Raw genomic sequence first — 57,671 nt, forward strand, 5'->3', positions numbered from 1 at the left:
GAAGAAAGCACAGTCCAGGGTGCTCTAGAGTTACTGTATGATCTACAAGTGTCTTTAGCTGAGATTACAGGTATGGATGAAGTAACGTTACAGCCAGCAGCAGGTGCTCATGGTGAGTGGACGGGATTAATGTTAATTCGTGCGTTCCATGAGAAAAATGGTGATTTCCACCGTACAAAAGTAATCGTACCAGACTCAGCTCACGGTACAAATCCGGCTTCAGCAACTGTTGCAGGTTTCGAAACCATTACAGTACGTTCAAATGAAAAAGGTCTTGTTGACTTAGAACATTTACGTGAAGTAGTCGGTGAGGATACAGCGGCATTGATGTTAACAAATCCAAATACACTTGGATTATTTGAAGAAAACATTGTAGAGATGGCTGAAATTATTCATAACGCTGGCGGAAAGCTTTATTATGATGGTGCTAATTCAAATGCGATCTTGGGAATTGCTCGTCCAGGAGATATGGGCTTTGACGTAGTTCATTTAAACCTTCACAAAACGTTTACTGGCCCACATGGTGGTGGTGGTCCTGGTTCAGGTCCAGTTGGGGTTAAGAAAGACTTAATCCCATTCTTACCGAAGCCAGTAATTGCCAAAGATGGCGATCGCTATTTCTTAGATTATAACCGTCCAGAAACGATTGGCCGTGTGAAGCCTTATTACGGTAACTTCGGAATTAATGTTCGTGCGTACACTTACATTCGTACAATGGGACCTGATGGATTACGTAAGGTTTCAGAGGACGCAGTATTAAACGCTAACTATATGTTCAGACGACTAGAGCCTTTCTTTGATGCTCCATATACACAGCATTGTAAGCACGAATTTGTTCTTTCGGGAAGACGTCAAAAGAAACTAGGGGTAAGAACATTAGACATGGCTAAACGTCTCTTAGACTTTGGATACCATCCGCCAACGATTTACTTCCCATTAAACGTTGAGGAATGTATTATGATTGAACCAACAGAAACTGAAACAAAAGAAACTCTTGATGAGTTCATTGAAGTGATGATCCAAATTGCAAAAGAAGCAGAAGAAAATCCTGAGATTGTTCAAGAAGCGCCTCACCATACAGTAATCGGCCGTCTTGATGAGACAACTGCTGCAAGAAAGCCTATCTTAAGGTATCAAAAGCAGTAATAAATAGAAAGAAGTGTTCCAATGTCGGAACACTTCTTTTACTATTTCTTAATCTTGCCTGTCCATTTTCGAAAGCCGCCTTTTAAGTGACTTAAGTCTTCACATTTGTGTTTCTTTTTTAGAAATTCAGCAGCACGGATGCTTCTTGCACCTGACTGACAGTATAGGTATACTGGCTTGTCCGGTCGGATTTCTCCCGCTCGTTGACGTAATTGGGACATCGGAATGTTTCTTGATCCCAGAATATGACCTGTTTCATATTCTCTTTGCTCCCTTACGTCAATAAGTTGTGCTTTTCGATAACCCTGAATGAACTCATCTTGATTAAGATCTTTCAGGTACTTTGGTTTAATAAACCTTTTGACAATTAAAAAAACTAGTACAGCTGTCATAATACCTAAAACCCAATTCATGACTTCTCCAACTCCTTTTTCTAACTCTGTTAGCCTTATGTATAAAAAGGCTTTTGAACTAGGCAAACGTATTTCAATATATTATTAAATATAAATTATAACATTTAATTATTCAAGTTGTATTCGTAATTCACGATGATTGACAGGGGCAATTACGGTAAGATAGATTTAGTATAGGAAGTAAAAGTAGAAAGAGGTTTACAATGAAAGAAATTTGGCATTTTATTAATTCAGGTAAATGTTCCCCAGCCTTTAATATGGCATTGGATGAAGCTCTATTAGAATGGCATAGTGAAGGTAAGATAAATCCAACGATCCGTTTTTACGGCTGGAACCCTGCAACATTATCAATTGGCTATTTTCAAAAAGTAGAAAAAGAAATCAATTTAGAAGCTGTTGAAAAATATGACTTAGGATTTGTGCGTAGGCCAACTGGTGGCCGTGGCGTCTTACATGAGCATGAACTTACTTATAGTGTAATTGTCTCTGAAGACCATCCACAAATGCCTAAGGGAGTGACAGAGTCTTATCGAGTCATTTCACAAGGTGTCCTTGAAGGATTTAAAAACCTTGGACTTGATGCCTATTTTGCCGTACCAAAGACGAAAGAAGAGCAAGACCTACTAAAAAGCCCTCGTTCAGCCGTTTGTTTTGATGCACCTTCTTGGTATGAACTTGTTGTCGAAGGAAGAAAAGTTGCTGGAAGTGCGCAGACGAGACAAAAAAACGTCATTCTTCAACACGGCTCGATTATACTTGATCTAGATGAAGTAAAGTTATTTGATCTATTCAAGTTCTCTAACGACCGCGTTCGCGAACGGATGCAAAAAGGTTTTAGTCAAAAAGCAGTCGCTATTAATCAATTACGTGAACACCCAGTAAGTATTGAGGAAGCTGAGGTAGCGTTTAAGAGTGGTTTTGAAAAAGGGTTAGAAATTGAGCTACAATCATATACGTTATCTGAAGAACAAATCAATCATGTGAACGAAATCGTTCAAAAACGATATGGTAATGATGAATGGAATTTCCGTAAATAAAAAACAAAGGGTTTGGTGAGCTGCCAAACCCTTTGTTTTATTTTGTTTTGTTCTTTACATGTTCTGCAAATAGTTGTTGTAATGCTTTTGTAATTGACCCGACAGGTATATCAGTTTCAATATCACCCACAACCTTCGTAACCGGGGTTACCTCTTGGGTGGTGCTAGTAATAAAAGCTTCATCGGCATTGCTCAATTGTTGTAAAGTAAATGCTTCTTCTACTACTTTATATCCGTTTTCTTTTGCTAGCTTTAATACAATTTGTCGGGTAATTCCGTTTAGGATTAAGTTCGTTACAGGGTGAGTATAGATTAACTTATCCTTAACAATAAATAAATTAGAGGAAGAACCTTCTGTCATAGTACCATTTCGGTGCATAATACCTTCTTGACAGGTGTGATCAGTAGCTTTTCGTTTTACCATCGTATTGCCTAATAGGTTAATCGTTTTAATATCGCAACGAAGCCAACGAATATCTTCGGTTACATAGGCACGTATTCCCGTTTGTTTTTGCTCAACTGGAAACGGCATCTCTCTCGAAAAGCCGGTAATTAACCCAACTGCATTTCGCTCGTAGAGATGAGCACGTGGTGAAACACCTCGTGTCATTTGGACATAAATGATCCCGTTGGTTATATTATTTTTTGTTTTTAACTCTTCTAGAAGTTGTTTTAAGGTTTCTTTGTCATAGGGAAGCTGAATTTCTAGTTTCAAAGCACTTTCTTCAAAACGATTTAGGTGTTCTTCCATAGCCATTGTTTTCGTGTTGTAGACAGGTATTACCTCGTATATACCATCTCCAAAATTGTAGCCCCTATCTTCCATATCAATTTTTACATTTTCACGGGTCGTAATATCATGGTTTAGTAGTACATATGTCATTCTCTTCCTCCTAAGGTTAGTAGTGTGTTTTGTAAGAACCACTATATATGGTATATGTATCAAGAAAATAGTGATCTATTCTAAAGCTATTTTAACAAAAATTTTTCGTCAAAAGGAGAACTAAATTTAAAAATGTTGATGTGAAAAGGTTTATTTATATTTTCATTTTTGCAAATGAGGAATACGTTCATAATTCGACTTTTTTCCTGGAAAAAATCTATATATCTATCATTTTCTTACGTATAGTATTTCTTTCTAAGTTGACAAAATAATTTTTTCGCTACCGAATTACAATATATAGTGTTTTGGTACGATATTTACATACTATATATTGATATGAATAAAAATCTATGTTAAGCTAAGACAAGTTAACAATCTAATATATTTACCATCATCTTCTAAAAGTGGTAAATACTAAACTCATACTCAATGATGAAAACAACTAGAGGAGAACTCATTTCAATATTTTTTAATAAAGGGGAGAATGCGTGTGGAGATGACTATGTCAAAAGTGATGAAAATTAACGTGGAGAGGTTGAATGAGGATATTAAACAATTTCCCCAAGTGCATGAAATCACACCAGACATGAAAATCCAGAAAAAAGGTGTATCTCGTCTAGTTATGTTAGACCGCTATACTTTTAAGGATACTGAGAAGAAAACGTTAAAAGAAGGAGATTTCGTTGTTTTAACTGTAAAGCAAGATCCGAAGTTTCCAGCCAGAGGTTATGGTTTTGTCCATGAAATCAACTGGGAGAAAAATGAAGTGAAAATTTATGTGGATGAGGAGTTTCAAGGAGTCCTTGAAGAACCAGAAGAAGTTAAGTCTGGGATCGTCACTAGATCGTTGGACTCAATTGAAAAACCACTAGAGATATTCTATGAACAAATTGCCAAGCGAAATGCTACTGGATTAGCATCTGTAGAAACTTCAGAAGAACGAAAACAAAGGTCTTTCGAGGATTTCTACGAGGAACTTTCGAATTTAAATTTTATTCCTGCTGGACGAGTTTTGTATGGGGCAGGTTCTGATACAGATGTAACGTATTTTAATTGTTATGTAATGCCTTTTGTAAAAGATTCAAGAGGTGGAATTTCTGATCACCGTACACAAGTGATGGAGATTATGAGTCGTGGTGGTGGAGTTGGTACAAACGGTTCAACATTACGCCCGCGAAACACATTAGCAAGAGGAGTAAACGGTAAGTCATCTGGCTCAGTATCTTGGTTAGATGATATTGCAAAGTTGACACACCTAGTAGAACAGGGTGGGTCCCGTTAATTCCATGGCGGGAGAAAAATCTCGTGAATTGCTGGAACACCCTTAGAGCTCTTAGCACCACAACGTGACTGGTAACGGTGAGCGTGACGGTTGAAAAGATGAGAGATTGGGCGATCAGCAGCCAAGTATCTTTGGAAACAAAGATGAAGGTTCAACGACTATTGAAATGTCCTAAAGTTTCCAACTGGAATATTATTTTAAGGAGAGGGTCATGTTGGGATCCAAGGAGAGAGTAAATCATAGCAAACAGAAACGTGGCTATGAGGCACGAGACAAAGATGAAATTATCAATTTGATCATTAAATTCCATGAAGAAGGCTATAGCCAAGTAGATATATCTAAGATGCTAAATATAAACAGAGGAACTATTAAAAGATGGAACGATGAACTTCATTTTATCCAAACCCGATCACCAGGAGAGGCTGGAAAAATGAAAAGTAAAATCTATGACTATGATGAAAACTACTTTGAAAAAATCCTGACACCAAACCAAGCATATATAATGGGATATATAACTGGTGATGGAACTATCTCTGATCGTAAAAAGTCGAAGAGATTAATAATGACATTAGCCGAGAAGGATAAAGCTCTTTTATTTGATATTGGTAAAGAAATGAATATTAGTTCTGCTATTAAGTTCAGAAAAAAAAGTGCAGAAAATGAGCAAAACAAATATTCGTTAGTCATTAATTCTACGAAAATGTGTAATGATTTAATTTCGTTAGGAATAGTTCCAAATAAGACTGGGCATGAAAGGTGGATTAATCTGGGTGAGGAATCTCTCCAGTGGTCCTATCTAAGAGGATTTTTCGATGCAGATGGTCATATAAGAGTTTACAAAAGAAACGGCTACCAAAAAGCAAGAATGGGTTTTACAGGAAATCCTGAAATGCTATGGTCTATTCTATCTTTTTTTAACTCATACGGCTTAGGAGTGAAGGTAAATACTCTTACACCCAAGCAGGGTTGTTCCGATTTATATCTTAGCAGTTTACATGATCTTAGAATTATCTTTCAACAATTGTATAAGCATGGAACAATAAAACTTGATCGAAAGTATAAAATATTTTCTTCTTTGATGATATAGTCTGACCTTACATGAAAGTGTAAGAGTGTGGCAGAAATGACCACACCCCTCTTATTTTGAGGAGTAACAATAAGCGCGGAGCTCAAATGATCATGCTTGCGGATTGGCACCCAGATATTTTAGAGTTTATTATCTCTAAAATGCAAAATCCGAGAATTTTACGTTTTCTATTAGAAAATAGTGATGACAATCAAATAAAACAACTTGTGAAAGACAAGCTTAAATTTACTCCTTTAACCGAAGTTGAAAAAGCAATGTATCAAGGAATACTTAACTATCAGACGATCCCAGGACAAGGCGGATTTGACGAAAAAGTGATCAAGGAAGCAGTAGAGAAGCTGCAACTTGGTGGAACATATAGTGTGAATAATTCAGAGTTCTTAACTGGTGCTAACATATCGATTTGCTTAACGAAAGAATTTATGGCAGCAGTTGAAAACGATGCTGAGTATCAACTTCGCTTCCCAGATGTAGAGAACTATTCGAAAGAAGAGATGGAAGCATATAATCGTGAATGGCATAAATACGGAGATGTTCGTGAATGGGAAGCTTTAGGCTTTAAAATCAGAACTTACCGTACAATTAAAGCCCGTGAACTTTGGAAGCTAGTTAATATTTGTGCAACATACTCTGCAGAACCAGGAATTTTCTTTATTGATAATGCAAATGACATGACAAACGCTGTTGCTTATGGACAAAAGGTAGTAGCGACAAATCCGTGTGGTAAGGTAGCTTAGTTTGCCTCACGTAAAAAACTGCGGAATAAAGCGGGAAGGCTGAGATGCTAATCCGAACCGAAGGCTAAAAGTAACATTTTAGTCAGGGGCAACGCATAGATGGTGAAACTCTTAGAGAATATAACCCATCCACGAGGCCGCAGCATTACTGGCTTGTAATGAAAATATATGCTGAACTTACAGGAAACGAACTGTAAGAACTATTGGATAAAAAGCCGATAGGTTAACAAATTTGGAACAACCTCTCGCACCTTACAGTGTTTGTAACTTAGCAGCGATTAACTTAGGTGCTATGGCAAATAAAGAAACGAAAGAAGTAGACTTTGAAAAGCTTAAACGTACTGTAGAAGTTGGAATTCGTATGCAGGATAACGTTATTGATGCAACACCTTACTTCTTAGAAGATAATACGAAGATGGCAAAAGGTGAGAGACGGATTGGTCTTGGTGTTATGGGGCTTCATGACTTATTAATCTATACTGAAACAGTCTATGGTTCAAAAGAAGGTAATCAATTAGTTGATCAGATTTTTGAGACAATTGCGACTACTGCTTACAGAACTAGTATTGAACTTGCAAAAGAAAAAGGAAGCTTTCCTTTCTTACTTGGCGAGTCAGCGGCTGAAACGCAACTTCTTCGTGAGAAATTCGTCAATAGCGGGTATATGAAAAAAATGCCTGAAGATATTCGTCAAGATATTCTTCAATACGGAATAAGAAATTCACATCTTTTAACTGTTGCTCCTACAGGTTCCACTGGGACAATGGTTGGAGTTTCCACAGGCCTTGAGCCTTACTATTCGTTCTCTTACTACCGTAGCGGACGTTTAGGGAAGTTTATTGAAGTGAAAGCAGAAATTGTACAAGAGTATTTAAATCAAAATCCAGATGCTGATCCAAATAATTTACCAGAATGGTTTATCTCAACGATGGATCTTGCACCTGAAGCACACGCTGACGTACAGTGTATCATTCAACGCTGGGTTGATAGCTCGTTATCAAAAACAGTGAATGCTCCACGTGGGTATACAGTTGATCAAGTACAGGCTGTTTATGAAAGATTATATCGTGGTGGAGCAAAAGGCGGTACAGTCTATGTAGATGGAAGCCGAGATGCTCAAGTACTTTCTTTAACAACAGAAGAAAATAAATTTGAAGAGGAAGTTACTGAAACAAACAAAAAAGAAAAGAAGCAAGTTGTCTTGATTGACACAATTGCCGACTTACGTTCAACTTCGGTAACAATTGGTTCTGAAGTAGGAAATACGTGCCCAGTTTGTCGAACTGGAACTGTAGAAGATATTGGTGGTTGTAACACGTGTACCAATTGTAATGCGCAATTAAAGTGTGGCTTATAATTCAAAGGAGAGAGCGGAGACGCTCTCTCCTTTTACCATTACTGGAACGTTTTTAATAACAATAAACCGAAGTTTTTGTACACCTTAATACATAGGACTGAAACTACTTAAGGTGGGAAAACTTATGAAACCATTTGTACCGCAGTTAGTATATATTGAACCAAAGGCCCTTGATTATCCACTAGGCCGAGAGCTTAAAGAAAAATTTGAGGGCATGGGTATTGAAATTCGAGAAACTACGTCTCATAATCAAGTTCGAGGTATTCCGGGAGAAAATGAAAATCAAGTGTATCGAAATGCAAAGTCAACATTAGTTGTCGGCATCAGGAAGACACTGAAATTTGAAACATCAAAGCCTTCAGCTGAATACGCAATCCCATTAGCCACTGGATGTATGGGGCATTGCCACTATTGCTATTTACAAACAACAATGGGCGATAAACCATATATTAGAACATATGTTAATTTGGAAGATATCTTTGATGCTGCTTCAAAATATATAAAAGAGCGTGAGGGAGAAATAACAAGGTTTGAGGCAGCATGTACCTCAGACATAGTTGGGTTAGATCATTTAACACATTCCCTAAAGAAAACGATTGAGTTTATTGGTCAAACTGATTTAGGTAGGCTTAGATTTGTGACAAAGTATCATCATGTTGATCATTTACTTGATGCTAAACATAATGGCAATTCACGTTTTCGTTTTAGTTTAAATTCAAATTATGTTATTAAAAATTTTGAACCGGGTACATCATCTTTTGACAAAAGGATAGAAGCAGCAGGTAAAGTTGCAAAGGCCAATTATCCGCTTGGATTTATTTTAGCCCCTCTCTATCGGCACGAGAACTGGGAAGAAGGTTATTTAGAGCTTTTTGAAAAATTGGAAGCCACATTACCTAATTACGCTACGAAAGATTTAACATTTGAGCTAATTCAACACCGTTTTACTAAGACAGCAAAAAATACGATCATTAAAAGATATCCTAAGTCAAAATTAGAAATGAACGAAGAAGAGAGAAAGTATAAATGGGGCAAATATGGTAGAGGAAAATATGTTTATAAAAATGAAGAATCTGATGAGCTAAGAAATACAATTGAAGGTTATATTGAAAAATTCTTTCCATCAGCTAAAATTGAGTATTATACGTAAAAAATTGTACTGGTTGTCCAAAAAAAGTGAATATAGTATAATTTTCTTGATGAAAGAGAATTTGTATATTTAGCTACAATTGGGTCGGAGAGGAAATCGGAGGGGACACGATGCCAACACCAAGTATGGAAGATTATTTAGAGCGAATTTATTTACTAATAGAAGATAAGGGATATGCCAGAGTTTCTGATATAGCAGAAGCACTAGAAGTCCATCCTTCCTCTGTTACAAAAATGGTTCAAAAATTAGACCAAACGGAATATGTAATCTATGAAAAATACCGTGGCTTTGTACTGACACCCAAAGGGAAAAAGGTTGGAAAACGGTTAGTATTACGGCATGAACTTCTTGAAGAGTTTCTTCGTATTATTGGAGTCAGTAATGATAAGATTTATCAAGATGTAGAAGGAATTGAACATCATTTAAGTTGGGATGCTATTGATCGTATTGGCGACCTCGTTCAATTCTTCTCAGAAGACAAGTCTAGAGTCGATTTACTTAGAAAAGTCCAAAAGAAGAATGAAACAGAACAAGGAAAATAATTGGAAAATCTATCTATACTTTTATAGATGGATTTTTTTATGCAATAAGTTAATCACTTTGCCTACATCCTATGCATATTGTAAATAGGAAAGATAGGAGGTGTAAACTTTGGATTTTGATGGAGTTTTTGCCGGTGGCGGAATTAAGGCCATAGCTTTTATCGGGGCTTTAGAAGCTATGGAAAAGAAAGGTGCTTCATTTAAACGTTTGGCAGGTACTAGTGCAGGGGGAATATTTTCTTCGTTAATAAAAGCAGGGTACACAAGTCAAGAAATCTTAGAAGAAATAAATAAAGTTAACTTTCCAATGTTACTAGACCCTAAACCGTCAATTTTGCCATTTGCTTTTATGAAATGGCTCAAGTTATATAAAACTCTTGGATTGTATAAGGGAGTAGAGTTGGAACATTGGATAGCTGACCTATTAGCTAAAAAAGGAATATCTACTTTTGGTGACTTAGAGCCTGGGTCATTAAGACTAATAGCTTCAGATATAACGAAAGGACGTCTTGCTGTATTACCAGATGATCTACCGCAGTATGGGATGGTTCCAGAAAAGTTTTCTATTGCCAGAGCTGTAAGAATGAGTAGTAGCCTGCCATATTTTTTCGAACCAATTCGGATCTATGACGGCAAAGGGCAACCGTCTATATTTGTTGACGGCGGTGTACTAAGTAATTTTCCTATATGGTTATTTATGAAGAAGAAAGCAATGAGATTAGATCGTCCAGTAATTGGTTTTAATTTAAAGCCTGATCTTGATAAAATGCCTCCGAATAGGATTACCAACGCGGTAGATATGTTTACTTCTCTCTTCAAGACGATGAGGACAGCACATGATATGCGATATATTTCAGAAGAACATGCAAAGAACATCGTTTTTATACCTGTCGATAACGTAAGTACCATTGATTTTGAACTGAAAGATGAAGAAAAAGCAGAGTTAATTAAGATCGGTAGGGAAAAAACAGAGAGTTTCTTCAAGACATGGTATTAAAAAAAGATCGAGCTTCTTAAAAGAGAGCTCGATTTTTTTTCTTATTCTTTTTTCCTTCTATGACTGTCAATGTAACGTCAGTCCGTTTTTTTACAAGAGGTCGATTAAATTTCTTTACATCTTTTTTCTTTTTATGTGGAATTACGTTGCTACTGGGAGAAGCTTTATAAGTCATTCGTTTTGTTTGAGGCTGTGAGCTATAATAATTCCCAGAGCTAAACTTAGGTGCTAAAAATCTCTTTACTAGAAAGAAAATGATAGCAACAAACACAACCATAAATAATGCTTGCTGAAACAATGCTACGGGCTCTGTATAAAGCCGGTAGAATAGACCGATGATTGATAAGCCTAAAACACATAATATTAGCGGATGAAAAGAATATCTAGTCATGTGCTCACCTCCGAGTTTTGTGAAAGTAAAAGAGATAAAGTCCTATTACGTAGTATTCTGAATATTTAGTCTTTGGATATTTCTTATTTTATGCTAAACACGACTCTCATGGAACACTTTTATGGGCAAAACTAAAATATAAATGGAAAATCTACAAATTATATTCTACGTAAGGAAAGTAATTCCCTCTAAAAAATTTATTTTTCTACTATATAATATTCCCAATTCAATCATTATTTACACTTATTTTTTGTATTTATATGATGCTATAGTTTGAATAGATACAGGTCATACTAAAGTTGAGGTGATGTATCATGGAAAAACTTGAACAGAATAAACACGAAGAGCCGATGAGTTTTCATACAACTGTTGCTACTATTGGTTTTTTTGGAGGGTTAATTTGGAGCTTTATCGGGTATCTTGCATTCTTTTTTAATTTTGTTAGAGTAGGACCAGCTTTAGTCTTAATGCCTTGGGCATTAGGAGATTGGAAAAATGGTTACATTGGTCAACTTGTAGGTATTGTAGTAATTGCAGTCTTATCAATTGCAGTAGCATTTCTGTACCGTTTCTTATTTGCACGTTTTAATAGTATTTGGCCAGGTTTGTTTTTTGGTTCTGGCTTATGGTTTGTTGTGTTTTATTTCTTAAATCCCATTTTTCCAGGCTTAAAACCATTGGTAAATTTAGATTTAAATACAATTATTACAAGCTTATGTCTATACATATTGTATGGGGTTTTTATTGGCTATTCCATTTCATATGAGTTTAGTGAACAACAGAAGTAGCAGTATCTATACCTATTCAAAGGGTATTAGCTTATGATAGAATGTCCATTAGGGCATTCTTTTCGTTTTTACTGAAAATTTTATATCTTTGACTACACGAAAAAACAGGCGTGAATTGTTTTTTGGGGGTGGAAAATGGTGAAGAAGATTTTAATATTAAACGGACCTAATCTGAATAGGCTTGGTAAAAGGGAGCCACATATTTATGGTTCAGAAACTTTGGATGATGTAAAAAATAGTTTAGAGTTGCTAGCTAACCAAATTGGTTGCAAGATTGATTTCAAACAATCCAATCATGAAGGTGATATTGTTGACTCAATCCACAATGCAGAAGATGAAGAGTATGATGGACTCATTATTAACCCAGGTGCCTTCACACACTATAGCTATGCAATTAGAGATGCAATTGCCAGCGTATCGTATCCAACTGTCGAGGTTCATATTTCAAATGTACACGCTAGAGAATTGTTTCGACATCACTCAGTAGTATCCCCAGTTACAGTTGGTCAAATTGTTGGTTTAGGAACTAAAGGCTATAAACTTGCCCTATTGTCATTAGTAAAGGAGGATATATAATGGAAAGATTAAAAAAGCTTCGCGAAAAGTTTAACGAAAATAATATTGATGCTTTATTGGTTACGAGTGAGTATAACCGTCGATACATAACTGGTTTTACAGGTACTGCAGGTGTCGCTCTAGTTACTGAAAAAGAAGCAAGATTTATTACGGATTTCCGTTATGTAGATCAAGCATCTGAACAAGCGGTAGACTTTGAAATTATCCAGCATAAAAATTCATTAAACGAGGAAATTGCTCATCAGTTGAATGAATTAGGTATCCAAAGATTAGGTTTTGAAAAATCTTATGTTTCTTTTGCTCAATATGAAGAATACAAAACTAATTTTACTAATTCAGAACTTGTACCCGTTAGTGGTGTGATTGAAAGTTTACGCTTGATTAAAGATGAACAAGAGATTAAGATACTAAAGGAAGCTGCTAAAATTGCCGATGCCGCTTTTGACCATATTATTACATACATAAAACCAGGTCTAACGGAGTTGGATGTTTCTAATGAACTAGAGTTTTTCATGAGAAAGCAGGGAGCTATTTCTTCATCATTTGACATTATTGTTGCTTCAGGTATCCGTTCTGCGTTGCCACACGGTGTGGCTACAAACAAAGTAATTAAGAAGGGTGAGCTTGTAACCCTTGATTTTGGTGCATACTATAAAGGCTATTGCTCAGATATTACAAGAACTGTTGCAGTAGGTAAACCGTCTAGTGAATTAGAAAAAATCTATGCAACTGTATTAGAAGCTCAGTTAAGAGGCATGAGAGGCATTAAACCTGGAATGACTGGTAAGGAAGCAGATGCTCTTACAAGGGATTACATTACTGAACAAGGCTACGGCGAATATTTTGGCCATTCAACAGGACACGGTTTAGGAATGGAAGTTCATGAGGGACCTGGTCTTTCTATGAAGTCTGATACAATATTAATACCAGGAATGGTTGTAACAGTAGAACCTGGAATTTATATTTCTGGTGTTGGTGGTACACGTATTGAAGATGATACGGTTATCACGGAAAATGGAAACGAATCGCTAACCTATTCAACAAAAGAATTACTAATATTAGGTGAATAAAATTAGGAGGAAAAAGTAATGATTTCAGTAAATGATTTTAAAACAGGTTTAACAATTGAAGTAGATGGAGGTCTTTGGCAGGTCATTGATTTCCAACACGTTAAGCCAGGAAAAGGTGCAGCGTTTGTTCGCTCAAAGCTTCGTAACCTACGTAATGGAGCAATTCAAGAAAAAACATTCCGTGCTGGTGAGAAAGTAGCAAAAGCTCATATTGAAAACCGTCGTATGGCATATTTATATGCTAGCGGTGACACTCATACATTTATGGACAATGAATCTTATGAGCAAATCGAGCTAACATCAGCTGTACTAGAGTATGAACTAAAGTTCTTAAAGGAAAATATGGTTGTTCAAGTAATGACATTCCAAGGAGAAACTCTTGGAGTAGAACTTCCAAACACAGTAGAACTGAAAGTTACTGAGACAGAACCAGGAATTAAAGGTGACACTGCATCTGGTGGTACGAAGCCTGCTATTTTAGAAACAGGATTATCCGTACAGGTACCTTTTTTCATTAACGAAGGTGACGTTCTATTAATAGATACTCGTAACTCAGCATATATGTCAAGAGCTTAAAAAAGAAAGGTCGACATCCTAGTCGACCTTTTTATGATTGGCTGTTTTCGCAATGTTTGTTGCTTTCGTAAAAATCCCAAAAATCGGATTTTTACACAAAATACTTAGAATTCACAACTAATTTAGTAAGTATTGCTCTTTTCTTCCATAATTTATTGGCAGATATCTTCATCTATGATATTTTTCCGATTATTTTAGGGTAAAAAAGCAACAGTTTTTTTATGCGACGAGTAATCGCAGGAGCAATGTTTTCGAAAAGAGCCTTATGATTTAAAAACCACTTCGTTTTACTAACACCTATCTAGATTGCCTAGATAGGTGTTTTTGTGTTCTATGTTTGTAAGGTAGGACATAAGCTTGTACTAATGATGAAACAGAAGTGTGCTTAATAACTTTAGTTGAGGTGGAGTAGATGAAAAATTGGTTAGCCGCTGTGGAAACAGCGGTACTAGGAATGGTTATCTTACGAATGATCTCCGGCTTAATAGAAATAACCGCAGCTACGTTAATGTTGAAATTCAACGCTGTAGATAAAGCAGTAATGATTAATGCTTCATTAGCGATAGTCGGGCCAATTATTTTGATTTTAACAATGAGTATTGGCTTAGTAGGAATGGCGGACAAATTATCATTTAGTAAATTATTTCTCATTGGTTGCGGAGTTTTACTCATTTTAATTGGTGTTAGAAGATAAAAACGAAATGATTAGTCATATTATGGCCAAGCATGCATACATTTTCAATAGTAAGACAAGTACAAGACTTAAAACGGAAGGTGGGTGTGAGATGGATGAGATTTTAGCTGTTTTACCAGAGAAAATAAGGGAAATAGTCGTAAACTTACCTTCTAGCACCAAGGAAAAGGTGGAGGAGATAAGGATACGCGTCCATCGACCACTAGAATTCATTATTGAAGGTAAACCAGTATTTCCGAAAATTATAGAAAGCCCGTATTACATTACAGCAAGTGATGCCATGCACCTTTTAAATCAATTAAGTGATTATTCACTATATGCCTTTGAAGAAGAATTAAAAAGAGGTTATATAACGATCAGAGGTGGTCATCGTGTTGGCTTAGCTGGCAAAGTCATTACTGATAAAGGACAAGTAAAGGCTATCAGGGATATTAGCTCCTTTAATATACGAGTAGCCAGGCAAAAAATTGGTGTGGCAGAACGCTATAGCCAGTATTTATTTAGTAATGAGGAATGGCACAATACATTAATTATTGGACCACCACAAACTGGGAAGACAACGTTACTTAGAGACATTGCTAGAATTATTAGCGAAGGCCAAGGATCAATTCCATCAATGAAAATTGGGATTGTGGATGAACGTTCTGAGATTGCCGGTTCAGTAAAAGGGATACCCCAACATCGCTTAGGACACAGGGTAGATGTATTAGATGCTTGTCCTAAGGCTGAAGGCATGATGATGTTGATAAGGTCAATGAGCCCCCAAGTATTAATCGTTGATGAAATTGGTCGTAAAGAAGATAGTGAAGCGATTATGGAAGCAATTCATTCTGGTGTAAAAATAATCACAACGGTCCATGGGAATAAATTTGAAGATGTTATGGATCGTCCAACAATAAGACAGCTGCTGACGATGAATGTTTTTACCCGATGTATGGAACTAGCTAGGGGCTATAAACCAGGTAAAGTAACAAGGATCCGAGATGAAAAAGGAAAAGATGTGGTGAGGTTAACTTGAAAATATTAGGAGCGATTTTAATACTAATTGCGACAACATGGGTAGGGTTTGAGTTTGCCAGAAGGTTAACTGAACGACCGAGACAGCTAAGACAACTAAAAGTTGCATTGCAATCATTAGAGTCAGAAATCATGTATGGGCTTACGCCGTTAGCAGAAGCGAGTGAGCATATAGCGAAACAGCTACCAAAACCTATATCATACTTTTTCACTTGTTTCTCAGAAAGATTAAAACAAGGTGAAAGTAGTGTACATAAAGCCTGGGAAGAAAGTTTAAAAGAAACCTGGCATTTGACTGCTTTATGTAACGGGGAACTCGAGGTTATGAGTCAGTTTGGTGCGACTTTAGGGCAACATGACCGAGACCATCAACAAAAACAGATACGCTTGACACTAAACCATTTGGAACGTGAAGAAGGGGATGCAATTGAGTCACAAAATCGTTATGAAAAAATGCTAAAGAGCCTAGGGTTCTTGACAGGGTTGTTAATTGTCATCTTAATGATGTAGGGTTTTTAGGCTAAGGAGGAGAGAGTCATGGGCTATGATGTAAACACAATATTTCAGATTGCTGGGATTGGGATTGTAGTAGCGATGATCCATACAGTATTGAAGCAAATGGGTAAAGAAGACTGGGCTCACTGGGTAACCTTGATCGGATTTGTTGTTGTACTTTATATGGTCGCTTCAATTGTAGATAATTTGTTTCAAAAAATTAAAGGTGTCTTTCTCTTTCAATAGGGAGGTGTTTCGCCATTGAGATTATTCAGATAGTCGGCTTAGGGTTAATTACAACATTTTTAGCCCTTGTAGTAAAAGAACAAAAACCAATTTTTGCATTTTTATTGACTGTTTTCGTAGGCGTTCTTATATTTATTTTCTTAATTGATCAGATTTATATGATAATCACGATGCTTCAAAAGATTGCCGTCAATGCAAATATTAATATGGTATATGTCCAAACGATCTTAAAAATCATAGGAATTGCATATATTGCAGAGTTTGGGGCCCAAATTGCCAAAGATGCAGGGCAAGGAGCGATTGCTTCAAAAATTGAATTAGCTGGTAAGGTCTTTATATTAGTCATGGCTATTCCCATCATTACAGCGATTATTGAAACCGTGATTGGGTTACTACCGTACTAATGGAATTCATCTTGGGATTTCTAAGATAGGGGTTTAAATGATGAAAAAACTATTCGTTATAGCAGTCTTTATTTTCTTTCTTGTACCTACTGTAGCAATGGCAGAACCACCACCCCAAGAAAATCTAGTAGAACAACAGCTCTCGCAATTAGGAATAGATGAAATAAGAGAATACTGGGAACAAATCGTTACAGAATATGGCGGTTTTCTCCCAGAAAATCAAAAAGGCTCATTTTTGGAGTTTGTACGTGGTGAAAAGCAATTTTCGCTAAAAGAATGGTTATTAGGTTTTGTTCGTTATTTTTTTCATGAACTGATTGTGAATGGCAAGTTATTAGGAACATTAATTTTACTTACTGTATTTAGTATCATCCTACAGAACCTCCAAACAGCGTTTGAGCGAAATGCAGTAAGTAAAGTAGCTAACGCGATTGTTTATATGGTGCTATTGATTATTGCTATTAATAGTTTTTATGTAGCTGTTAATTATGCACAATCAGCCATATCGTCAATGATAAACTTTATGATTGCCTTATTACCTTTGTTATTAGCGTTACTTGCTTCAATAGGAAGTCTTACGTCTGTAGCTCTATTTCATCCTCTAATAATTTTTTTAGTCAATTCAAGTGGTTTACTTATCAAGCATTTTGTACTACCATTGCTTTTTTTATCAGCACTACTTAGTCTAGTAAGCACGTTAACTGATCATTATAAAGTCACTAAGCTAGCAAATCTTCTGCGAAATATAAGTGTTGGTACCTTAGGGATTTTTCTAACAATCTTCCTTGGAGTCATTTCTGTTCAAGGTGCTGTAACAGCAGTCGCTGATGGAATAACGATCCGCACGGCTAAGTTTGTGACAGGAAATTTTGTCCCGGTAGTTGGACGAGTATTTACAGACGCTGCAGATACCGTCATGGGAGCATCAATTCTATTAAAAAATACTGTTGGAATCGTGGGACTAGCCATTCTTTTACTTATCTGTGCTTTTCCAGCAATTAAAGTTCTGACTCTAGCTTTGATTTTCAACCTTGCAGCGGCAGTATTGCAACCGCTTGGTGGCGGTGCGATTATAAACAGTTTGTCTATTATTGGAAAAGCAGTCATCTTTGTTTTTGCAGCGCTTGCCACAGTTTGTTTAATGTTTTTTCTGGCTATTACAATCATGGTAGCGGCAGGAAACTTATCGTTAATGATGCGATAGCAATTAAGAATTACGAATTAAGAATTATGAATTAAGATCCTAATTAATACTTACATTCTATATTCTACATTTAAGAAAGGGGGAGGAAACGATGCAATTTTTAACAGAGTGGATAAGTAACATTATCTTATTAATTCTTTTAGCAACCATCCTAGAACTCCTCCTACCTAATTCTAGTTTGCAAAGATATGTAAAGATGGTTGTAGGTTTGTTATTACTAGTTATTATCTTAACTCCTCTTTTCTCGATTTTTTCAAAAGATGTTGATAGTTGGGTGTCTTCAATAGGTTTAACAAATCAAATTCAGGAAGAAGCACTACAAAATTCAGTAGAATTTAAGAAAAGAGAAATACAACGCGCACAACTTGCATATATTTCAGAACAGGTGGCTGTCCAACTGAAGAGACAAGTTGAAGAGGAGTTGGTTCATAGGTTTGATAAGGAAGTGGTAGATGTACATGTATACCTAGATGACTTTTTACAAGAAGAAGATTATTTAAATAGTATTTCGAAAGTTTCCATTCACCTAAGAGGTAAAAAGAGTGAAGAAGAAAATGAAAATGGAAGTATTCCCACCGTTGCACTTGTAAGCATAGATACTTCGAGACAAGTTGAACCAGTGATAGAAACCACCGTCGGCAAACAAGAAATTATTAAATACTTAGCAACCACTTGGCCAGTACCACAAAATAAAATTGAAGTTTTCATGGAAGGAGGGAGTGTAGATCAATGACAAAAAACGATTCAGATGGGAAATGGTTCAAGAAACTAATGGTAAGTAACAAAGGTGAAAAGAAAAAAAGAAGTAGTCCTCTTCAATACTTAGCCATCGTCATGTGTGTTGGTCTTGCGCTAATGATTTTTAGTAACTTTTCAAAGTCTAGTAATTTACAGGAGAGTGTTCCGGTTTTTAAGGAAGATACAAAGGATACTAGCGATGCAGTTCCGGTCTTCACAGGAAAAAGCTCAGGTGATGGACCGAAGACCATGCAAGACTATGAATATACTTATGAAAAACAACTTAGAGAAACATTAGAACAAATAGTTGGTGTTTCTGATGTTACTGTCATGATAAATTTAGCAGAAACTGAAACCCAAGTCTTTGAAAGAAACAAAAGTACAAAAGAACAAAAAACTGATGAAACTGATCGCGAAGGTGGCAAGCGAAAGGTGGAGGATCTAACTAGAGAGGATGAAGTTGTCATCATCCGAACTGGTGATAAAGAGGAGCCACTAGTATCAAGAGTAGAGAAACCTGCAATTAGAGGTGTTCTTGTTGTGGCAAATGGAGTTGAAAATATTCAAGTGAAAACATGGGTAGTAGAAGCTGTAAGTAGAGTACTAGATGTACCTTCACATAGAGTTTCAGTATTACCTAAGAAAACAAAGGGGGATTAAAAAATGGTATTAAAAAGACAAACTGTATGGTTATTAACAATGCTAAGCTTAATTATTGTATTATCGGTGTATTACATTACATCTCCAATTCCAACAGACCAATTAGCGTATGTAGGCGAAGAGGCAGAGCAAAATGGTAGTAATTTCGTTGAATTTGAAGAAGTAACTGGGGAAGAGCTAGACGAAATGTTTGACGACAAAATCTTAACTAGCTTTACAAACGATGAAGTTTTCAATTCTATTCGCTTAGAAAGACAAATTGCTAGAGATCGTTTAAGTGAAGATTATGTAGCTGTTATTGCTTCAGTTGATGCTTCTGCAGATGTTCAAAGTAGAGCATTAGATAACATTGAAAGCCTAAGAGTATTAGCTCAAAAAGAAGAAATGCTTGAAACTTTAATTAAAACTAAAGGCTATGAAGACGTGTTGGTAATTGCTGAAGGTGATGAAGTGAAAATTATTGTCAAAGCTAATGAATTATCTAGAGAAGATGCTGTAAAAATTAACTTAATGGCTCGTGAACAACTAGGAATGGAAAAAATCGCAGTTGCTTTTCAACCAACAAATAAATAATTTAGGGGAGGCTGGTCAATTTAGACCAGCCTTTTTACTTATAATAAGAGAGTTTTTTGGAAATTGCTATTATGAGGTGCAATTCCTATATATTAGTGGTATAATACCTCCTTGGTAAAGTAAAGGTAATTTAGTAATTTTTACATGGATTACTAAGTTTAATATTTGTAAGGGAGAGATCATCATGCAATGGACGGACTTAACAGAAGGTGCAAAAGCAGTACTAGAACAAACCAGAAACATGAAAAATGACCAAATTCAAATTGTAGAGTTTGAAGTAGGATTCCAACAACAAATTGAAACAGATGACAATGACGGCTACAATGTTTCCATTCAGGAAGAAGACTATCAGTCACTTAAGAAGTATACACAGGAAAATGAGTATGGTGATAAGTTTCATATGGCGAGAAATAAAAATATTGTAAAAATCATCTTGTTAGAAAATGGAAAAATCCCTGATAACCTTTCAGAATTTCCTGTGTTTAAACAATATAAAAATGATGTTGTTCAGCCAGTGACAGAAGAAGAATAAAAGAGAAAGGTGTCCCTTATGATTAGTAAGGACGCCTTTTTTTGTTGAAACAATTCCTCGTCTTAATAATTGGCTGATATTTTCATCTAGGTACTTTTCGGATATTTTCAGGATATTTTTAGGATAAAAAAGCAACAGTTTTTTTGTGCGACGGTAACCGCAGGAGCAATGTTTTTTTGTGCGACGAGTAACCGCAGGAGCAATGTTTACGAAAAGAGCCTAATAATTAGAAAAAAAACTTTAAAAATGTTTAAATTTAAGGTAGCATTAAAGTTAGTACTTAGTCATAAGACAAAGTAAAACATTGTTATTGTATGTAGGACAGAGTATAAAATAAAGTTGAAAAAGAAAAGATTGAATAATAATGAGGAGTGACAAAACTATGTTAAAAATTCAGGAAATACGTGAGTTAATAAAAGCGATTGATCAATCAAGTATAGAAGAGTTTAAATATGAAGTAGATGGCACAAAAATAACGTTAAGAAAAGAGCGTAAATTTGCAGAAGTAGTGCAGCAACCAGTCGTACATCAAGCTCCTGCGTTGATACCTCAAACACAAGTGCCACCTACAGTCCAAACACAAGTTGAGAAAGCAGTAGAGGAAGTAAAGCAAGAGGTAGCTGTAAAGTCAACAGCTAACTTATATAAAATAACCTCTCCGATGGTTGGAACTTTTTACGCGGCTCCGTCACCAGATTCGCCCTCATATGTGAAGGTAGGAGATAAGGTAAAAGCTGACTCGGTTGTTTGCATTGTTGAAGCAATGAAGTTAATGAATGAAATAGAAGCAGAAGTAAAAGGTGAAATTGTTGAAATTCTTGTTGAAAATGGACAACTAGTGGAGTATGGTCAAGAGCTATTTTTAGTGAAAGCGGAATAGGGGAGAAGCTAGATGATTAAAAAACTATTAATAGCAAATCGAGGAGAAATTGCAGTTCGGATTATTCGTGCCTGCCATGAAATGGGAATTGAGACGGTAAGTGTTTATTCAGAGGCTGATAAAGACTCATTACATGTGAGACTAGCAGATGAAGCATACTGCATTGGACCTACAGCTTCTGCTAAAAGTTATTTAAATTTTACAAACATCATGAGTGTTGCAACACTAACAAATGTAGACGCAATACATCCAGGTTATGGTTTTCTAGCAGAAAATGCTGACTTCGCGGAGATATGTAATGAATGTAATATCACGTTTGTTGGCCCTAGTCCACAAGCGATTAGTAAAATGGGGACTAAGGACGTTGCAAGAGAAACGATGAAGCTAGCAGGTGTCCCGATTGTGCCAGGTTCTAATGGTATCATTAAGGATATTGACGATGCCATTGCGATTGCAGAGCAAATTACATATCCGGTAATCATTAAAGCTACCGCGGGTGGTGGTGGCAAGGGAATACGTGTTGCAAGAAGTCAAGATGAGCTAATAAAAGGAGTATCCATTACACAGCAAGAAGCACAAACAGCATTTGGGAATCCTGGTGTTTATATTGAAAAATACATTGAGGATTTCCGTCATGTTGAAATCCAAGTGTTAGCGGATAATCATGGGAATGTCGTTCATTTAGGAGAAAGAGATTGTAGTATTCAGCGACGTCTTCAAAAACTATTAGAGGAAACACCCTCGCCTGCAATAACAGAGGCGAAACGACAGGAAATGGGTGATGCTGCTGTAGCTGCTGCTAAAGCAGTTGGCTATTCAGGGGCTGGTACAGTAGAATTTATCTTTGATCATAATACGGGTGACTTTTATTTCATGGAAATGAATACTAGAATTCAAGTAGAGCATCCTGTAACTGAGATGGTAACAGGGATAGATTTAATAAAACAGCAGATTAAGGTAGCTGATGGGGAAGAGTTGAGCTTTACTCAAGATGAAATTACTTTCAGTGGTTGGTCTATTGAATGTAGGATTAATGCTGAAAACCCAGATAAAAACTTTATGCCCTCCCCAGGTAGAATTACTATGTACTTGCCTCCTGGAGGTTTAGGTGTTAGGGTAGATTCAGCCGCTTATCCAGGTTACGTTATACCTCCGTTTTATGACTCAATGATTGCAAAAGTAATTACGTATGGGGCTACGAGAGCAGAGGCAATTGCAACAATGAAGAGAGCTTTAAATGAATTCGTTATTGAAGGAATTGATACGACGATCCCGTTCCACTTGAGACTACTAGATAATGAAACATTTGTAAGTGGGAACTTCAATACGAAGTTTTTAGAGCTTCATAATTTAAATAGTAAATAATAAATGGTAAAATTGGTTAAGAGTAATTGGACTATCCTTAGGAGGTTAAGAAATGACTGAAAAAAATCATGTGATTGACATGGAAGAGCAATATGCAAAACTAGGAAAAGTAGAAATCTCTCCAGAGGTAATTGAAGTTATTACAGGTTTAGCTGCAGCTGAAGTTGAGGGTGTAGCTACAATGAGAGGAAACTTTGCAACGGGTGTGGCTGAAAAGCTTGGAAGAAAAAGCCATGGTAAAGGTGTAAAAGTAGATCTAGGTCAAGACGGTATTTCTGTAGATGTATATGTTGTGATAAATTACGGTGTCTCAATTCCTGATGTGGCAAAGAAGGTTCAGGATAATATACATCAAACATTAAGGACGATGACAGCAATCGATCTAAATGCCATCAATGTTCACGTTGTGGGAATTCAACTTGAAACTCAACAAGTAGTTGTTGAAACAGCTCAAGATTAAAAAATGATGAGGATGACTCTAGGAGGATGTAAACCCTTTCTAAAGTCGTCTTTTATTTTTGCCGATTGTAGTTTTGATATGTTCTAAATTGTCCATGATAAATTTAGAACGTTTTTTAAATACTAATAACAACTGAGTTCTGTAATCGTGGACAAGAATATGATATGATCAAGTTTAGAAAAATGGTATTAATGTAGTAAAAAGGAGAATTTTACATATGAAAAGACGTCTTGCTAGGATAAAAGCTGTTCAATCGCTATTTCAAGTGGATATGAGTGGAACAGATAAAGAGGAAGCAATAAGCAATGTTTTAGAAGAGGATGAAACAAAAGATGCATTTCTAGAAAGGTTAGTCTCAGGTACACTAGAAAATTTAACAGATATTGATGAGGTTTTTTTGAACCATCTCCAAAATTATAAGTTAGACCGCGTTGGAAATGTAGATAGAGCAGTTATTCGTATGGCTATCTTTGAAATGAAATATTTGGAGGAGATCCCAGTTAACGTTTCGATGAATGAAGCAGTTGACGTAGCGAAAAGCTTTGGTGGAGAAGAAAGTGGACGCTTTGTAAATGGTGTTTTATCGAAAGTGGCAGAAACACTTAGAGTATAAATTGGTGTTGCTACCAAAAGGAAAATTAATTAAAGGGGGAAGAACGATGTCAGCAGTCATTATTAGTGGGAAAGATTTAGCAAAAGAAAAAAGAGAAGCGATGAAGAAAGAAATTGAGGTTTTAGCACAAGAGGGAGTTCAACCAGGTTTAGCGGTAATTCTAGTTGGCGAAGATCCTGCTAGTCAATCTTATGTTAAAGCTAAGCAAAAAGCTTGCGAAGAAATTGGAATATATTCTGTTCTTCAAAAGTTAGATGCTTCGGTTTCTGAAGCTCAACTATTAGACCAAATTCAATCGTTTAATCTTGATCCACTTATTCATGGGATTTTAGTTCAGTTACCACTACCAGCTCATATTTCTGAAAAAGCAGTTATTGAAGCCATTGATCCCTCAAAGGATGTCGACGGATTTCATCCGATTAGTGTTGGGAAAATGATGATTGGCGAGGACACGTTTTTACCATGTACTCCTTTCGGAATTGTTGAGATGATTAAATCTCAAGAAATTGAAATAGAAGGAAAACATGTAGTTGTCGTAGGAAGAAGTAACATTGTAGGGAAACCAGTAGGACAACTACTTTTAAACGAAAATGCTACTGTAACATATTGTCATTCTCGAACGAAAGATATGAAATCTATCACAAAACAGGCGGATATTCTTGTCGTCGCAGTCGGAAAAGCTAATTTTATTGATGCAAGCTACATGAAAAAAGGCTGTGTTGTTATTGATGTCGGAGTTAATCGTTTGGAAACTGGTAAGCTTGTAGGTGATGTTGTCTTTGAAGATGCGAAAGAAGTAGCTTCTTACATTACGCCTGTTCCTGGTGGAGTTGGACCAATGACGATTACCATGCTGTTGTTTAATACTGTTCAATCTGCAAAAAAAACATTAGTAAGTGTTAAGTAAGGAGATGTTTGAATGTCAAATGATCAAATTTTTACGATATCAGGATTAACCAATTATCTTAAGCGAGCATTTGACAATGATGAAGTCCTGCAAAATATCTGGTTAAAAGGTGAGATTTCTAATTTCAAGAAACATAGCCGAGGCCATATGTATTTTACAATTAAAGATGATCAATCAAGAATTCAAGCGGTTATGTTTGCTGGTAATAACCGCTTTTTAAAGTTTCTTCCTGAAGACGGAATGAACATTATCGTACGAGGTAATATTACAGTCTACGAAGCTACAGGCCAATATCAAATCTATGTTAATGAGATGCAACCAGATGGCGTAGGTAACTTATATCTAGCTTTTGAACAATTAAAGAAAAAGCTTGAACTTGCAGGATATTTTGATGACCAATATAAAAAAGCTTTGCCAAAAATACCAAGAGAAATTGGTGTCATTACCTCACCAACTGGAGCGGCAGTTCGTGATATTATTACAACTCTAAAAAGACGTTTTCCTATAGCGAAAATCGCATTGTTTCCTGTATTGGTTCAAGGATCTGAGGCGCCCGGTTCAATTGTGAAAGCGATTAGACAAGCGAATGAGGTTGAAGGCATTGATGTCTTAATTGTCGGTAGAGGTGGAGGATCGATTGAGGAATTATGGGCATTTAACGAGGAAATTGTGGCAAAAGCAATCTTTCAATCAAAGATTCCAATTATAAGTGCAGTCGGACATGAAACAGATACGACTATTGCTGATTTCATTGCAGATAAACGAGCAGCAACACCAACAGCTGCCGCTGAATTGGCTGTACCTAATTGGGAGGATCTGGCGGAAAAAATTTTGCAACGTAAAATCCGCATTCAAAGAGCAACGTTAAAGAAAATCGAAACAGAGCGAAAAAAACTTACAAATTTGCAAAAATCTTATGCATTCCGTTATCCAGAGCAACTTGTGAAACAAAAGGAACAGCAACTTGATCGAATACTGGATGATTTACAGCGGAATTTAAGGCTTTGCATAGAAAGAAAAAGAACCGAATTACATAATCTTGATAAGGATATTCAAAGAAACCACCCAAGAGCTCTTATTGCAAAAGCTCAAGATCAGCTTAAGAATAACCAAGCGTTGTTAAAGCAACAATTGACATTGATAAAAAAGGAAAAGGAATTTCAGTTTATACAAAAGCTCACGAAACTAGAGGCTTTGAGCCCGTTAAAAATCATGAATAGGGGTTACAGCCTTTCTTATAAGCAAGATGGAAATTTAATAAAAAGTGTTCATGATGTCAATGTGGGCGAAACTTTAAATATTAATTTGCAAGACGGTTCGGTTTTTTGCCAAGTGGATAAAATTGAGGAGAAATGAGGTGTCAAGTATGAGCGATAAAAAAGAGTTAAGCTTTGAAGATGCAATGGAAAAGCTGGAGGAAGTTGTTGCTAAGTTAGAACAAGGAGACGTTCCCCTTGAAGAAGCAATATCAATGTTTCAGGAAGGAATGACTTTATCGAAGCTTTGTCATGATAAGTTAAAGTCTGTTGAGGATAGCATGGATCGGATTCTACATCAAGACGGGAAGGTTGAACATACAACATTTCAGGAGGAGTAAACGTGACTGAATTAACTTTATCGTCTTATATTAATAGTCGAAAACCTATCTTAGAAGATAAGATGTATGAATACGTTGAAGCATTGGTTGCTCCTCAGAATTTAAAGAATGCTATGCTCTATTCGCTACAGGCTGGTGGAAAGAGACTTCGTCCAATGTTATTATTTGCTACCATGGAGGGGTTTGGTCTAACTTTCGAGCATGGAATTCCTGTAGCATCTGCGGTTGAAATGATACATACTTACTCACTCATTCATGATGATTTGCCTGCAATGGATAATGATGATTTCCGGCGTGGAAAGCCAACAAACCACAAAGTTTATGGTGAAGCAACAGCGATACTTGCAGGAGATGCGTTGTTAACATTTGCATTTCAAATGATATCAGATTTGAATGAGGGGGATGTGACCCTTTCGCAAAAGTTACTATTAATTCGAGAGTTAGCTAGAGCTGCTGGTCCTGAAGGAATGGTTGGTGGGCAAGTTGCGGATATGGAAGGCGAAAAGAAAAGCCTATCTTTAAGTGAATTAGAGTACATTCACCATCATAAAACTGGTGACCTATTAAGTTATTCAATTATTGCAGGAGCTATTGTGGCAGAGGCTACTGATAAAGATATTGAAAACCTCCGAGAGTTCTCTAAACATCTAGGTTTAGCCTTTCAAATAAAAGATGATATTTTAGATATAGAAGGCAGCGAAGAAGCCATTGGGAAACCAGTTGGAAGTGATATAAATAACGAAAAGAGTACTTATCCTAAGCTACTAGGTCTAGAGGGCGCAAAGAAAAAATTAGCTGATCATATTCTCAAGGCAAAAGAATACTTATATAAAGTAAGTATTAATAGTGAAAAGTTAGAATTGCTCGTCGATTACATCGTATATCGAGATCGTTAAGCATAACTTATCAAAAGCAAGCCTAATGTAATATATTGATAATAGTAATCTAGTTATTTCTAATTGTTGATACAGACTATATCATGTATAATGTTGAAAAGTGAGTGGTGCAGTATTCTAGTCAGTCCTCCATTTTCGAAGGCGGGCCTAAAAATCCGCTAAAGGGCACATCGATGAAGTTCCTAGTTTTGGCTTGAGGCGCCCAGCCTTGGGTCGTTGCTGGGAGTAAAGGGAGTAGGGCGATCCACAATGGCATGTGGGCGTTGACCCTCCTTCCGCGGAGGCCTTAAACATTGGCAATCTCTTGGGAATGAGAAAGCGATCGTTTACGGTATGAACCTGCATAGCAAGTTTCCCCTTGTTTGCAGCGTAGCCTGCCTTGAGTGGAGTTAGAGGGGATTATGGATGCTAAATTGTATACTTTGTATTATCAATAGTAATCCACATGAAATCTACTCTGCAAAAGAGGATAGACGATGGTTAAGGGCTGCTGAGGAAAACTCCTAGACTGTTCGTATGACATTTAAAGGGGATTATAGTGCGTGCTAAGTGGTAATCTAGTCTAGCGTATGGCGACAGCGCTGAGGCAGATTTAAAGGGAAACCGCCAATGTGGCGACACGTCGGTATTTGCTTGGGAAAACCTACTAGACCTAAGACGCAGTCTTTACTCTTTAAATGACCACTCATAATACATAATGTAGAATGTAGAATTTAGAATGCAGAATTAACTATTTATTAATAATTTTACATTCTACATTCTACATTTAAAAGAGGTCATTATCTTTTATGAATAAACTTAAACAATCATTAAACTGGACGCTAGCGATTGCCGTTATCACTCTTGTGTTAGCGGCTCTTTTTTCAATCATTTCTACATTTATATTAAGCGGAGTTACATGGGGAGTAGGAATGTTAATTGTATTCGCCATTGTACTTATCGGTGTACTCTTTGATACAATTGGTGTAGCTGCTACTGCTGCGGAAGAAGCACCGTTTCATGCAATGGCATCAGAGCGTGTTCCTGGGGCTAAACAGGCGGTATTAATCACTCGAAATGCCGATCGATTTGCTAACTTCTGTAATGATGTAATTGGTGATATCGCCGGAATTATTAGTGGAACCGCTTCCGCCTTTGTCGTTATCCAGTTAGCGCACCAAATTGGACACGGTGAAAGTTCATTGTATCAATTTTGGATATCAGTTGTCTTTACGAGTATCGTTGCGAGCCTTACTGTGGGCGGGAAATCACTAGGAAAAACGATGGCTCTACAGTATTCAACACCAATAATTTACCAAGTGGGTAGAATATTTTACTTATTAGAGGTAAAATTGAAAGTAAATATTTTTAAAAATGGGAAAGACAAAGAAAAGAAGAAAAAGAAAGCCAAAAGAAAGTGAGGGTTTTTCTTGGATTTAACAAAAATACAGGATCCTAATTTTTTGAAAAAGTTTAATAAAGAACAACTAGAAGCGTTAGCTGTTGATATCAGGCATTTTTTAGTTGAAAAATTATCAGTTACAGGTGGCCATCTTGGTCCCAACTTAGGGGTCGTTGAATTAACCCTTGCTTTGCATAAGGAGTTTAACAGTCCAAAGGATAAGTTTATTTGGGATGTTGGACACCAGGCTTACGTTCATAAAATATTAACGGGACGGGCTAACCGTTTTGATGAACTTCGTCAATATAAGGGGCTTTGTGGATTTCCGAAGCGTTCTGAGAGTGAACATGATGTTTGGGAAACTGGACATAGTTCTACGTCTTTGTCAGCAGCAATGGGAATGGCGGTTGCGAGAGATCTTAAAGGAACAGATGAGAAGATCGTGGCCATTATTGGTGATGGTGCCTTAACAGGCGGGATGGCATTAGAAGCATTAAATCATATTGGTCACGAACAAAAGGATTTAATCGTTATCTTAAATGATAATGAAATGTCTATCGCACCTAATGTTGGAGCGCTTCATAATGTGTTAGGAAGACTTCGTACTGCTGGAAAGTACCAAAAAGCTAAGGATGAATTAGAGCAATTATTGAAAAAAATTCCTACTTTTGGTGGGAAAATTGCTTCTACTGCTGAAAGACTTAAGGATAGCCTTAAATATTTGTTTGTCTCAGGAATGTTCTTTGAAGAAATGGGATTCACATATTTAGGCCCTGTTGATGGTCACAATCTTGATGATCTTTTTGAGAATATAAAATATGCCAAAAAGACTAAAGGTCCAGTTATTATTCATGTACTAACAAAAAAAGGGAAAGGTTATGCCCCAGCTGAAAATGATGCATTAGGAACATGGCATGGCTTAGGACCTTATAAAATTGAGTCAGGAGAAGTAGTTAAAAATCCTGGACCACCAAGCTACAGTGCAGTTTTTGCTAATACATTAGTAAAGGTAGCTAAAGAAGATCACAGGGTTGTTGCTATTACTGCAGCTATGCCAGGTGGAACAAGGCTAGATATATTTGCAAAAGAGTTCCCTAATAGAATGATTGATGTTGGTATTGCTGAGCAACATGCAACGACGATGGCAGGTGGTTTAGCTACTCAGGGAATGAAACCTGTGTTTGCGGTATATTCAACTTTCCTTCAACGTGGCTATGATCAGGTTGTTCATGATATTTGTCGTCAAAACTTAAATGTCTTTTTTGCAATTGATCGTTCTGGTCTTGTAGGGGCCGATGGAGAAACGCACCAAGGTGTGTTTGACATTTCCTACTTACGACACATCCCAAACATGACAATACTATCAGCAAAAGATGAAAATGAATTACAGCACATGGTTTATACTGCTACGAAATATGATGGTGGTCCAATTGCTGTTAGATACCCACGTGGAAATGGCTATGGAATTAAAATGGATGAGCAACTACAAGAAATTCCGATTGGAAAATGGGAAGTCTTGCGTGAAGGAAATGATTTGGCGATCTTAACCTTTGGTACAACTGTGCCAATGGCTGAGGAAGCTGCAGAAATCTTAGCTAAAGAAGGAATTTCTGTTAGAGTCATTAATGCAAGGTCAATAAAACCATTAGATGAAGAAATGCTTACAGATCTTGTCAACAAAGACATTCCTATACTGACTATTGAAGAAGCCGCTCTTCAGGGTGGTTTTGGAAGTGCGGTATTAGAATATTTTCACGGGAATTCATATCACGATGTAGTTGTTGAAAGAATGGGTATTCCAGATATGTTTATTGAACATGGCAGTGTCAATAAATTATTAGAAGAGATTGGAATGACAACAAAACAGGTTGTCATAAACGTTCAAAAAATGATCCCTAGAAAACAACAGAGGGCTTAAAATGGCAAAAAAGGAAAGAATAGATGTTCTTTTAGTTGAAAGAGGATTAATTGATACGAGAGAAAAAGCGAAAAGGTCTGTGATGGCAGGCCTTGTTTTCTGCAACAATGAGAGGGTTGATAAACCTGGTGCTAAGGTAGAACTTGATGCAGAACTTTTTGTTAAGGGAGATTTACTACCTTATGTTAGTAGAGGTGGTCTAAAATTAGAGAAGGCAATAGAAGAGTTTAATTTTGACTTAACAGACAAAATTGTTCTCGATATCGGTTCATCGACTGGAGGGTTTACTGATTGTGCCTTGCAAAATGGCGCGAGACTTGTTTACGCTGTTGATGTTGGGTACAATCAACTTGCATGGAAACTTCGGCAGGACGAACGAGTTGTTGTTATGGAACGAACGAATTTCCGGTATGTAACTAAAGACGCTTTTACAAGAGGGTTACCAAACTTCGCTACGATTGATGTGTCGTTTATTTCACTTAGATTAATCCTACCCGCACTAGCAAGTGTTTTAGAAAAGGGAAGCTATGTTTCAGCACTGGTTAAGCCTCAATTCGAGGCAGGGCGTGATGAAGTTGGAAAAAAAGGAATTGTTCGAGATGAACGAGTACATCGATCCGTTTTAGAAGAGATTGTCAACTTTGCGGTTAGTATCGGTTTTGATGCATATGGATTATCTTACTCACCAATTAAAGGTGGAGAAGGGAATATTGAATTTTTGTTACACCTTCATTGGACAGGCTCAAGTGAGAATGGAGAAAATAAAATTTCTTCAATAAATGAGGTTGTCTTAATGGCCCACCAAAAGTTAAAACAGTCAAACTAAGGGTAGTATTTTACTACTCTTTTTTTGTATAGTTTAGCTAAAGGATTCTACAAATTTATTCAATAATTTCATTGTATTATGTATAAAAATAAGTTAATATACAGGTAATATATGTTTGTACATCTTTAACGAAATGGGTTTACATTCAATTGGAGGAAATTTAATGAATAAAGGACAACGTCATATAAAAATCCGTGAGATTATTGCGAACAATGAAATTGAGACTCAAGATGAACTTGTAGATACACTTAAAGATGCGGGGTTTAATGTGACACAAGCGACAGTCTCTCGAGATATTAAAGAGCTACATTTAGTAAAGGTTCCGATGCAAGACGGGAGATATAAATACAGTCTACCAGCAGATCAACGTTTTAACCCTTTACAAAAGTTAAAGCGTTCTCTCATGGATAGCTTTGTAAGTATTGATCGTGCAAACAACTTAATAGTAATGAAGACATTACCTGGAAATGCAAACGCTGTAGGTGCTCTTATTGATAACTTAGACTGGAATGAAATTTTAGGTACGATTTGTGGTGATGATACAATTTTAATTATTTGTCGAACTACAGAAGATAGCCCCATTTTAAGTGAGCGTTTCTTAGAAATGTTATAGGCGAAGATAAAAGGAAGTGAAGAAAGATGTTAGTTGAACTATCCATCAGGAACTTTGCCATTATTGAAAATCTAACAGTCCCCTTTGAAAAAGGGTTAACGGTGTTAACTGGAGAAACAGGTGCGGGGAAATCAATCATTATTGATGCAATTAGTTTATTGATTGGTGGGAGAGGATCTGCAGAGTTTGTCCGTCATGGAGCCAATCGTTCTGAAATCCAAGGCTTATTCCACATCGACAACTTATCCCATGAAATCTATTATAAGGCAGAGCAACTAGGGATCGAAATTAGCGAAGATCAGATGATTGTTTTACAACGTGATATAACATCACAGGGGAAAAGCATTTGTAGAGTAAATGGAAAGCTTGTTACTTTAGGTATTCTTCGAGAACTTGGGGAAAATTTAGTGGACATTCATGGTCAGCATGAACACCAACATTTAATGCAAGCAGAAAGGCATCTATCTCTACTAGACCAATTTGCTGGTGACAAGATCACGAGTTCACTACTTGAATATAAGCAGCTCTTTAAAAGTTTTACTCAGCTTAGCGCTAGGGTAAAACAGTTTTCAGAGAATGAGCAGAAGTTAGCTCAACGTTTAGATTTACTTCAATATCAATTGAATGAAATTGAAAAAGCCAAATTAAAACCTGAAGAGGACATACATTTATCAGAAGAGCGGTTTAAGCTTGCGAATAGTGAGAAATTATATAAAACGATTCATGATAGTTATCATGCTTTATATGGAGATGGGAAAGGTCTAGATTGGATTTTATTTGCCATGAACAACGTGGAGGATGCCGCAAACCTTGATAAAGAACTAAAGGGTTTAAAAGAGACAATAAGTAACTGCTATTATTTATTGGAGGAAGCTACATTTTCATTAAGGGATTATTATGAAGGAATAGAGTTTCATCCCGAACGTCTAAACATGGTTGAAGCTAGGTTAAATGAGATTACTCAGTTGAAACGAAAGTACGGAGCTGATGTCACAAATATTTTAGAATATTCAGCTAAGATCGAAGAAGAAATCGATACCTTATTAAACAGGGAAGAAAAAATTCAAGAACTGGAGACTCAGCGAGATAGTGTATGTGAGGATCTTTTTGTTGAGGCATCAAACCTAACAGAACTGAGACAGGCTGTTGCAAATGAATTAGTGGAGAAAATTCACCAACAGTTAAAAGATTTATTTATGGAAAAAACCAAGTTCCAAGTTGAGATATCTGAAAGATCTTCATCTGTTAGAGATCCACTTATTAATGGTAAGCATGTTCATTTTCACGAAGCGGGTATTGATAAAGTTGAATTTCTACTCTCAACTAACCCCGGTGAACCGATAAAGCCGTTAGCAAAGATTGCCTCAGGAGGAGAAATTTCTAGAATTATGCTTGCTTTAAAATCAATCTTCTCCATACACCGTGGAATAACGTCTCTAATTTTTGACGAAGTTGACACAGGTGTTAGTGGTCGCGTAGCACAAGCAATCGCGGAGAAGATATATAATATATCAAAAAACTCCCAGGTACTTTGTATCACTCATTTGCCTCAAGTAGCAGCAATGGCTTCCTCCCACTTATACATTTCCAAAGAGCAGCTAGAAAACAAAACAGTTACAAAAGTAACCACCTTATCAAAGGAAAATCAAGTGGAAGAAATAGCTAGGATGCTTTCTGGAGCTGAGACAACACCCTTAACAAGAGAAAGTGCTAAAGAATTATTGTCCCAGGCAAATAAAATTAAAGATGTATATGTAAAGCTAACCAATTAAGGTTAGCTTTTTTCTATAATAAGAGTTATAAATAAGCTTCTGTGAGGCAACATTAATATTACAGCCAAACATGGAGGTGTAGGTTAGGAGCGAGGAGAGTGAAGTATATTCATGATAGAAACTAGAAAAGTTATAGGTGTAATTCTCCTTGTTTTCATTATAGGTATCGGTTTTACAAAACCGGTCCAAGAATACGTCAGTATCCCACTGGAGTTGGTTCTTATGGAAGGCCAACAAGAACAGTTGCAAAAAGCTTTACCTGTATTTAAGATGTCCTCAACCAATGAAAATGTTTCAGTTAATGAGGAACAATTTGCAGTTTTAGCAAATAGCCAAGGAGATGCTAACGTGACAGTTACAGTGGGAGGGGCTCCTGTAAAGAATGTCGATGTTCGTGTATTAAAGGATATAAAAGTGATCCCGGGAGGCCAATCAATCGGGGTAAAACTAAATACACTAGGGGTATTAGTCGTAGGTCATCACTTGGTGAATAGTGATGACGGTGAAAAATCTCCTGGGGAAATTGCTGAAATTGAGGTTGGCGACATAATTACGAAAATTAATGGTAAGAAAATTGAAAATATGAGCCAAGTTACTCCACTTGTTCAAGAAGCTGGCGAAAATGAGGAGTCATTAAAGCTAGAAGTAATTAGAGATAATGAAGTATTACAGAAGAAATTAATCCCCTTGAAAGCAAAAGGAGAAAGTTCCTACCGTTTAGGTCTGTATATTCGCGATTCTGCAGCTGGTGTTGGTACATTAACATTTTTTGAACCAAATTCTAAGAAATATGGGGCATTAGGACATGTAATTTCAGATATGGATACACAAAAGCCAATTGTTGTAAACGATGGTCAAATTGTTAGCTCATTGGTTACTTCTATAGAAAAAGGCAGCAATGGTGATCCTGGAGAAAAACTAGCCCGTTTTACAAATGATCGAAAAATATTAGGAACTATTACGAAGAATAGTCCTTTCGGAATTTTTGGAAAGTTACATGAACCAATGAAAAATGATATCTCAGATGAAGCGTTACCGATAACATTATCTCATCAGGTAAAGGAAGGACCTGCTAAAATTTTAACAGTTGTTGATGGAGAAGAAGTTAAAGAATATGATATTGAAATTGTAAGTTCGGTACCACAGAAATTTCCAGCTACTAAAGGAATGGTTATCAAGGTTACGGATCCTGAACTTTTAGAAGCTACTGGAGGAATTATACAAGGAATGAGTGGAAGTCCAATTATTCAAGATGGCAAGGTAATTGGTGCCGTAACTCATGTTTTTGTTAATGACCCCACAAGTGGCTATGCATGTCATATTGAATGGATGTTACAAGAAGCTGGTGTTGATATCTATAGTAAGGAAAAGGCAAAGGCGAGTTAATCGACTTATGCCTTTTCTTTTTTAGATTAGATCTATTTATTATTTTTATACAAAAATACATACTTTTGTAGTTCAGTTCATGATATTATAGTAATAAGTAACAAAGATTTTTCGACAAACACTTGAAAAGTTGTTGTCAAGCATCGAATATAGTCGAAAACGAGAGAGAAACGGCAAAAAGTTATAAAAAATAAAGAAATTTAATATTTTTTTAAAAAATAAAAAGGATTTTTTATCCGATTGTCGAATTTAAAGTGATGGATAAAAAAGTATTTTATATATCTACAGGGAGGAACAATCGGTGCAAAAAATAAAAGTTTGTATTGCTGACGATAATAGGGAATTAGTAAGTTTGCTTGAGGAATATATATCAAGTCAAAATGATATGGAAGTAGCTGGGGTTGCGTACAACGGACAAGAATGTTTATCACTAGTTCAAGAAGAACAACCTGATGTATTAATTTTAGATATAATCATGCCTCATTTGGACGGATTAGCTGTACTGGAAAGACTAAATCAACAAGGTTTAGGAAAGAGACCTAATATTATTATGTTGACTGCATTTGGACAAGAGGATGTAACTAAAAAAGCAGTAGAACTTGGAGCTGCATATTATATTCTAAAGCCATTTGACATGGAGACTTTAATAAACAAGGTGAAGGAAGTTAGTGGTCACTTTCAACCGATTATTCAACATAAATCAGCTTCTATGCAATTTACTTCAAGAAAAGAACCAAAACAATTTAACCTAGATGCAAGTATAACTAGTATCATTCATGAAATTGGTGTACCAGCTCATATTAAGGGTTATATGTATCTTCGCGAAGCGATTACAATGGTTTATAACGACATTGAATTACTAGGATCAATTACGAAGGTTCTATATCCTGATATTGCTAAGAAATTTAATACAACTTCAAGCAGAGTAGAGCGTGCGATCCGTCATGCGATTGAAGTTGCATGGAGTCGTGGTAACATTGAGTCAATTTCAAGCTTATTTGGATACACAGTTAGTCATACTAAAGCAAAGCCAACAAACTCAGAATTTATTGCGATGGTTGCAGATAAACTTCGTATCGAACATAAAGTTTCATAAAACTAAACATAAAAAAGCTCATTCCTTCTAAATAGTATAGGAATGAGTTTTTTTATGTGTTGAATTATATAACAGTAAAACTGTAGATATATAACAGGTCATGTATGGGTTGGGTATATCAGACAAAAAATCATCGGAAATGTGTACAATTTCTAGTAAATTCACTGTTTTGTCAAAAACAAATCCTCGATTACAATATATAATAAGAGTATGAAAAATGTAATACAGATAATAAGTAAAAGATGAAACACAATTGGAGTAGACCAAAATCTTAGTATAATAAAAAAAAATCATATTGTATGTATAAATAATCACACCAACATATTATATGAATTTTGTTCAGAGAGGGAGATGTAAAAATGGAAGCTTGGAAAGGTTTTAATAGTGGGGAATGGACAGAAAAAATTGATGTTAGAGATTTTATTAATAAAAACTGGGATCCATATGCTGGTGATGACACATTTCTAGTTGGCCCGACAGACAGAACAAAAGAGCTTTGGGATCAAGTGTTAGATCTAATGAAAAAAGAGCGTGAAAATGGTGGGGTTCTTGATGTTGATACAAAAACAATCTCTACAATCACATCTCATGCGCCAGGGTATTTAAATAAAGAAAAAGAGCAAGTTGTTGGTTTGCAAACGGATGCCCCTCTAAAGCGCTCAATTCAACCTACAGGTGGAATTCGTATGATGGCTGCAGGTTGTGAAGCCTATGGCTTTAAGCTTGATCCACAGATTGAAAAGATTTATACGGATTACCGTAAAACACACAATGCAGGTGTTTTTGATGCATATACTAGTGAAATGTTAGCTGCACGTAAAGCAGGAATTATTACTGGGTTACCAGATGCGTACGGGCGCGGACGAATTATCGGTGATTATCGTCGTGTTGCTTTATACGGAGTAGATCGTTTGATTGAAGACAAAAAGCTTGTGAAAAAGGGTCTAGAAAAAGGTGTAATGAGTGAAGAGGTTATACGTGATCGTGAAGAAATCTCTGAACAAATACGCTCATTACAAGAATTAAAAGAAATGGCGGCGTCTTACGGGTTCGATATTTCAAAGCCTGCAACAACAGCGCAAGAAGCGTTTCAATGGTTGTATTTTGGCTATTTAGCAGCTATTAAAGAGCAAAATGGAGCTGCAATGAGTTTAGGTCGCGTATCGACTTTCTTAGATATTTATATTGAAAGAGATTTAAAAGCAGGCTTGTTAACAGAACAGGAAGCTCAAGAAATTGTTGATCACTTTGTTATGAAACTTCGTTTAGTTAAATTCTTAAGAACTCCTGACTATGATGAGTTATTCAGTGGAGATCCAACTTGGGTAACTGAATCGCTAGCAGGTATGTCTTTAGATGGTCGTCCGCTAGTTACAAAGAACTCATTTCGTTTCCTATATACATTAGTTAATCTAGGTCCAGCTCCTGAACCCAACTTAACGGTTCTATGGTCAACACAACTGCCAGATGGATTTAAAAAGTTTTGTTCGAAAATGTCAATCATGACAAGTTCAATTCAATATGAGAATGATGATATTATGAGAGCCGACTATGGTGATGACTATGGTATCGCTTGTTGTGTATCTGCTATGCGTATTGGAAAGCAAATGCAGTTCTTCGGAGCACGTGCAAATTTAGCAAAAGCTCTTCTATACACAATCAATGGTGGAGTTGACGAAAAACTGAAAATGCAAGTTGGTCCTAATTTCGAGCCAATTACATCTGAGTACCTTGATTATGAAGAAGTAACAGAAAAATTTGAGAAGTTTCAAGATTGGTTAGCTGAGCTTTATATGAATACTCTTAATGTGATTCACTACATGCATGATAAGTATAGCTACGAAAGAATTGAAATGGCACTTCATGATAAAGATATTTTACGTACAATGGCTTGTGGAATTGCAGGGTTGTCAGTAGTTGCTGATGCGTTAAGTGCAATTAAATATGCAAAAGTAAAAGTTATCCGAGATGAGGATGGAATAGCTGTTGATTATGAAATTGAAGGTGAGTTTCCGCAATATGGGAATAATGACCCTCGTGTAGATGACATTGCTACCCACCTTGTTAAGAATTTTATGGAGAAATTACGCAATCAACCAACGTACCGTAATGCAGTTCCAACTCAATCAGTGTTAACAATTACTTCGAATGTTGTTTATGGTAAAAAGACAGGGAATACTCCTGATGGAAGAAAAGCAGGAGAGCCGTTTGCTCCTGGAGCTAATCCGATGCACGGGCGCGACAAAAAAGGAGCGTTGGCTTCATTAAATTCAGTAGCTAAAATTCCTTATGAAGATTGTCAAGATGGTATTTCTTGCACATTCTCAATTGTTCCAAAAGCACTTGGGAAAGACGAAAATACTCGAATTAGTAACTTAGCTGCTATATTAGACGGTTATGCATCACAGACTGGACACCATATTAATGTTAACGTATTTGATCGTGAACAGCTATTAGATGCGATGGAGCATCCGGAAATGTATCCACAGTTAACAATTCGTGTTTCAGGGTATGCTGTAAACTTTATTAAGTTAACAAGAGAGCAGCAAATTGATGTGATTAACCGTACTTTCCACGAAAGTATGTGATAAATATGTTAGGAAGAATTCACTCAGTTGAGTCTTGCGGAACAGTAGACGGCCCGGGACTAAGATTTATCGTTTTTCTCCAAGGATGTGTATTGCGTTGTGCGTACTGCCACAATCCTGATACATGGAAGTTAAACGGTGGAATTGAAAAAAGTGTAGAAGAATTATTAGAAGAGGCTAAAGGTTACTTACCTTATATGAAGTTTTCTAATGGTGGAGTTACATTAAGTGGTGGTGAACCATTGTTACAACCTGATTTTGTTTTGGAGTTTTTCAGAAAATGTAAAGAAGCAGGAATCCATACTACACTAGATACTTCTGGATCTGTCAAACCCGGGAACTTAGAGGAAATATTAGAAGTGACAGACCTTGTTCTGCTTGACATTAAACACATTAAAGAAGAAAAACATAAACAGATTACAGGGATGTCTAACAATAACACGTTGAACTTTGCAAAACTTCTAAATGATAAGGGAATTCCTGTGTGGATTAGACATGTATTAGTCCCTGGCCTTTCTAATGATAAACAAGACTTAACTGACCTTGGAGCCTTCTTAGCAACACTATCGAACGTTGAGAAAGTAGAAATTCTTCCCTATCACAAAATGGGAGAATATAAATGGGAACAATTAGGATTAACGAATACCTTGATCGGAGTGAAACCACCTAAACAGGAAGAAGTAGATGAAGCGTATCGTCTATTAACGAAAAAACAAGAAACATGTCAAGAGTGTGGCCTTTAAGGTTACACTCTTCTCTTTTGTTGATAGTTAAGTGGTAATCAACAGATTATCAAAAGGTTGTTTTCGCAAAGTTTGTTGCTTTCGTAAAAATCCCAAAAGCCGGATTTTTACACAAAGTACTAAGAACTCACAACTAATTTAGTAAGTATTGCTCTTTTCTTACTTAATTTATTAGATGATCTTCATCTAAGGTATGTGTCCAATTATTTTAGCGTAAATAAGCAACATTGTTTAAGAAAAGAGCCTAACAAAAACAAGTTGGAATTTTGGATGAAAATTAAGGAAATGTCTAATACTAAAATTGGAATCTATACTTACATATAAAAGTGGTGGCTAGTATGTTGTCTATTGAAAAGATCAAAGGAAATGCATTTCAAGATGATAAAACTAAAAGGTTAGTTGAACGTCTTCCTAGAAAGAGTATTGCCGTTGTTGTTCATCAAGATATTGATCCGGTAGCTGCCGAAAAATTAATTCAGTGTGGAGTCAAAGCAGTTATTAACTTTAGGACATCGATGAGTGGACTGTTCTTTCATAATGGGGTTGAGGCTTTACTTAACTCAAATATACCAGTGTTTGATATAGAAGAAGAGTTATCAGTAAAGTTGGACGGGAAACTTATCATGATAAAGGAAAACACTCTTTTTTTGAGTGAAGCTGGAGCATGGAAAGAATTATGCAAGGTTGTTCGTTACAGTAATACGCAAGTAAGACAATTAAAATTGCTAGCAAAATCTCGTTTTCCAGAGCAATTTAAATCCTTTGTTGGCAATTCGCTATATTATAGTGAAAAAGAATTAAATTTGTTTGTCAGTGAAGTTCAAAGCTTACCAGTATTACGTCAATTTCTTGATAAAGAGGTTTTGATTGTAGCTAGAGGAGCAAACTATGAACGAGATTTAGTTCAATTAAAACAGATTATTAAAAGAAAGAGATTAATAACAATAGCTGTAGATGGGGGAGCTGACGGTTTACTTAAGATTGGAGTTAAACCGGACTTTATCATTGGTGACATGGATTCTGTTTCACAAAAAGCGTTAAAAAGCGGTGCTCAGTTATTGGTGCATACCTATCGTGATGGAAGATCACCTGGAGAAGTAAGAATTAACTCACTCGGTTTACCTTATAAACGAATAAAGTTTCTGGGGACTAGTGAGGATGTAGCAACCATTTTTGCATATTGTTCTGGGGCGAAAAAGTTATATACAATTGGGACAAGACTCGGTATGAATGAATTCTTAGAAAAGGGTCGAATTGGTATGGGTTCTACTTTATTAACAAGAATGAAAGTCGGACATGTACTAGTAGATCTAAAAGGTATTCATTCTTTGTTTCATGAAGAACGAGAAATAAAAACATGGACGTTATTACCTGCTGCAGTAGCTGTCCTTTTTATCGGCTTTAGTCAAAGGTTTGAGTTGTTTGTCTCATTGTTTTTTCAATGGTGGGCTGGGAGGTCATGATAAATGAAAAAAACAAATATCATACAGTTACTGACAGTTTCATTTTATTTAGTTTTTGGAATTATTGTGGGTGTTGTTTTTGACAAACAGTGGTTAAGTGATGAGCAGATGAAATATGTACAACGGTTGAGGGTTGAGAATGATCTCTTGATTCAAGAAAAACAGTCGTGGGTGCGTTATGTAGAAAATGAGTTTAATGATATCAGATTCTATACAACTGCAGAAGATGAACATTTTCAAAATTTAAACTTATTATTAGGGAGTATTGGAGTCACTTTAGAAAGATTACCTGAAACCATGGGTTTATATCAGCAAGGAATTATTATTTCCTTAGGAGAAGAACTCGAGGAAACGTATGGGTTACCACACTTGACTCTTAAAGCTATCCCGAAACATGAGGTAGATGTAAATTTAATGTACCTATCATTATTAAGGATGAAAGAGGAGTTGCTTCAATGAAAAAACCATTAATAAGTGTTGTAATTCCAGCCTTTAATGAAGAAGATCTTATTAAAATGACTTTGGTCACCTTGAATCGCTGTTCTTGGGTGAACGAATTAATTGTTGTAGATGATGGCAGTCGAGATGATACAGCAACTATTGCTGAAAAGTATTGTGATGAAGTTATTAAGTTTAAGGAGAATAAAGGAAAAGCAACTGCTTTAAAAGAGGGTTGGAAGAGAACGAAGGGCGATATAATCGTCTCATTGGATGCTGATTTAGGTATAACTGCTAGAGAGGGAGAACGTTTAGTAGAGAAGCTAGAAGTGGATAATTTAGATTGTGTCATCGCGAAATTACCTTTGCAGAAAAAGCGAGGCATTGGATTAATGAAGCACCGTGCTCAGAAATTAATATTTTCAAGAACAGGAAAGTGGTTTGAGGCACCGCTATCAGGTCAAAGAGCATTAAAGAAGAATTGGCTGCCTACTTTACTAGAAAAGGACTACATAGGCTTTGGTGTAGAAATGGCGATGACCGTTGACCTGCTAAAGGCAGGTGCAGTTGTAGATGAAGTGGAAGTGAGTTTTTTTCATCGAGCGACAGGGAAAGATTTAGATGGTTTTCTACATCGCGGGAAACAATGGCTTGATATGGAGAGAACATTAAGGAAAATGAGGGCATCATGGCAATAGTTATTATCTATCCAATTATATTATGGGTCTGTTCTTCTTTTTTTAAATCTGTCGGCTGGAGTGTTAAGAATTATTTAGGGGTGGAAGTGCCATATAGTTTAGGGTTAGGGGTTTTTATAGCTATCCTCTACTTTTCCTTTTTACTTAATGCAGTATTTTTTTTATACTTATCTGTCTTATATGTAACTGGATTTATTGATGATCGCTTTGGAACAAAGTATCCAAAAGGATTAAAGGGACACGTCAGTTTGTTTTTTAGGACAGGGAGAGTAACAACTGGTTTTCTGAAATTAGTGAGTACGTTAGCAGTTTCTTTTTCTGTCATATTCTTAGTAGAGGGAGGAATTATGGAGAAGCTAACAATGTTCTTATTATTAGTTCTTCCTCCACACGTGATGAACTTGTTCGATACTAGACCTTTAAGGGTTTGGAAGGTCATGTCAATTCACCTATTGTTTTTTTTGCCGTTATTTTATCAGATGACACTTTCAACGATCTTATCTCTTTTGTTTATTGCTCTTTGCTTGATGTATTTTGAAGGAACTAGAAAAGGGATGTTAGGTGATAATGGGGCTACACTTTTGGGGGGAGTTTTAAGTGTTGTCGCGATTGTTCACTTATCAATTACGTGGCAGTGGCTTCTAATTAGTTTTTATCTACTCATTATTTTAATTACTGAGAGGTTCTCTATATCGGAATGGATAGAGAAAACACCGCTATTGAGAAAGATAGATCGTTGGGGTGTTTCATAAAAAGGAAGAAGCTTTAATAAATAAAAGCTTCTTCCTTTTTTATGTTTAATTTTGCTTCTTAAAACGAGGGGCTACTTTGTTGTTTTTTCGATCACGGTAAAAGACAAAACCACCTATAAAGCCAAGTCCTAAAATTAGAAACATGAAACCACCTAGAAATTGAAGCCATAATGAAGGGAAAGGTGAATGTAGTATTTGAAAGAATATATCCCTCATTAATTTTATGCCGTAGACTGCGAAAAGGCCTGGAATAACTAGTATCATTAGAGCTAAAAAACGTTGCATAATGAAAACCCTCTTTATAAGAATAATAAGCATGAAAAAACGCCTTATGGTCATTTTACTAAAACTATTGGGACTTGTCCAAATGATATATTCCTTTGTTTGTTAATGCTCTCATAGTGTATAGTTAAGAGAGAGATCTGACCATTATAAACTCTAACATGAATAAGCTAAATCATGCTCATGAAAAGCGAGAAGGTGTTTTGTTTAATGAAGAAATGTTTAATCGTTGGTGCAGGCAAAGGTGGAACAGCTTTACTTAAGATTTTAGTTGAGGCTGATATGATGGAAGTCATTGCAGTTGCTGATAAGAATATGAATAGTCCTGGTATTAGCTTAGCAAAGAAACTCGGAATTAATACGAATGCAGATTGGCGTTTATTGTTAACGAATGAAGTGGACGTTGTGGTTGAAGCAACCGGAGAAGAAGAATTATTTCTACAATTGAAACAAGCTTGTGAACGGTCTGAGGTTGTCTTAATCCCTAGTTCTGTTGCTACGTTACTTTTTAACCTAATTGAAGAAAAAGAAACACTAATTGATCAATTGAAAAATTATTATTCAAAACAAGAAATCATTTTAAATTCTGCCCATGATGGAATGATCGCGATTGATGAAAAGTCAACCATCACCCTTATAAACAGAAGTGCGGAACAAATGATTGAATTGAACAAAGAAGACGTTGTAGGTAAGAATATTCAAGATGTCTTACCCTCTACTGAATTAAATAGAGTGCTCCTAACTGGTAAAGTGGAGATGAATAAGACCCAAGAACTACATAATGGATTAAAAATAGTCACAACTCGGGTGCCGATGGTTCATGACAACAAAATAGTTGGTGCACTTGCGGTATTTAAGGATATTACAGAAATTGTCCAAATGGCAGAAGAGGTTACAAACTTAAAAAGTATTCAAACGATGTTAGAAGCTATATTCTCTTCTTCAGACGATGCAATATCAGTTGTTGATGAAAATGGCATAGGACTAATGATTAACCCAGCTTATACGAGGTTAACGGGCTTAACTGCTGATCAAGTAATCGGGATGCCTGCTACGACAGATATCTCAGAAGGTGAAAGCATGCATATGCATGTGTTGAAAAATCGGAAAGCTGTTCGAGGAACAAGAATGAAGGTAGGTCCTAAGAAAAAAGATGTAATTGTAAATGTTGCTCCAGTTATTGTTGATGGAATATTAAAAGGTAGTGTTGGGGTTCTTCATGATATGTCAGAAATTAAATCTCTTACAGACGAGCTAGAGAGGGCTAGACAAATTATTCGAACTTTAGAAGCTAAATATTCTTTTGATGACATTATAGGAACTTCTGAAGAAATGAACTTTGCCATCCAACAAGCACAATTGGCAGCCTCTACTCCTGCAACGATTTTACTTCGAGGTGAGTCGGGGACCGGTAAAGAGTTATTCGCTCATGCTATTCATAATGAAAGTGACCGTAAATACAATAAATTTGTTCGAGTCAACTGTGCAGCTATTTCAGAAACCCTTTTAGAAAGCGAACTCTTTGGATATGAAGAAGGAGCTTTTTCAGGGGCAAAAAGGGGCGGGAAAAGAGGTCTTTTTGAAGAGGCGAATGGAGGGAGTATCTTCTTAGATGAAATAGGTGAGCTTTCAACAAATACTCAAGCAAAACTTCTCCGTGTTCTTCAAGAAGGTGAGATTATTCGAGTAGGAGGAACGAAGCCTACTTCAATTAATGTTAGAGTAATAGCAGCCACGAACGTAAACTTAGAAAAGGGTATAAATAAAAATACATTTCGGGAAGATTTATACTATAGGATTAATCGCATGCCTATCTATATTCCTCCACTAAGAAAACGTAAAGAAGATATTCCGGCTTTGGCAACTCATCTAATACTAAAAATTAATCAAGACTATGGCAGGAACGTTACAGGCCTTACTAGAAAAGCTGAATTAATGTTGATGGATTATAATTGGCCAGGTAATGTTCGAGAATTGGAGAATGTTCTCGGTCGGGCGATGATTTTCATGCGTTATAATGAATTGGAGATGGACAAACATCACATTCCTGACCTAACGTCAGAAAATCAAAAAGAAATGAGAACAACGCAAGAAGTTGCTCCTAATAGTAATGAGGTAAGTTCACTTTCTAAAAAAGTGATGCAATTCGAAAAAGAACAGATCGTACAGGCTCTGCAAAAGCATAAAGGGAATAAAACGGCTACCGCTAAGAGTTTAGAATTATCGATCCGAAATCTTTATTATAAGATGGAGAAATACAACATTGAAATAAATGACATGCAATAAGTTGCATGGTATGATAAATGTTGCATGGTATATTGAAGGAATTGTGAACAAAAAGTGTACATAATACATGGATTTACAATTTCTTAATAATTGGCATGAAATTTGCATTTATATTTATGTAACCATGTATACAACAATGAAAGGCGGAGAATTCGTGAATTTAGATCAATTTATGGAAGAGGCAAGTAGCCTTCCGGCAAAGGTTGTAGCAATAGCTGCCGCAGAAGATGAAGAAGTAATCGAAGCTGTAGTGAAAGCTGTTGAGAAAAAGATAGCAACCTTTATTTTATTTGGAAATGCGGATAAAATTCAATCTCTGCTCACTTCAAGAAGTACTACTGGTTATGAAGTGAGTCAATTCGTGAATATTGTTGATGCAAAGAATGATAGTCATGCTGCGCAACTTGCAGTGCAGGCCGTCAGCAGTGGTAGTGCTGATGTTCTAATGAAGGGTATGGTTTCAACTTCTTCTATCTTAAAAGAGGTTCTTAACAAAGAATATGGTCTTAGAACAGGAAGTGTGTTGTCCCATGTAGCTGCTTTCCAAATAAACGGGTTTGATCGTCTAATTTTTGTTACGGATGCAGCAATGAATATTGCACCTGATCTTAAGCAAAAAGCAGAGATTATTAATAACTCAGTAACTTTGGCAAGAAGACTAGGAATAGATCTACCAAAGGTCGCGGCAATTTCAGCAATTGAAACCGTTAATCCGAATATGGGTTCTAGTGTTGATGGAGCACTACTTGCTCAAATGAATGCCCGAGGTCAAATAAAAGATTGTATTGTAGATGGTCCTCTTGCGTTAGATAATGCTATTTCAATAGAAGCAGCAGAGCAAAAAGGCATAAAAGGAGAAGTGGCAGGTAACGCAGATATTATTATGGTACCTTCTATTGAAGTTGGAAACGCCTTATACAAATCCTTAGTATATTTTTCTAAGGCAAAAGTAGGTGCTGTAATTGTTGGAGCTAAGGCACCAATCGTGTTGACATCTAGAGCAGATTCAGCTGAAAGCAAATTGTACTCACTAGCGTTAGCAGTTCGTTCAGTTAGCTAAATGAAAAAGAGTGAAAAATAGGGAGGAAAAAGAGGATGGAATTATTTAAGTATATGGAAATGTATGACTATGAGCAGGTTGTTGTTTGTCAAGATAAACAATCAGGTTTAAAAGCAATTATTGCTATCCACGATACTACACTAGGTCCTGCTTTAGGTGGTACAAGAATGTGGACATACAATTCTGAAGCAGAGGCATTTGAGGATGCTCTTCGTTTAGCTAAAGGAATGACCTATAAAAATGCTGCTGCAGGTTTAAATCTAGGCGGTGGTAAGACGGTAATCATTGGTGATCCTCGTAAAGACAAAAATGAGGAAATGTTCCGTGCGTTTGGTCGCTACGTTCAAGGTTTGAATGGTCGATACATTACGGCCGAAGACGTTGGAACAACGGTGGCAGATATGGACCTTATTCATGAAGAAACAGATTATGTTACAGGGATTTCACCAGCGTTTGGTTCTTCAGGTAACCCATCACCAGTAACAGCTTATGGCGTTTATGTTGGTATGAAAGCAGCTGCAAAGGAAGCATTTGGCTCAGACTCTTTAGAAGGGTTAACAGTAGCTGTTCAAGGGGTAGGGAATGTTTCGTTTACTCTTTGTAAACATCTCCATGAAGAAGGTGCAAAGTTAATTGTTACGGATATTAACAAAGAAGCTGTTGCAAGAGCGGTTGAAGCATTTGATGCAAAAGCAGTAGATATTAATGATATCTACAGTGTTGATTGTGATATCTTTTCTCCGTGTGCATTAGGAGCAATTATTAACGATGATACAATTCCTCAATTAAAAGCAAAAGTTATTGCAGGTGCTGCAAATAATCAATTAAAAGAAACAAGACATGGAGATTTAATCGCTGAGCTAGGTATTGTTTATGCTCCGGATTATGTGATTAATGCCGGTGGAGTTATCAACGTAGCTGACGAGTTATACGGATATAATCGTGAGCGTGCCCTGAAAAAAGTAGAAACGATCTATGATAAGATCGAAGCTATTTTTGAAATTTCAAAAAGAGACAAAATTCCTACTTATTTAGCAGCAGACCGTATGGCGGAGGAAAGAATTGCAAAAATGCGTCAATCTCGCAAGCAATTTTTAGTTAACGAGCACAGTATTTTAACTAGACGTCGTTAATTATTAAATAGAGGGTGACTTAATTAATCAATCAATAAAAAAGTTAGTTAAGAGTATTTTAACGCATACTAACCTTAGTAGTTTTTGATGATCAAGTTTAGTTATCCTCTATCGCTTTTATAGGATAAATATATATACAGTTGGAGGTAAGTTTTTTGCAACACGAATATAGAATTCTCGCCATAAACCCGGGATCTACTTCTACGAAAATAGGAGTTTACGACAATGAACGTTCACTAATGGAAAAGACAATACGCCATGAAGCGGATAAAATTCAGTCGTTTGAACGTATTATTGACCAGTATTCCTTTCGGAAGGAAATGATCTTATCGACTCTCCATGAAGAAGGTATTAATATCTCTAAATTAAGTGCTGTAGTAGGTCGCGGGGGATTGTTGCGCCCTATTGAAGGTGGGACATATGCAGTTAATGATGAAATGTTAACAGATTTACGTACGGGTTATGCCGGGGAACATGCTTCGAATTTAGGAGGAATTTTGGCCTTTGAGATTGCAACTCAATTAAATATTCCTTCGTTTATTGTAGATCCAGTTGTTGTGGATGAAATGGAGCCTATTGCCAAAATATCCGGCCTTGCAGACTTCGAACGAAAAAGTATTTTCCACGCGTTAAATCAGAAGGCTGTCGCTAGAAGAGTTGCAAAGGATTTAAATAAGAGTTATGAACACCTAAACTTAATTGTTACTCATATGGGTGGCGGGATCACTGTTGGTGTACATAAAAATGGTCGAGTTATTGATGTAAACAATGGGTTACATGGTGAAGGTCCATTTTCCCCAGAGCGAGCTGGAACAGTTCCCGCAGGAGACTTAGTTTCCGTGTGTTTCTCCGGTCAATATTATGCGGCTGAAATCATGAAAAAGATCGTTGGGCAAGGTGGTCTAGTTGGATACTTAGGTACAAATGATGCTATCCAGGTAGAGAAAATGATTACAGCTGGGAACGAAAAAGCTAAATTAGTGTACGGTGCGATGGCTTATCAAGTAGCTAAAGAAATAGGTGCTGCAAGTACGGTCTTACATGGCGAGGTAGATGCGATTGTATTAACAGGTGGTTTAGCATACGGTAAAGAATTTGTTAGTCAGATTACAGAACGCATTAGTTGGATTGCTGATGTGATAGTTCATCCAGGTGAAAACGAGTTACAAGCCTTAGTTGAAGGTTCGCTTAGAGTTTTACGTGGTGAAGAACATGCAAAAAGTTATCCTAGCCAATCGATGGCAGTGGAGAACAAATAAGAAACATGGGGTGATTATAGATGGCACAAGAATATGATTTGGTTGTACTTGGAGCAGGTACTGGTGGATATGTTGCAGCAATAAAAGCATCCCAGCTAGGATTGAAGGTTGCTGTTGTTGAGAAAGGGAAATTAGGTGGTACTTGTCTACACCAAGGATGTATCCCTAGTAAAGCACTACTCAGAAGTGCAGAAGTTTACTCAACGATGAAAAACTCAATGGAATTTGGTATTAGTGCTAACGAAATCACACTACATTTTGACAAAGTCCAACAACGTAAGCAGCATATAATTGACACACTACATAAGGGTGTACAGCACTTAATGAAAAAGGGTAAAATTGACGTTTATGAAGGGCTTGGGCGTATTTTAGGTCCTTCCATTTTTTCACCTACACCAGGTACAATTTCTGTTGAAATGAGTAACGGTGAAGAGAACGAAATGCTTATTCCAAAAAATGTATTAATTGCCACTGGGTCTAGGCCAAGAACATTACCAGGCCTTGAAATTGACGGACAATTTGTTCTATCGAGTGACGAAGCCTTACAAATGGAAACTTTACCTAAGTCAATCATTATTGTTGGTGGAGGAGTAATTGGGATTGAGTGGGCCTCAATGTTAGTTGATTTTGGTGTAGAAGTGACTGTACTTGAGTATGCTGATCGTATTTTACCAACTGAAGATCATGAAATCTCTAAAGAAGCACAACGCTCTTTGAAGAAAAAGGGTGTAAAGTTCTTTACGAGTGCCAAAGTTCTGTCAGATACGGTTTCTAAAGGAGAAGGTGTTTCTATATCAGCTGAATATAAAGGTGAAACGAAAACCTTTACTGCAGAAAAATTGTTAGTGTCTGTTGGTAGGCAAGCAAATGTAGAAGGTATAGGACTAGAAAACACAGATATTCAAGTAGAAAATGGAGTAATAAAAACGAACGAATTCTATCAAACTAAAGAATCACATATTTATGCCATTGGAGATGTAATCGGTGGTCTTCAATTAGCACATGTTGCCTCGCACGAAGGAATTATTGCTGTGGAACATATGGCAAACCTAACGCCACATGAGTTAGATTACAATCTGATCGCCAAATGTGTTTATAGTTCACCAGAGATTGCAAGTGTCGGCTTTACAGAAGCTGAGGCAAAAGAAAAAGGATATAAGGTAAAAACTGGTAAATTCTTATTTAAAGCAATAGGAAAAGCATTGGTTTTTGGTGAGACGGATGGCTTTGTTAAGCTAGTGGTAGATGAAGAAACTGAGGATTTACTAGGGGTTCACATGATCGGACCACATGTTACAGACATGATTTCTGAAGCTGCATTAGCAAAAGTGCTAGACGCAACACACTGGGAAGTTGCCAATACAATTCATCCGCACCCAACACTTTCAGAAGCAATAGGTGAGGCAGCCTTAGCTGTCGATGGGAAAGCTATCCACGGGTAAAAGATAATTGTCAATTTTGAATTATGAATTGTAAATGAAGAATGTAGGGCTAATAAGCGTTTGGGCGGCGTTACTTTTAATTCTTACATTCTACATTTTACATACTACATTTTTATAGGGGGTCTATGAATGACAGAAAATCGTCATGCCAAATTGGGTTTAACTGATAATGATGTTCTTGAAATGTATGAGACTATGTTACTTGCAAGAAAGATTGATGAAAGAATGTGGTTACTTAACCGCGCAGGAAAAATACCATTTGTAATTTCTTGTCAAGGACAGGAAGCGGCACAGGTTGGAGCTGCATTCGCACTAGATAAAGATAAAGATTATATTCTACCTTACTATCGCGACATGGGTGTAGTTTTACACTTTGGAATGACTGCTCGTGATTTAATGTTATCAGCATTTGCGAAAGCAGAAGATCCAAACTCTGGTGGTAGACAAATGCCAGGTCACTTTGGTCAAAAGAAAAACCGCATTGTGACAGGTTCTTCTCCAGTTACAACTCAAGTTCCTCATGCAGTAGGAGTCGCTTTAGCTGGAAAGCTAGAGGGGAAAGATTTCGTGACGTTTACAACATTTGGTGAAGGATCTTCTAACCAAGGGGATTTCCACGAAGGTGCAAACTTTGCAGCGGTCCATAAGCTTCCAGTTATATTAATGTGTGAAAATAATAAATATGCGATTTCTGTACCAATCCATAAGCAGCTTGCTTGTGAGAAAGTATCAGATCGTGCTCTTGGTTATGGTATGCCTGGAGTTACAGTTGATGGAAATGACCCAATTGCAGTTTATGAGGCAGTTAAAGAAGCAGCTGACCGTGGTCGTAGAGGCGAAGGGCCAACATTAGTGGAAACGGTTTCTTATCGCTTAACTCCTCACTCAAGTGATGATGACGATCGCGTGTATCGTTCAAGAGAAGAAGTTGAAGAAGCGAAAAAGAAAGATTCTATTATTACATTTAAAGCATATTTACAAGAGTTAAATATCTTAACAGAAACAATTGAAACAGAGATGAATGATCGAATTGCAAGAGCAGTAAATGATGCAACAGAATATGCTGAAGCAGCGCCTTATGCCCAAGCAGAATCAGCATTAAATCATGTTTACGGAGAGGGGGTATAAGGAATGCCGATTATTTCTTATATTGATGCAGTTACCTTAGCAATTAAAGAGGAAATGGAAAGAGATGAAAAGGTTTTCGTTCTTGGTGAAGACGTTGGTGCTCGTGGCGGTGTATTTAGAGCAACAAACGGCTTATATGAACAATTCGGCGAAGATCGAGTAATTGACGCCCCTTTGGCTGAATCAGCGATCGTTGGTGTAGGAGTTGGAGCGGCTATGTACGGAATGCGTCCAATTGCTGAAATTCAATTTGCTGACTTTATCATGCCAGCAGTTAATCAAATCGTTTCTGAAGCGGCAAGGATTCGTTATCGTTCGAACAATGATTGGAATTGTCCGATGGTAATACGTGCCCCTTATGGTGGTGGAGTTCATGGAGCTTTATATCATTCCCAATCTGTTGAGGCTATGTTTGCTGGTATTCCAGGATTAAAAATCGTCATGCCATCAACTCCATATGATGTAAAAGGTCTATTAAAAGCGGCAATTCGTGACAATGATCCTGTTTTATTCTTTGAACATAAACGTGCTTACCGCTTAATTAAAGGTGAAGTTCCAACTGAAGACTATACTCTTCCAATTGGAAAAGCGGATGTAAAACGTGAGGGTGACGATATAACAGTAATAACTTACGGTTTAGCGGTTCATTTTGCGTTACAAGCTGCAGAAAGATTAGCAAAAGATGGCATTTCAGCGCATATTTTAGATTTGCGTACGGTATATCCATTGGATAAAGAAGCGATTATTGAAGCCGCGAAGAAAACTGGTAAGGTCCTTCTTGTTACTGAAGATAATAAAGAAGGTAGTATCATGAGTGAGGTTGCAGCGATCATTGCTGAGCATTGTTTATTTGATTTAGATGCTCCGATTCAACGTTTAGCTGGGCCAGATGTTCCAGCGATGCCATATGCGCCAACAATGGAAAAATATTTCATGATAAATCCAGATAAAATCGAAAAAGCAATGCGTGATCTTGCTGAATTTTAGGAGAGGGAGGTAATATTCATGGCTACAGAGATTAAGATGCCGCAACTTGGTGAAAGTGTAACTGAAGGTACAATTAGTAAGTGGTTAGTTAAGCCAGGTGATAAAGTAAATAAATATGATCCAATTGCAGAAGTAATGACTGATAAAGTAAATGCTGAAGTTCCTTCCTCTTACACTGGAACGATTAAAGACCTAGTGGCTGCTGAGGACGAGACGATTGAGGTTGGAGGAGTTATTTGTACGATAGCAGTCGAAGGAGAAGAAACGGTAAATAATACGCCAACTCAAACAAACACGGTTGAAACCATAGCTGCTTCGAAACCAGACCTTGATACTAGTGAGAAAAAACGTTTTTCTCCTGCTGTACTGCGTCTAGCTGGTGAACACAATATTGATTTAGCCCAAGTTCAAGGTAGTGGGCGAGGCGGGCGCATCACTAGAAAAGATCTTCAGAGTATTATTGAGGGTGGAAATATTCCGCAACCAAAACTAGAAGTAGCGCCTGAACAGCAATCAGTGGCAGTTCAAGCAGAACCAGCTCCAGTATCGACGCCGAAGGTTGAAAGAGAACCAGCTACAGCACCTGTTAATATCCCAACGTTACCGGGAGACATTGAAATTCCAGTATCGGGTGTTAGGAAAGCAATCGCAGCTAACATGGTGAAAAGTAAGCACGAGGCCCCTCATGCTTGGACAATGGTAGAAGTTGATGTAACAAATCTTGTTAACTATCGTAACAGTGTGAAAGATAGCTTTAAGCAAAAAGAAGGCTATAACCTAACATTCTTGCCATTCTTTATTAAAGCAGTTGTCGAAAGCTTAAAAGAGTTTCCGCAGCTTAATTCCATGTGGGCTGGCGATAAGATCATTCAAAAGAAAGATATTAATATTTCAATTGCGGTTGCTACAGAAGATGCTCTTTATGTTCCGGTAATAAAGCACGCTGATGAGAAAACAATCAAGGGAATTGCTCGTGAAATTAACGATTTAGCAGGAAAAGTAAGAAATAAGGCAATTTCAAGTAGTGATATGCAGGGTGGCACATTTACAGTTAATAATACTGGCTCATTTGGTTCGATATTATCAACGCCAATTATTAATCACCCACAAGCAGCTATTCTCTCTGTAGAGTCTATTGTTAAGCGTCCTGTAGTTATGGATAACGATGCGATTGCAATAAGACATATGGTAAACCTATGTCTGTCGTTGGATCATCGTGTTCTTGATGGGTTAGTTTGTGGAAGATTTTTAGCAAGGGTCAAAGAGAAGTTACAGTCTATTTCTAAAGAAAATACACAACTGTATTAAATGATTTGTACACTTTCCTATTCTAGCTTTAGAATAGGAAAGTTTTTTTGTTGTTCGATTACATTGGATGAAAGAGGAATGGGGAAGCTATTTTATGTTACATATTTTCTAAATTAAGGGGTGGCTTAAACGTGTTAAAAACTAAACTTGGAGTAGTGACACTAGCAGTACTGATGTTTTTTGCGTACACAAACGTAACAATTGTAAGCGCTGAGGAATTAGAGAACGAAACAAACCAAATGGATCAAGTTAAATATGAACATAAGGCAATTCGTCCCCATTTTAACTTTTACTATCAGTTACTAGCTGAAAAATATGCACCAAAGCATGTAAAAGTGTGGAACGATGTAATCTCCGAGAGAGAGGCTCTCATTAAGAAGTATCGTGAACTCGCCAAATCTGGGAAAGAAATTGGAAACTTTTATGATGAAACGTGGCTAAAAGTACACAGTGATATACAAAAGCAATTTCTAGAAGCAGTCGAAAAAAGAGATGATCAAGCGTTAAAAAATATTGTTCCGCAGGTCATTGATCATCAAAAAGAATTAAACATCTTGTTAAAAAAGCGATTAAAGGAAATTAAATAAATGCAAAGGGAGACAATGTTTATTTGTCTCCTTTTGTCTATAAATGAGGAGGGCTTTTTGTTTACAAACCGTAATTATTTCGATATAATCCTTCTTGTATATAAAACGTAATCGTTTTGAAAGGGGATTGAAATGAAAATTAAATCTATGTTTTTTGCAATGATGTTAGTAATTTCAACGTTTTTAGTAGCATGTGGTGGTGCACAAGAAGAGGAAGTTGTAGAAAATACAACTATTGAAGCAGAAGTTATTGAGGAAAAACCTGTAATTCAAGTTTATACAACTATTTTTCCATTAATGGATTTCACCCAAAGAATTGGTGGTGAATACGTTGAAGTAAAAAATATTGTTCCTGTAGGAGCTGATGCTCATACATATGAACCATCACCAAAGACAATGGTTGATATATCAAATGCTGATTTATATATATATAATGGTGCTGGAATTGAAGGCTTCGCTGATGCTGTAGCTGAAGTTCTTAAAGCAAGTAATGTAAAAATTTTAACAGCTTCTGAAGGAATTGACCTGATTGCTTTCGATCACGATGATCACGGAAATGATCATGACGATCACGGACACGACCATGACGATCATAGCCATGACCACGATGATCACGGACACGACCATGACGATCATAGCCATGACCACGATGATCACGGACACGACCATGACGATCATAGCCATGACCACGATGATCACGGAAATGATCATGACGACCATAATCATGACCATGATGATCACGGAGACGATCATAACCATAACCATGGGGAGCAAGATCCACATGTATGGTTAGATCCAATTCGTTCTATTAAACTAGCAGAAAATATCAAAGACGCTTTAGTTGAGTTATTACCTGAAGGCGCGGAGGTGTTTGAAAGTAACTTCCAAACTTTAAAAAGCCAATTGGAAGAGTTAGATTCGCAATTTAAGGCTATGCTTCAAGATGTATCAAACGATACAATTGTTGTATCGCATGCAGGGTATGGATACTGGACTGATAGGTATGGTATCAAGCAAGTAGGTATCTCAGGGATCTCTCCAACAAACGAACCATCTATACGCCAGATAACACAGGTAGTAGAGTACATGAAAAAGCATAATGTGAATTACGTAATCTTTGAACAAAACATACCAATGAACATAGCAGAAACAGTTCGTTCTCAAGTAGGTGCTGAAGCTCTTTGGTTACACAACCTAGAAGCATTAGTTCAAGAAGATGTCACTAACAATGAAGACTACTTTAGCTTGATGAGAAAGAATATTGAAACACTGAGAACAGCATTACAATAGGAAGTTAAGGAAGTTCATGACCATGGACTTCCTTTTTTATAGATAATGTATTTCAAAGCAATATTTCGCTTATATTAATAATACATATCGCTTTGTAAAATCGGTTGTTGAGTGTACAATATAAGCATAGTGTTAATAATAAAAAGAGGTGACCTACATGGAATTTAGTTTTTATAATGATGTTATTAATGGTGCAAGAAAAGAAATGGTAGATGCAGGGTATAAAGAATTAACTACACCTGAAGAGGTAGATGCAGTACTAGGTAAAGAAGGAACTTCATTAGTCTACATCAATTCTGTTTGTGGTTGTGCAGGCGGTATTGCTCGCCCATCTGCAGCTTATATGGCTAACTATGAGAAAAAGCCAGATAACTTTTTGACTGTTTTTGCTGGACAAGATAAAGAAGCAACAGAGCGTGCAAGAACCTATTTTAAAGGCTATGCTCCTTCTTCACCGTCATTTGCTATCATTAAAGACGGGGAAATCAAAGCTATGATTGAAAGACATGAGATTGAAGGACATGAACCAGTTCAAGTAGTACAAAAATTAGAAAAATATTTTGATGAATATCTATAAAATGAAGAGAAGCTTTCACTTTTTAGTGAAAGTTTTTTTTTATTTTAAAAAGTATTGGCTATACTATAATTATTACTTTTACGCTTTTTCTTGAAGTCAAGTTTTGCTAATGCTATAATTTAAACTTGTATATGTTTTAAAGCTAGGCAATTGCCATGCTTTTAAAAAGGAGAGTGCAGTAATGCAAGATTTATATGTAAAAATACACGAATACTTAAATATGGACGAGGAAATATCATTTGAAGAATTTGATGACTACTATAAGACGGTTATTAAACAATTTAGTGAAGTTTCTGATGACCTAGTTGAAGAAGATGTATGGAAAGCATTGTTTATCATCGAAAACTTAATGTCTAACGCTGAAAGCCGTGCTAAAGAGTCAAAAGCTGCAAAACAAAAGAAATACAAAAAGATGGCAGACCGCTCGGCGCTATGGGCACAGAATTTTGCTGGTAGACTTTATAAGCTAGGCTATACAGAAGAACAACTAAATGAGCGTTTTGAAAAAATGTTTCAAGACTACGCAAATATAAAGGCATAGACAATTTGGTGGAGTGAATATCACTCCTCTTTCTTTTATGAATACTTGACAAACTTTAGTTGAAAATGCTATATTAATTTAGCAACATTTAACCATTGCGTCTATAGTGAAATGGATATCACACGAGATTTCGGCTCTCGGATTCTGGGTTCGAATCCTGGTAGGCGCGCCATACATAAAATGATTTAAGACTTCAAGATATTATCTTGAAGTCTTTTTTATAATAATTAATTAAAATTTATAATTAATTTTGAGTTATGTATATATGATATATAATAAACAAGATTGTAAGACAGTATGAGTTTAACTCAAATTTACTTACAGTTCTATTTTGGATGATGATTTGCTTGGTAGTATTCACCCTTAAATTTTCTTGTCAAAAAGGAATATACTATGAATATTTTTTATATAATACTATATTGACATTTCTTTGTAACGTGTTAATATACATAAGTGTGAATAATAATTAGTAGACAAAGTATAAAAAATATAAAAAAGGGGTTATACAAATGAAAAAAAACAACAAACTATTATCAATTGCATTATCTTGTGTACTATCGGTAGGATTATTAGCAGGATGTGGAACTGGAAGCACGAACCAAGGTTCTGGCGGCGCTGAAAAAGTGACTTTAGTGATGGGAACATCTGCAGACTACCCTCCATATGAATTTATTGATACAGCTGTTAGTGATGAAATTATAGGTTTTGATGTTGATATTGCGAACTATATCGCTGAGAAATTAGGCTTTGAACTGAAAATTCAAGACATGGATTTCGGTGGATTAATTCCAGCCTTAACTAACA

At 36.5% G+C, this 57,671-nt stretch carries 58 protein-coding genes, 1 tRNA gene and 3 pseudogenes (2 of these 62 cut by a window edge); 58 read left to right on the forward strand and 4 right to left on the reverse strand.

Translation table 11 applies throughout. From position 1 onward, the window contains the following. Nucleotides 1–1,146, forward strand: the 3' portion of a protein-coding gene (gene gcvPB, locus DS745_RS14745) for an aminomethyl-transferring glycine dehydrogenase subunit GcvPB (protein WP_129078999.1). Its footprint begins 309 nt before the window's first position; the window shows 1,146 of its 1,455 coding nt (coding positions 310–1,455); its start codon lies beyond the left edge, outside the window; the stop codon is at nt 1,144–1,146. Between the two features lie 41 nt (nt 1,147–1,187). On the opposite strand, the gene DS745_RS14750 is transcribed toward gcvPB, so the two are convergent. Beyond that, nucleotides 1,188–1,559: a rhodanese-like domain-containing protein gene (locus DS745_RS14750; RefSeq protein ID WP_129079000.1), complete on the reverse strand. Its 372-nt coding sequence runs from the start codon at nt 1,557–1,559 to the stop codon at nt 1,188–1,190. 203 nt (nt 1,560–1,762) lie between these two features. Between DS745_RS14750 and DS745_RS14755 the strand changes: the two genes are divergently transcribed. Next, nucleotides 1,763–2,596: a lipoate--protein ligase family protein gene (locus DS745_RS14755; protein WP_129079001.1), complete on the forward strand. Its 834-nt coding sequence runs from the start codon at nt 1,763–1,765 to the stop codon at nt 2,594–2,596. 37 nt (nt 2,597–2,633) lie between these two features. Here the strand turns inward: DS745_RS14755 and dat are convergent, their stop codons facing one another. Then, nucleotides 2,634–3,479, reverse strand: a complete 846-nt coding sequence (gene dat / locus DS745_RS14760) for a D-amino-acid transaminase (RefSeq protein ID WP_129079002.1) — start codon at nt 3,477–3,479, stop codon at nt 2,634–2,636. A 496-nt stretch (nt 3,480–3,975) separates the two neighbouring features. On the opposite strand from dat, the pseudogene DS745_RS14765 reads away from it, so the two are divergent. The 7 genes and pseudogenes from DS745_RS14765 to DS745_RS14795 form a co-directional block, all read left to right on the forward strand. Continuing rightward, nucleotides 3,976–4,758, forward strand: a pseudogene (locus DS745_RS14765) (ribonucleotide reductase N-terminal alpha domain-containing protein); the annotation flags it as partial. Nucleotides 4,759–4,972: 214 nt separating this feature from the next. Beyond that, a complete protein-coding gene (locus DS745_RS14770) occupies nt 4,973–5,848 on the forward strand; it encodes a helix-turn-helix domain-containing protein (RefSeq protein ID WP_129079004.1) in 876 nt (291 codons plus the stop codon). Between the two features lie 71 nt (nt 5,849–5,919). After that, a pseudogene (locus tag DS745_RS14775) lies at nt 5,920–6,570 on the forward strand (vitamin B12-dependent ribonucleotide reductase); the annotation flags it as partial. Nucleotides 6,571–6,820: 250 nt separating this feature from the next. Continuing rightward, nucleotides 6,821–7,942 (forward strand): annotated as a pseudogene (locus tag DS745_RS14780) (vitamin B12-dependent ribonucleotide reductase); the annotation flags it as partial. Between the two features lie 124 nt (nt 7,943–8,066). Continuing rightward, complete coding sequence (gene splB / locus DS745_RS14785) at nt 8,067–9,092, forward strand: spore photoproduct lyase (RefSeq protein ID WP_129079007.1); 1,026 nt, start codon at nt 8,067–8,069, stop codon at nt 9,090–9,092. Nucleotides 9,093–9,202: 110 nt separating this feature from the next. Then, nucleotides 9,203–9,634: a transcriptional regulator MntR gene (gene mntR / locus DS745_RS14790; protein ID WP_129079008.1), complete on the forward strand. Its 432-nt coding sequence runs from the start codon at nt 9,203–9,205 to the stop codon at nt 9,632–9,634. Nucleotides 9,635–9,743: 109 nt separating this feature from the next. Further along, nucleotides 9,744–10,631, forward strand: a complete 888-nt coding sequence (locus tag DS745_RS14795; RefSeq protein WP_129079009.1) for a patatin-like phospholipase family protein — start codon at nt 9,744–9,746, stop codon at nt 10,629–10,631. A gap of 16 nt (nt 10,632–10,647) precedes the next feature. On the opposite strand, the gene DS745_RS14800 is transcribed toward DS745_RS14795, so the two are convergent. Continuing rightward, nucleotides 10,648–11,022, reverse strand: a complete 375-nt coding sequence (locus tag DS745_RS14800) for an SA1362 family protein (protein ID WP_129079010.1) — start codon at nt 11,020–11,022, stop codon at nt 10,648–10,650. A gap of 314 nt (nt 11,023–11,336) precedes the next feature. Here DS745_RS14800 and DS745_RS14805 point away from each other — a divergent pair, with 314 nt between their 5' ends. The 35 genes from DS745_RS14805 (at nt 11,337) to DS745_RS14975 (ending at nt 42,987) form a co-directional block, all read left to right on the forward strand. Then, entirely contained in the window at nt 11,337–11,810 is a 474-nt protein-coding gene (locus tag DS745_RS14805; protein ID WP_129079011.1) for a YqhR family membrane protein, read from the forward strand. A gap of 138 nt (nt 11,811–11,948) precedes the next feature. After that, nucleotides 11,949–12,386: a type II 3-dehydroquinate dehydratase gene (gene aroQ, locus DS745_RS14810; protein WP_129079101.1), complete on the forward strand. Its 438-nt coding sequence runs from the start codon at nt 11,949–11,951 to the stop codon at nt 12,384–12,386. Further along, complete coding sequence (locus tag DS745_RS14815; protein WP_129079012.1) at nt 12,386–13,456, forward strand: M24 family metallopeptidase; 1,071 nt, start codon at nt 12,386–12,388, stop codon at nt 13,454–13,456. The genes aroQ and DS745_RS14815 overlap by 1 nt, the downstream gene beginning before the upstream one ends. A gap of 18 nt (nt 13,457–13,474) precedes the next feature. Then, nucleotides 13,475–14,032 carry an elongation factor P gene (gene efp, locus DS745_RS14820; RefSeq protein WP_129079013.1) on the forward strand — a complete coding sequence of 186 codons (558 nt, stop codon included), beginning with the start codon at nt 13,475–13,477 and terminating at the stop codon, nt 14,030–14,032. 412 nt (nt 14,033–14,444) lie between these two features. Next, nucleotides 14,445–14,726, forward strand: coding sequence for a YqhV family protein (locus tag DS745_RS14825; protein ID WP_129079014.1), 282 nt, complete (start codon nt 14,445–14,447; stop codon nt 14,724–14,726). Nucleotides 14,727–14,817: 91 nt separating this feature from the next. Then, complete coding sequence (gene spoIIIAA, locus DS745_RS14830) at nt 14,818–15,744, forward strand: stage III sporulation protein AA (protein WP_129079015.1); 927 nt, start codon at nt 14,818–14,820, stop codon at nt 15,742–15,744. After that, nucleotides 15,741–16,253, forward strand: a complete 513-nt coding sequence (gene spoIIIAB, locus DS745_RS14835; protein WP_129079016.1) for a stage III sporulation protein SpoIIIAB — start codon at nt 15,741–15,743, stop codon at nt 16,251–16,253. The genes spoIIIAA and spoIIIAB overlap by 4 nt, the downstream gene beginning before the upstream one ends. A 27-nt stretch (nt 16,254–16,280) precedes the next feature. Beyond that, nucleotides 16,281–16,484 carry a stage III sporulation protein AC gene (gene spoIIIAC / locus DS745_RS14840; protein ID WP_129079017.1) on the forward strand — a complete coding sequence of 68 codons (204 nt, stop codon included), beginning with the start codon at nt 16,281–16,283 and terminating at the stop codon, nt 16,482–16,484. A 14-nt stretch (nt 16,485–16,498) separates the two neighbouring features. After that, complete coding sequence (gene spoIIIAD / locus DS745_RS14845) at nt 16,499–16,888, forward strand: stage III sporulation protein AD (protein WP_129079018.1); 390 nt, start codon at nt 16,499–16,501, stop codon at nt 16,886–16,888. 40 nt (nt 16,889–16,928) lie between these two features. After that, nucleotides 16,929–18,092: a stage III sporulation protein AE gene (spoIIIAE, locus tag DS745_RS14850; protein ID WP_421721825.1), complete on the forward strand. Its 1,164-nt coding sequence runs from the start codon at nt 16,929–16,931 to the stop codon at nt 18,090–18,092. Nucleotides 18,093–18,183: 91 nt separating this feature from the next. After that, a complete protein-coding gene (spoIIIAF, locus tag DS745_RS14855) occupies nt 18,184–18,825 on the forward strand; it encodes a stage III sporulation protein AF (RefSeq protein ID WP_129079020.1) in 642 nt (213 codons plus the stop codon). Beyond that, nucleotides 18,822–19,490, forward strand: coding sequence for a stage III sporulation protein AG (spoIIIAG, locus tag DS745_RS14860; protein ID WP_129079021.1), 669 nt, complete (start codon nt 18,822–18,824; stop codon nt 19,488–19,490). Before spoIIIAF ends, spoIIIAG begins: the two co-directional genes overlap by 4 nt. A 3-nt stretch (nt 19,491–19,493) precedes the next feature. After that, nucleotides 19,494–20,063, forward strand: a complete 570-nt coding sequence (locus DS745_RS14865; RefSeq protein ID WP_129079022.1) for a SpoIIIAH-like family protein — start codon at nt 19,494–19,496, stop codon at nt 20,061–20,063. Nucleotides 20,064–20,247: 184 nt separating this feature from the next. Further along, entirely contained in the window at nt 20,248–20,595 is a 348-nt protein-coding gene (locus DS745_RS14870; protein WP_129079023.1) for a hypothetical protein, read from the forward strand. Between the two features lie 382 nt (nt 20,596–20,977). Then, nucleotides 20,978–21,475, forward strand: a complete 498-nt coding sequence (gene accB, locus DS745_RS14875) for an acetyl-CoA carboxylase biotin carboxyl carrier protein (protein WP_129079024.1) — start codon at nt 20,978–20,980, stop codon at nt 21,473–21,475. A 12-nt stretch (nt 21,476–21,487) separates the two neighbouring features. Then, the gene (accC, locus tag DS745_RS14880; protein ID WP_129079025.1) at nt 21,488–22,840 is read left to right on the forward strand and encodes an acetyl-CoA carboxylase biotin carboxylase subunit; all 1,353 of its coding nucleotides are present in this window, start codon (nt 21,488–21,490) and stop codon (nt 22,838–22,840) included. Nucleotides 22,841–22,892: 52 nt separating this feature from the next. Continuing rightward, nucleotides 22,893–23,300 (forward strand): Asp23/Gls24 family envelope stress response protein, encoded by a 408-nt coding sequence (locus tag DS745_RS14885; RefSeq protein ID WP_129079026.1) that lies wholly within the window; start codon nt 22,893–22,895, stop codon nt 23,298–23,300. 217 nt (nt 23,301–23,517) lie between these two features. Continuing rightward, nucleotides 23,518–23,913: a transcription antitermination factor NusB gene (gene nusB, locus DS745_RS14890; RefSeq protein WP_129079027.1), complete on the forward strand. Its 396-nt coding sequence runs from the start codon at nt 23,518–23,520 to the stop codon at nt 23,911–23,913. Nucleotides 23,914–23,959: 46 nt separating this feature from the next. Next, the gene (gene folD, locus DS745_RS14895) at nt 23,960–24,820 is read left to right on the forward strand and encodes a bifunctional methylenetetrahydrofolate dehydrogenase/methenyltetrahydrofolate cyclohydrolase FolD (protein WP_129079028.1); all 861 of its coding nucleotides are present in this window, start codon (nt 23,960–23,962) and stop codon (nt 24,818–24,820) included. A 12-nt stretch (nt 24,821–24,832) separates the two neighbouring features. Continuing rightward, nucleotides 24,833–26,176, forward strand: coding sequence for an exodeoxyribonuclease VII large subunit (gene xseA, locus DS745_RS14900; RefSeq protein WP_129079029.1), 1,344 nt, complete (start codon nt 24,833–24,835; stop codon nt 26,174–26,176). 10 nt (nt 26,177–26,186) lie between these two features. Further along, nucleotides 26,187–26,417: an exodeoxyribonuclease VII small subunit gene (locus DS745_RS14905; protein ID WP_129079030.1), complete on the forward strand. Its 231-nt coding sequence runs from the start codon at nt 26,187–26,189 to the stop codon at nt 26,415–26,417. A gap of 2 nt (nt 26,418–26,419) precedes the next feature. Continuing rightward, nucleotides 26,420–27,313 carry a polyprenyl synthetase family protein gene (locus DS745_RS14910; protein WP_338324542.1) on the forward strand — a complete coding sequence of 298 codons (894 nt, stop codon included), beginning with the start codon at nt 26,420–26,422 and terminating at the stop codon, nt 27,311–27,313. 788 nt (nt 27,314–28,101) lie between these two features. After that, a complete protein-coding gene (locus DS745_RS14915) occupies nt 28,102–28,713 on the forward strand; it encodes a hypothetical protein (protein WP_129079031.1) in 612 nt (203 codons plus the stop codon). A gap of 9 nt (nt 28,714–28,722) precedes the next feature. Next, entirely contained in the window at nt 28,723–30,612 is a 1,890-nt protein-coding gene (gene dxs / locus DS745_RS14920) for a 1-deoxy-D-xylulose-5-phosphate synthase (protein ID WP_129079032.1), read from the forward strand. Nucleotide 30,613: 1 nt separating this feature from the next. Then, entirely contained in the window at nt 30,614–31,438 is an 825-nt protein-coding gene (locus DS745_RS14925; protein ID WP_129079033.1) for a TlyA family RNA methyltransferase, read from the forward strand. A 163-nt stretch (nt 31,439–31,601) separates the two neighbouring features. Then, entirely contained in the window at nt 31,602–32,051 is a 450-nt protein-coding gene (ahrC, locus tag DS745_RS14930; RefSeq protein WP_129079034.1) for a transcriptional regulator AhrC/ArgR, read from the forward strand. A gap of 26 nt (nt 32,052–32,077) precedes the next feature. Then, nucleotides 32,078–33,823 carry a DNA repair protein RecN gene (gene recN, locus DS745_RS14935; RefSeq protein WP_129079035.1) on the forward strand — a complete coding sequence of 582 codons (1,746 nt, stop codon included), beginning with the start codon at nt 32,078–32,080 and terminating at the stop codon, nt 33,821–33,823. 111 nt (nt 33,824–33,934) lie between these two features. Next, complete coding sequence (gene spoIVB, locus DS745_RS14940) at nt 33,935–35,209, forward strand: SpoIVB peptidase (RefSeq protein ID WP_129079036.1); 1,275 nt, start codon at nt 33,935–33,937, stop codon at nt 35,207–35,209. A gap of 301 nt (nt 35,210–35,510) precedes the next feature. Then, nucleotides 35,511–36,305, forward strand: a complete 795-nt coding sequence (spo0A, locus tag DS745_RS14945) for a sporulation transcription factor Spo0A (protein WP_129079037.1) — start codon at nt 35,511–35,513, stop codon at nt 36,303–36,305. Between the two features lie 359 nt (nt 36,306–36,664). Then, nucleotides 36,665–38,893, forward strand: coding sequence for a formate C-acetyltransferase (gene pflB, locus DS745_RS14950; protein WP_129079038.1), 2,229 nt, complete (start codon nt 36,665–36,667; stop codon nt 38,891–38,893). Between the two features lie 5 nt (nt 38,894–38,898). Next, complete coding sequence (gene pflA / locus DS745_RS14955) at nt 38,899–39,636, forward strand: pyruvate formate-lyase-activating protein (RefSeq protein ID WP_129079039.1); 738 nt, start codon at nt 38,899–38,901, stop codon at nt 39,634–39,636. Between the two features lie 338 nt (nt 39,637–39,974). Continuing rightward, entirely contained in the window at nt 39,975–41,099 is a 1,125-nt protein-coding gene (gene steA, locus DS745_RS14960; protein WP_129079040.1) for a putative cytokinetic ring protein SteA, read from the forward strand. Between the two features lie 3 nt (nt 41,100–41,102). Further along, the gene (locus tag DS745_RS14965; RefSeq protein ID WP_129079041.1) at nt 41,103–41,558 is read left to right on the forward strand and encodes a hypothetical protein; all 456 of its coding nucleotides are present in this window, start codon (nt 41,103–41,105) and stop codon (nt 41,556–41,558) included. Next, the gene (locus DS745_RS14970; RefSeq protein WP_129079042.1) at nt 41,555–42,235 is read left to right on the forward strand and encodes a glycosyltransferase family 2 protein; all 681 of its coding nucleotides are present in this window, start codon (nt 41,555–41,557) and stop codon (nt 42,233–42,235) included. Before DS745_RS14965 ends, DS745_RS14970 begins: the two co-directional genes overlap by 4 nt. Further along, nucleotides 42,226–42,987, forward strand: coding sequence for a hypothetical protein (locus DS745_RS14975; protein WP_129079043.1), 762 nt, complete (start codon nt 42,226–42,228; stop codon nt 42,985–42,987). The genes DS745_RS14970 and DS745_RS14975 overlap by 10 nt, the downstream gene beginning before the upstream one ends. 45 nt (nt 42,988–43,032) lie before the next feature. Here DS745_RS14975 and DS745_RS14980 read toward each other — a convergent pair whose 3' ends face one another. Beyond that, the gene (locus tag DS745_RS14980) at nt 43,033–43,272 is read right to left on the reverse strand and encodes a DUF2627 domain-containing protein (protein WP_129079044.1); all 240 of its coding nucleotides are present in this window, start codon (nt 43,270–43,272) and stop codon (nt 43,033–43,035) included. Nucleotides 43,273–43,479: 207 nt separating this feature from the next. Between DS745_RS14980 and DS745_RS14985 the strand changes: the two genes are divergently transcribed. The 14 genes from DS745_RS14985 to DS745_RS15050 all read left to right on the forward strand — a co-directional run. Further along, the gene (locus DS745_RS14985) at nt 43,480–45,555 is read left to right on the forward strand and encodes a sigma-54 interaction domain-containing protein (RefSeq protein ID WP_129079045.1); all 2,076 of its coding nucleotides are present in this window, start codon (nt 43,480–43,482) and stop codon (nt 45,553–45,555) included. 154 nt (nt 45,556–45,709) lie between these two features. After that, on the forward strand, nt 45,710–46,615 hold the full coding sequence (gene yqiS / locus DS745_RS14990; RefSeq protein WP_129079103.1) for a phosphate butyryltransferase: 906 nt from the start codon (nt 45,710–45,712) through the stop codon (nt 46,613–46,615). A gap of 35 nt (nt 46,616–46,650) precedes the next feature. After that, nucleotides 46,651–47,748, forward strand: a complete 1,098-nt coding sequence (gene bcd / locus DS745_RS14995) for a branched-chain amino acid dehydrogenase (protein ID WP_129079046.1) — start codon at nt 46,651–46,653, stop codon at nt 47,746–47,748. A gap of 155 nt (nt 47,749–47,903) precedes the next feature. Further along, nucleotides 47,904–49,007 (forward strand): butyrate kinase, encoded by a 1,104-nt coding sequence (gene buk / locus DS745_RS15000; protein ID WP_129079047.1) that lies wholly within the window; start codon nt 47,904–47,906, stop codon nt 49,005–49,007. 20 nt (nt 49,008–49,027) lie between these two features. Continuing rightward, entirely contained in the window at nt 49,028–50,449 is a 1,422-nt protein-coding gene (lpdA, locus tag DS745_RS15005) for a dihydrolipoyl dehydrogenase (protein ID WP_129079048.1), read from the forward strand. A 129-nt stretch (nt 50,450–50,578) separates the two neighbouring features. Beyond that, the gene (locus DS745_RS15010; protein ID WP_129079049.1) at nt 50,579–51,577 is read left to right on the forward strand and encodes a thiamine pyrophosphate-dependent dehydrogenase E1 component subunit alpha; all 999 of its coding nucleotides are present in this window, start codon (nt 50,579–50,581) and stop codon (nt 51,575–51,577) included. Nucleotides 51,578–51,580: 3 nt separating this feature from the next. Continuing rightward, nucleotides 51,581–52,564: an alpha-ketoacid dehydrogenase subunit beta gene (locus DS745_RS15015; RefSeq protein ID WP_129079050.1), complete on the forward strand. Its 984-nt coding sequence runs from the start codon at nt 51,581–51,583 to the stop codon at nt 52,562–52,564. A gap of 18 nt (nt 52,565–52,582) precedes the next feature. After that, nucleotides 52,583–53,872: a dihydrolipoamide acetyltransferase family protein gene (locus DS745_RS15020; RefSeq protein ID WP_129079051.1), complete on the forward strand. Its 1,290-nt coding sequence runs from the start codon at nt 52,583–52,585 to the stop codon at nt 53,870–53,872. Between the two features lie 131 nt (nt 53,873–54,003). Further along, complete coding sequence (locus DS745_RS15025; protein WP_129079052.1) at nt 54,004–54,459, forward strand: hypothetical protein; 456 nt, start codon at nt 54,004–54,006, stop codon at nt 54,457–54,459. Nucleotides 54,460–54,591: 132 nt separating this feature from the next. Continuing rightward, entirely contained in the window at nt 54,592–55,749 is a 1,158-nt protein-coding gene (locus tag DS745_RS15030; protein WP_129079053.1) for a metal ABC transporter solute-binding protein, Zn/Mn family, read from the forward strand. Between the two features lie 157 nt (nt 55,750–55,906). Beyond that, nucleotides 55,907–56,326: a BrxA/BrxB family bacilliredoxin gene (locus tag DS745_RS15035; protein ID WP_129079054.1), complete on the forward strand. Its 420-nt coding sequence runs from the start codon at nt 55,907–55,909 to the stop codon at nt 56,324–56,326. 181 nt (nt 56,327–56,507) lie between these two features. Then, nucleotides 56,508–56,867, forward strand: a complete 360-nt coding sequence (locus DS745_RS15040; protein ID WP_129079055.1) for a hypothetical protein — start codon at nt 56,508–56,510, stop codon at nt 56,865–56,867. 97 nt (nt 56,868–56,964) lie between these two features. Beyond that, a tRNA-Arg gene (locus tag DS745_RS15045) sits at nt 56,965–57,039 on the forward strand. Between the two features lie 337 nt (nt 57,040–57,376). Beyond that, nucleotides 57,377–57,671 carry the beginning of a transporter substrate-binding domain-containing protein gene (locus DS745_RS15050; RefSeq protein ID WP_129079056.1) on the forward strand. The gene runs 500 nt beyond the window's last position, so 295 of the gene's 795 nt are visible here — the first part of the coding sequence; it begins with the start codon at nt 57,377–57,379; its stop codon lies off the right edge, out of view.

This window comes from Anaerobacillus alkaliphilus (assembly GCF_004116265.1).
In the GTDB taxonomy this organism is placed as follows: Bacteria; Bacillota; Bacilli; order Bacillales; family Anaerobacillaceae; genus Anaerobacillus; species Anaerobacillus alkaliphilus.

Bases quoted from the DNA above. Each gene is read 5' to 3' on its own strand.
- spoIIIAE (WP_421721825.1), top strand. From the start codon at position 16,929: ATGAAAAAACTATTCGTTATAGCAGTCTTTATTTTCTTTCTTGTACCT.
- DS745_RS14975 (WP_129079043.1), top strand. From the start codon at position 42,226: ATGGCAATAGTTATTATCTATCCAATTATATTATGGGTCTGTTCTTCT.
- folD (WP_129079028.1), top strand. From the start codon at position 23,960: ATGTCAGCAGTCATTATTAGTGGGAAAGATTTAGCAAAAGAAAAAAGA.
- DS745_RS14980 (WP_129079044.1), bottom strand. From the start codon at position 43,272: ATGCAACGTTTTTTAGCTCTAATGATACTAGTTATTCCAGGCCTTTTC.
- DS745_RS14805 (WP_129079011.1), top strand. From the start codon at position 11,337: ATGGAAAAACTTGAACAGAATAAACACGAAGAGCCGATGAGTTTTCAT.
- DS745_RS14800 (WP_129079010.1), bottom strand. From the start codon at position 11,022: ATGACTAGATATTCTTTTCATCCGCTAATATTATGTGTTTTAGGCTTA.
- DS745_RS15020 (WP_129079051.1), top strand. From the start codon at position 52,583: ATGGCTACAGAGATTAAGATGCCGCAACTTGGTGAAAGTGTAACTGAA.
- DS745_RS14970 (WP_129079042.1), top strand. From the start codon at position 41,555: ATGAAAAAACCATTAATAAGTGTTGTAATTCCAGCCTTTAATGAAGAA.
- spoIIIAC (WP_129079017.1), top strand. From the start codon at position 16,281: ATGGGCTATGATGTAAACACAATATTTCAGATTGCTGGGATTGGGATT.
- DS745_RS14870 (WP_129079023.1), top strand. From the start codon at position 20,248: ATGCAATGGACGGACTTAACAGAAGGTGCAAAAGCAGTACTAGAACAA.
- DS745_RS14755 (WP_129079001.1), top strand. From the start codon at position 1,763: ATGAAAGAAATTTGGCATTTTATTAATTCAGGTAAATGTTCCCCAGCC.
- DS745_RS15040 (WP_129079055.1), top strand. From the start codon at position 56,508: ATGCAAGATTTATATGTAAAAATACACGAATACTTAAATATGGACGAG.
- bcd (WP_129079046.1), top strand. From the start codon at position 46,651: ATGGAATTATTTAAGTATATGGAAATGTATGACTATGAGCAGGTTGTT.
- recN (WP_129079035.1), top strand. From the start codon at position 32,078: ATGTTAGTTGAACTATCCATCAGGAACTTTGCCATTATTGAAAATCTA.
- mntR (WP_129079008.1), top strand. From the start codon at position 9,203: ATGCCAACACCAAGTATGGAAGATTATTTAGAGCGAATTTATTTACTA.
- lpdA (WP_129079048.1), top strand. From the start codon at position 49,028: ATGGCACAAGAATATGATTTGGTTGTACTTGGAGCAGGTACTGGTGGA.
- DS745_RS15010 (WP_129079049.1), top strand. From the start codon at position 50,579: ATGACAGAAAATCGTCATGCCAAATTGGGTTTAACTGATAATGATGTT.
- spoIIIAF (WP_129079020.1), top strand. From the start codon at position 18,184: ATGCAATTTTTAACAGAGTGGATAAGTAACATTATCTTATTAATTCTT.
- DS745_RS14985 (WP_129079045.1), top strand. From the start codon at position 43,480: ATGAAGAAATGTTTAATCGTTGGTGCAGGCAAAGGTGGAACAGCTTTA.
- pflB (WP_129079038.1), top strand. From the start codon at position 36,665: ATGGAAGCTTGGAAAGGTTTTAATAGTGGGGAATGGACAGAAAAAATT.
- DS745_RS14750 (WP_129079000.1), bottom strand. From the start codon at position 1,559: ATGAATTGGGTTTTAGGTATTATGACAGCTGTACTAGTTTTTTTAATT.
- DS745_RS14815 (WP_129079012.1), top strand. From the start codon at position 12,386: ATGGAAAGATTAAAAAAGCTTCGCGAAAAGTTTAACGAAAATAATATT.
- DS745_RS14925 (WP_129079033.1), top strand. From the start codon at position 30,614: ATGGCAAAAAAGGAAAGAATAGATGTTCTTTTAGTTGAAAGAGGATTA.
- steA (WP_129079040.1), top strand. From the start codon at position 39,975: ATGTTGTCTATTGAAAAGATCAAAGGAAATGCATTTCAAGATGATAAA.
- DS745_RS14915 (WP_129079031.1), top strand. From the start codon at position 28,102: ATGAATAAACTTAAACAATCATTAAACTGGACGCTAGCGATTGCCGTT.
- DS745_RS14770 (WP_129079004.1), top strand. From the start codon at position 4,973: ATGTTGGGATCCAAGGAGAGAGTAAATCATAGCAAACAGAAACGTGGC.
- DS745_RS15030 (WP_129079053.1), top strand. From the start codon at position 54,592: ATGAAAATTAAATCTATGTTTTTTGCAATGATGTTAGTAATTTCAACG.
- DS745_RS14825 (WP_129079014.1), top strand. From the start codon at position 14,445: ATGAAAAATTGGTTAGCCGCTGTGGAAACAGCGGTACTAGGAATGGTT.
- DS745_RS14965 (WP_129079041.1), top strand. From the start codon at position 41,103: ATGAAAAAAACAAATATCATACAGTTACTGACAGTTTCATTTTATTTA.
- dat (WP_129079002.1), bottom strand. From the start codon at position 3,479: ATGACATATGTACTACTAAACCATGATATTACGACCCGTGAAAATGTA.
- DS745_RS15035 (WP_129079054.1), top strand. From the start codon at position 55,907: ATGGAATTTAGTTTTTATAATGATGTTATTAATGGTGCAAGAAAAGAA.
- DS745_RS14865 (WP_129079022.1), top strand. From the start codon at position 19,494: ATGGTATTAAAAAGACAAACTGTATGGTTATTAACAATGCTAAGCTTA.
- pflA (WP_129079039.1), top strand. From the start codon at position 38,899: ATGTTAGGAAGAATTCACTCAGTTGAGTCTTGCGGAACAGTAGACGGC.
- spoIIIAG (WP_129079021.1), top strand. From the start codon at position 18,822: ATGACAAAAAACGATTCAGATGGGAAATGGTTCAAGAAACTAATGGTA.
- xseA (WP_129079029.1), top strand. From the start codon at position 24,833: ATGTCAAATGATCAAATTTTTACGATATCAGGATTAACCAATTATCTT.
- spoIVB (WP_129079036.1), top strand. From the start codon at position 33,935: ATGATAGAAACTAGAAAAGTTATAGGTGTAATTCTCCTTGTTTTCATT.
- accB (WP_129079024.1), top strand. From the start codon at position 20,978: ATGTTAAAAATTCAGGAAATACGTGAGTTAATAAAAGCGATTGATCAA.
- spoIIIAA (WP_129079015.1), top strand. From the start codon at position 14,818: ATGGATGAGATTTTAGCTGTTTTACCAGAGAAAATAAGGGAAATAGTC.
- DS745_RS14885 (WP_129079026.1), top strand. From the start codon at position 22,893: ATGACTGAAAAAAATCATGTGATTGACATGGAAGAGCAATATGCAAAA.
- efp (WP_129079013.1), top strand. From the start codon at position 13,475: ATGATTTCAGTAAATGATTTTAAAACAGGTTTAACAATTGAAGTAGAT.
- accC (WP_129079025.1), top strand. From the start codon at position 21,488: ATGATTAAAAAACTATTAATAGCAAATCGAGGAGAAATTGCAGTTCGG.
- splB (WP_129079007.1), top strand. From the start codon at position 8,067: ATGAAACCATTTGTACCGCAGTTAGTATATATTGAACCAAAGGCCCTT.
- DS745_RS14905 (WP_129079030.1), top strand. From the start codon at position 26,187: ATGAGCGATAAAAAAGAGTTAAGCTTTGAAGATGCAATGGAAAAGCTG.
- nusB (WP_129079027.1), top strand. From the start codon at position 23,518: ATGAAAAGACGTCTTGCTAGGATAAAAGCTGTTCAATCGCTATTTCAA.
- ahrC (WP_129079034.1), top strand. From the start codon at position 31,602: ATGAATAAAGGACAACGTCATATAAAAATCCGTGAGATTATTGCGAAC.
- DS745_RS15015 (WP_129079050.1), top strand. From the start codon at position 51,581: ATGCCGATTATTTCTTATATTGATGCAGTTACCTTAGCAATTAAAGAG.